Below are 52,896 nucleotides of genomic sequence, written 5' to 3'. Positions count from 1 at the left end.
TCGTCTGCCGCGCGGACGTGCAGAGCGTCCCGGTCCGGATCGGCGTAGACGGCTACGCTCGCGATCCCGGCATCCCGGCAGGCCCGAGCAACGCGGACAGCGATTTCGCCACGGTTGGCGATGAGCACCTTGCGCACGATGGCTCCCTCCTTGAAACAAGCTGAGTTTAGGGACAGGCAACACGGCCTTTCGACCCTTCCCCGGAGGTGAGCTTGCCCACACAGAGCGTGACACAGGTCCCTCCCGAGTCGGAAAGCCCTTGTGTCGCCCCAGGTCAGGGAGATCCCCGACTGCACAGTAACCCCGTTGCGTATCGAAGGTCTCTGTTCACCGGGTCAGCCGCCCCCGTTGATTCTTTGTCGAGTCCCTACGAACGGCCTATGCATTCTTTGAGTGAGAGCCGTCACGGAGGGCTCCCGTAACGAAGCCGACCGGCCCCCTTGTCCCCGGGATTACTCGTTAGTAGCCTCCAGGCGTCGAACACGCTTGTGGTGTGTGGGGGATGGGGGCGTCGTGCTGCGCAGAATCGTGGCCGGGCTCGGCGCGGCGGCGTGCGTCGCCGAGGCGGCCGTCCTCGTCCTCGTCCACGTGGTCCTGGGCCGGACCACCGCGAACCAGTCGATGTCCATCGCCGGTACGGACCCCGCGCTCGTGTCCACGGCGACCTACGGGCTCGGCGCCGGCACCGGCGCGTTCCTGCTGCTCTGCGCCTTCCTGCTGGCCGTCGTCGCCCTGCGCGACCGCGCGCCCGGGCGTTTCGCGCGCGTCGTGATCATCGCCGCCGCGGCCCTGCACGTCCTGCTCGGGGTGCTCTCCGTCGGGCTCGTCGGCTGGGTCGCCTTCGCGGCGACGATGCTGGTCTTCTGCCTGCTCGTGCTGGTCTTGACGCTCCACGGGCGCGCCGCCGGCCCGGGCGCGGACGCGGGTCCGGGCGCGGACGCGGGTCCGGGCCCGGAGGTGAAGGGGCTCAGGCCCACAAGTCCGTGATGGACACGTCCAGTTCTCCCAGCAGGGACCGCAGCAGCGGCAGCGAGAGGCCGATCACGTTGCCGTGATCGCCGTCGATGCCGTCGATGAACGGCGCGGACAGCCCGTCGAGGGTGAAGGCCCCGGCCACGTGCAGCGGCTCGCCGCTCGCCACGTACGCGGCCACCTCGGCGTCCGACGGCTCGCCGAAGCGGACCGTCGTGGAGGCCGTGGCCGACACCCGGCGCCCGTTCGCGGTGTCGATGACGCAGTGTCCGGTCCGCAGGACGCCCGCCCGCCCGCGCATCGACTTCCAGCGCGCGGTGGCCTCCGCCGAGTCGGCCGGCTTGCCCAGGGCCTCGCCGTCCAGCTCCAGCACCGAGTCACAGCCGATCACCAGCGCGCCCTCGGCCTCCGCGAGGCCCGCCACCACGTCCGCCTTGGCCTCGGCCAGGGCCAGGGCCAGGTCGGCCGGGTTGTCGTGCTCGATCGTGTCCTCGTCGAAGCCGCTGACGATCACGTGCGGGGCGAGTCCGGCCTGGCGCAGCAGGTTGAGCCGGGCGGGCGAGGCGGAGGCGAGGACAACGGTGCGTACGGTCATGCGGGCCATCGTAGGGCGGCCCGCGCGGCGCGGGACCCGTCGGGACCCGTGAGGCCGCTGCCGCGCCCGGGCGGGGGCGCTCGGGGCCAAGGCGGCGCCCGTGCGGGCTAGAAGGGGGCCACGCCCAGGACGTACACGCCCACCACCATCGCCAGGGCGAGCACCAGCAGCAGGCGGCGCAGCATCGCCTGGGCGTCGCGCATGTCCTTCGGCGGCTCGTTCTTCGGGTCTGACCAGAGCATGCCCCGATCCTGTCCCGGGGACGACGGTGGCGCCTGAGTACGGGTACTCAGGCGCCACCGTCGGTTCACGCCATCTTCGGCGCGGGGGTCTCGGCCCCGGCCTCAGCCCTGGCCGGGCCAGTACGTACGGCCCCAGGCGCGCGGTCCCGGCTGGGGCACGCGGCGGCGCGCCACCCGGGCGGGCGAGGCCCACTCGTCCCGGACCCGGGGCGCGGTGCCGGCGGCGCCGGAGGCCAGCGCCGCCGCGCGTGCCTGTACGACCGCCAGTGCGGCGGCCAGCTCCTCGGGGGTCGGGTTGCCCTTGACGACCTTGATGACCACAGAGTCCTCCTGGAGGGCCTAGAGGGGGATGTTGCCGTGCTTCTTCGGCGGCAGCGACTCCCGCTTGGTGCGCAGCTGCCGCAGCCCCTTCACCACGTGCGCCCGGGTCTCGGACGGCAGGACCACCGCGTCGACGTAACCGCGCTCGGCCGCCGTGTAGGGGTTGAGCAGGGTGTCCTCGTACTCGGTGATGAGCCGCGCCCGGGTCTCCTCCACCTCCTCGGGGGCCGCCTCGGCGAGGGTGCGGCGGTGCAGGATGTTGACCGCGCCCTGGGCTCCCATGACCGCGATCTGCGCGGTCGGCCAGGCGAGGTTCAGGTCCGCGCCGAGGTGCTTGGAGCCCATGACGTCGTAGGCGCCGCCGAAGGCCTTGCGGGTGATCACGGTGATGAGGGGGACGGTGGCCTCGGCGTACGCGTAGATCAGCTTCGCACCGCGCCTGATGATTCCGTTGTACTCCTGGTCGGTGCCCGGGAGGAAGCCGGGCACGTCGACGAAGGTCAGGACCGGGACGTTGAAGGCGTCGCAGGTGCGGACGAAGCGCGCGGCCTTCTCGGAGGCGTTGATGTCCAGGCAGCCGGCGAACTGCATCGGCTGGTTCGCGACGATGCCGACCGGGTGGCCCTCGACGCGGCCGAAGCCGGTGAGGATGTTCGGGGCGAAGAGGGACTGGGTCTCCAGGAACTCGCCGTCGTCCAGCACGTGCTCGATCACGGTGTGCATGTCGTACGGCTGGTTCGCGCTGTCGGGGATCAGCGCGTCGAGTTCGAGGTCGAGGTCGGAGACCTCGGTGTCCGCCTCCTCCGGGAAGGCGGGCGGCTCGGAGAGGTTGTTGGACGGCAGGTACGCGAGGAGGGACTTCACGTACTCGATGGCGTCCTTCTCGTCGCCGGCCATGTGATGGGCGACGCCGGACGTGCTGTTGTGCGTGCGGGCCCCGCCCAGCTCCTCGAAGCCGACGTCCTCGCCGGTGACCGTCTTGATGACGTCCGGGCCGGTGATGAACATGTGCGAGGTCTGGTCGACCATGACCGTGAAGTCGGTGATGGCCGGGGAGTACACGGCGCCGCCGGCACAGGGGCCGACGATCAGGCTGATCTGCGGGATCACGCCGGAGGCGTGGACGTTGCGGCGGAAGATCTCGCCGTACATGCCCAGCGCGCTGACGCCCTCCTGGATGCGGGCGCCGCCGGAGTCGTTGATGCCGACGAGGGGGCAGCCGGTCTTCAGGGCGAAGTCCATGACCTTCATGATCTTCTGGCCGTAGACCTCGCCGAGGGCTCCGCCGAAGACGGTGAAGTCCTGCGAGAAGACGGCCACGGGGCGCCCGTCGACCGTGCCGTAGCCGGTGACGACGCCGTCGCCGTAGGGGCGGGTCCGGTCGAGCCCGAAGGCGGTGGAGCGGTGCCGGGCGAACTCGTCCAGCTCTACGAAGGAGCCCTCGTCCAGCAGCAGCGCCACCCGCTCACGTGCCGTCAGCTTGCCTTTGGCGTGCTGCTTCTCGACGGCGCGAGCGGAACCTGCGTGGGTGGCCTCCTCGACGCGGCGCCGCAGGTCCGCGAGCTTGCCCGCGGTCGTGTGCATGTCGATCGGCTCTGAGGGTTGTGACATCGGGGTCGCGGCTCCCTGTGTGGTGTCAACTGCCTGGTCAATTGATTGACTGCTGCTGGCTACTGGTGCGTAGCGTATCGGCGGGCATGGCGCTCGGCAGTGCGGCGTTTGACACACCTAATGTGGCTTGCTTGGCCTGGCCGTCTTCCCTAGGGGAACGGTTTCCCGGCCTCGCGGCCGAGGCTTCCTGCTTCACCGCGGGCCGCCCCGTGCGGGGAGTGCCCGCCCGAGGTCCTACGCCCGCTCCACAGGCGGTGACCGCCGACCCGGCGGCCAGAAGGTTCACGGCGGCGTTGCCGTCCCGGTCGTGAGTCGTCCCGCAGCCCGCACACATCCACGTGCGGACGCCGAGGGGAAGCGGGTCGCCGACGATTCCGCAGGCCGAGCACATGCGGGTGCTGGGGAACCACCTGTCGACGGTGATCAGGTCGCGCCCGTACCAGGCCGCCTTGTATTCCAGCATGCTCCGCAGCGTGTACCAGGAGGCGTCCGAGACGGCCCGGGCCAGTCTGTGGTTGCGCAGCATGTTGCGGATGGCGAGGTCCTCGATCACGAGCGTTTGGTTTTCGCGCACGAGTCGAGTCGTCAGTTTGTGCAAATGGTCCCTGCGGCGATCGGCGATCCGGGCGTGGATCCGGGCCACCCGGGTGCGGGCCTTGGCGTGGTTCCTGCCGCCCACGCTCTTGCGGGACAAGGCGCGTCGGGCACGGGCCAGGAGCTCCCTGTCCCTGCGTTCGTAGCGAGGGTTCGCGACCGTCTCGCCGGTGGACAGGGTGATCAGGGCCGTCAGCCCGACATCGATCCCGACGGCTTTCGTGGTGATCGGTGCGGGGGCGGGGGTGTCTTCGCACAGGAGCGAGACGAACCAGCGGCCGGCCGGGTCCCGGGACACCGTGACGGTGCTCGGTTCCACCCCTTCGGGGAGCGGGCGCGACCAGATGACGGCCAGAGGTTCGGCCATCTTGGCCAGGGTGAGTCGACCGTCGCGGTAGCGGAACGCCGATCGGGTGTACTCGGCACCGGCCCTGGCATTCCGCTTCGATTTGAATCGTGGGTACGCCGACCGCTTGGCCCGGAACGCGACGAACGCGCTCTGGAGGTGGCGCAGCGCCTGCTGGAGGGGCACGCACGACACCTGGGCCAGGTAGGCCAGGTCCTCGCTCCGCTTCCACGCGGTGAGCATCGCCGAGGTCTGCGCGTAGTCCAGCCGCTCACCGCGCGCCCGGGCGTCGGACCGGGCGGACAGGGCCAGGTTGTAGACCTTGCGGACGCAACCGAAGGTCCGTGACAGTTCCGCTGCCTGCGCGTCGTCGGGGTAGAAACAGAACTTGAATGCCCGCTTTACCCGAGAATTCCCCACGCACCCGAAGCTAGGGTCGGTCACGATCCGAACGCAATCCTCGGTCAGAGGGTCACACCCGGCGACAAGAAGGAACCCGATCATGCCATCAGATGCAGCAGCCGGAGCCTCAGCGGGACGCTGGTCGAGCCTGGACCGGCCTCCTCTCAACGTCGCGGGTCTGCGGCGGGCCCTCGTGACCGGGGACGGGCTGTGGACCTCCCTGGAGGTGGTCCCCGCGACCGGCTCCACCAACACCGATCTCGCGGCGCGCACCGCCGGGCTGTCCGAGGGGGCCGTGCTGGTCGCCGAGGAGCAGACCGCCGGGCGCGGACGCCTGGACCGGACCTGGAGCGCGCCCGCCCGGTCCGGACTGTTCTTCTCCGTCCTGTTCAAGCCGGGTCCGGGCGTGCCCGAGGAGCGGTGGGGGTGGCTGACCCTGCTGGCGGGGGTCGCCGCCGCCTCCGGGCTGTCCCGGGCCGCGGGCGTGGACACCCTCCTCAAGTGGCCCAACGACCTGCTGGTCGTCGTGGACGGCGAGGAGCGCAAGACCGGCGGGATCCTCGCGGAGCGGGTCGCGGACGGGGTGGTCGTCGGGATCGGGCTGAACGTCACCCTCACCGAGGACGAGCTGCCCGTGCCGGGCGCCGGCTCGCTCCTGCTGGCCAAGGCGACCGTCACCGACCGGGAGCCGCTGCTCAAGGCCGTGCTGCGGTCCCTGGAGGAGTGGTACGGGAGGTGGCGCGAGGCCGGCGGCGACCCGGCGGCCTGCGGGCTCCAGGAGACGTACGCGGCCGGCTGCTCGACCCTGGGCAAGCACGTGCGGGCGGACCTGCCCGGCGGGCGGGCCCTCACCGGTACGGCCGAAGCGGTCGACGCGGACGGGCGGCTCGTCATCCGTACGGTCGAGGGCGAGCGGGAGGCCGTGGGCGCGGGCGACGTGGTGCACCTGAGGCCCGTGCGCTGACCCCGCCGGGAGCGGTGCGGGGCCCGGGATCGGGTCCGTACGGGCGGCGCGTTCCCCGGCCGCGGGGGATTTCGGGCGCGTACGGACCCCCGCCGGGCCCCCGGGGCCTGCCTCGGGCGATCGGCCCCGGGGAAGGGGAGTGAGCTACGGCACACCTGCCGTATGGTTTAGGCGATCCCGGTCCCGCGGTGATCACCCGGTTCGGCAGTGCGTACGGAATGGACAGGAGGCGGCCCTTGACCGTCGACGACTCGACGTCCAGCCCGTCCGGGTCCGGCTCCGGTGCCGGACCCGGTACCCCGATCGGGCGGGACCAGCACACACCGCTGCACGAGGTCGACCACACGGCGCAGCCGACGGCCGACCCGCTCGCGATCCGCCTGGAGCAGCTGATCCTGGGCGCCGAGCGGCGCTACACCCCCTTCCAGGCCGCCCGGAGCGCCGGCGTGTCGATGGAGCTGGCCTCCCGCTTCTGGCGGGCCATGGGCTTCGCGGACATCGGCCAGGCCAGGGCGCTGACGGAGGCCGACGTGCTGGCGCTGCGCCGGTTGGCCGGTCTGGTGGAGGCGGGGCTGCTGAGCGAGCCGATGGCGGTGCAGGTGGCCCGGTCGACGGGGCAGACCACCGCCCGGCTGGCCGAATGGCAGATCGATTCCTTCCTGGAGGGGCTGACGGAGCCCCCGGAGCCGGGGATGACCCGTACGGAGGTCACGTACCCGCTCGTCGAGCTGCTGCTGCCGGAGCTGGAGGAGTTCCTCGTCTACGTGTGGCGGCGCCAGCTGGCGGCGGCCACGGGGCGCGTCGTGCAGGTGGCGGACGACGAGGAGATGGTCGACCGGCGCCTCGCGGTGGGCTTCGCGGACCTGGTGGGCTTCACGCGGCTCACCCGGCGCCTGGAGGAGGAGGAGCTCGGCGAGCTGGTCGAGGCCTTCGAGACCACGGCGGCGGACCTGGTGGCGGCCCACGGCGGCCGGCTGATCAAGACACTCGGCGACGAGGTGCTCTACTGCGCCGACGACGCCGCCACGGCGGCCGAGATCGCGCTGCGCCTGATCGAGACGATGGAGTCGGACCCGCAGATGCCCGAGCTGCGGGTCGGCATCGCCTTCGGCACGGTGACGACCCGGATGGGCGACGTCTTCGGCACGACGGTGAACCTGGCGAGCCGGCTGACCTCGATAGCCCCCAAGGACGCCGTGTTGGTGGACGGGGCGATGGCCCAGGAGCTGGGGCGCACGGGAGCCGCGCCGGTCTCGGAGAAGGAGGCCGAGACCGAGGAGGGCGGGGGTGCGTACCGCTTCGCGCTCCAGCCGATGTGGCAGCGGCCGGTGCGCGGTCTGGGTGTGGTGGAGCCCTGGTCGCTGACGCGCCGGAAGCCTAAGATCCCCGGGTAACGTTCGTTAACCTGTTTCCGGGGAGAGTGCCGTGGCTGTGGACGAGGTCCGTTTCGGGGAGTTCGTGGCGGTGCGACGGCACGGCGACGAAGGGGTCGTCGCGGAGCTGGTGCTCGACCGCCCCAAGGCCATGAACGCGGTCTCCACGGAGATGGCCCGCTCGATCTCCGCGGCCTGCGCGGCGCTGGCCGCCGACGCGGGGGTGCGGGTCGTCGTCCTGTCGTCCACGCACGAGCGGGCGTTCTGCGTGGGGGCGGACCTCAAGGAGCGCAACTCCTTCTCGGACGCCGAACTGCGCCGGCAGCGGCCGACCACCCGCGGGGCGTACGGGGGCGTGCTGGAGCTGCCCATGCCGACGATCGCGGCGGTGCACGGCTTCGCGCTGGGCGGCGGCTTCGAGCTGGCGCTGTCGTGCGACGTGATCGTGGCCGACGAGAGCGCCGTGGTCGGGCTCCCGGAGGTCTCGGTCGGTGTGATCCCCGGCGGAGGCGGTACGCAGCTGCTGCCGCGCCGCGTCGGGGCGGCGCGGGCCGCCGAGCTGATCTTCACCGCCCGGCGGGTGGAGGCGGTCGAGGCGCTGGAGCTGGGGCTGGTGGACTCGGTGGCCCCGGCGGGCGAGGACCGGGCGCGGGCCCTGGAGCTGGCGGCGGCGATGGCGGCGAACTCGCCGGTGGGGCTGCGGGCGGCCAAGCGGGCGCTGCGGCTGGGGCACGGCAAGGACCTGGCGGCGGGGCTGGAGATCGAGGACGCGGCCTGGCGGACGGTGGCCTTCTCCGGGGACCGGGCGGAGGGCGTCGCGGCGTTCAACGAGAAGCGCAGGCCGAACTGGCCGGGGGAGTAGCCGCCGGGCGGGTGCGCTCCGGGGGTGGCGTGCGCGCGTCACCGTTCGTGATCTTGCGGTCACCGAAAGCCGCGCCAATTGTCACCAAATCGGATAAAACTCCCTAACCTGGGGTGATGGGAGTTGACGGGCGGCTTCGGGCCGTCGTGGGCCTCGCGCAGGCCATGGCGGCGGCGTGCGCGCCACGGGACAGTGTCCGGGCCGCCGCACGCGGCGCGCGGGTGGCGATGGACGGGTCCTTCGCCGCCATCTCCGCCTGGGAACGGGAGCGGGGCCGCCTGCGGGTCCTCGTGAACGAGGGGGAGCGGCGGCCGGGCGAGGAGGAGTTCCCCGAGGACGAGTCCTACCCCGTGCACGACTTCCCCGAGATCACCGAGTTCCTGCACGAGCGGTGGGCCGGCGGCGGCGGACCGCACGCGTGGGTGGAGAGCGCCGCGGACGGGCGGCCGGGTCGCCGGGGCGAGGTCCTCAGGCGGCGCGGCCGCGGCTCGTGCGTGGTCGCGCCGATCGTCCTCAGCGGGCGGGCCTGGGGCGAGCTCTACATCGCCCGGGACGAGGGGCTGCCCGACTTCGACGGGGAGGACGCCGAGTTCGCGGCGGTGCTGGCGGCCGTGGTCGCGGCCGGGCTCGCGCAGAACGAACGGCTGGAGGAGGCCCGCCGCCTCGCCTTCACCGACCCGCTGACCGGCCTCGCGAACCGGCGCGCCGTGGACATGCGGCTCGACGAGGCGCTGGAGGAGCACCGGCGCACCGGGGTGGTGGTGAGCCTGGTCGTGTGCGACCTGAACGGCCTCAAGAAGGTCAACGACACCCTGGGGCACGCCACCGGCGACCGGTTGTTGGAGCGGTTCGGGACGGTGCTCGGCCTGTGCGGGGCGATGCTCCCGGGGGCCCTGGTGGCGCGGTTGGGCGGCGACGAGTTCTGCCTGGTGAGCGTGGGGCCGGTGGCCGACCGGGTGGTCGAGGTCACCGAGGAGGTGTGCGTACGGGCCGCCGCGCTGGAGTGGGGCGAGGGCGTGGCCTGTGGGGTCGCCTCCACCGGGGACCCGATCGGCCCGGTCAAGTCCTCGCGCCGGCTCTTTCGGCTCGCGGACGCCGCGCAGTACAAGGCCAAGGCGGCGCGCGCGGCGAAGCCGGTGGTCGCGGGGCGCGACACGGCGGTGGTCCGACTGGCCGACGCCGCCGCCCGGGAGGGCGCCGGCGAACGCCGCCGCTTCCGCGGCCGCCAGTAGGGCCGCCGCTGTCGGGCCGGGCGCGCGGTCCGGACCGCGCCGGTCGCGCCGGGTCGGCGTACGCCTCGGGCCGCGCCGGGCGTTTCGGGCCGGGCGTGCCTGCGGCGTGGGCGTCCCGCCGCGACGGTGCGCGATGCGTCGGGCACCGGGCGCCACGCGGGGTCGGGGCCGGTCGGCGTAAGGGGTGGTGGGGCGGCTCGATCGTGACAAAGCCGGCTAGTGACATGAAGGGATTCAATCCGTAGGGTGCTGAATATGGATATGCACACTGTCGTGGTGGGAACGTCCGGGACCACCGCCGAGGACGTCATCGCCGTCGCCCGCGGCAACGCGCGGATCGAGCTGTCCGCCGAAGCGCTGGAAGCGCTCGGCCGCGCTCGTGAGATCGTCGACGCGCTCGCCGCCAAGCCCGAGCCCGTCTACGGGGTCTCCACCGGTTTCGGCGCCCTCGCCTCCCGGCACATCAGCCCCGAGCTGCGCGCCCAGCTCCAGCGCAACATCGTCCGCTCGCACGCCGCCGGCATGGGCCCGCGCGTCGAGCGGGAGGTCGTGCGCGCCCTGATGTTCCTGCGCCTGAAGACGGTCGCCTCCGGCCACACCGGCGTCCGCCCCTCCGTCGCGCAGACCATGGCCGACGTGCTGAACGCCGGGATCACCCCCGTCGTCCACGAGTACGGCTCCCTCGGCTGCTCCGGCGACCTCGCGCCGCTCTCCCACTGCGCCCTCGCGCTCATGGGCGAGGGTGACGCGGAAGGCCCCGACGGCGTCGTGCGCCCCGCCGGCGAGCTCCTCGCCGAGCACGGCATCGAGCCCGTCGAACTGCGCGAGAAGGAGGGCCTCGCCCTCCTCAACGGCACCGACGGCATGCTCGGCATGCTGGTCATGGCCCTCGCCGACCTCGACACCCTCTACAAGTCCGCCGACATCACCGCCGCCCTCACCCTGGAGGCGCTGCTCGGCACCGAGAAGGTCCTCCAGCCCGAGCTGCACGCCATCCGCCCGCACCCCGGCCAGGGCGCCTCCGCCGCCAACATGGCCGCCGTGCTGAAGGGTTCCGGGCTCACCGGGCACTTCCAGGAGGAGTCCGCGCCGCGCGTGCAGGACGCCTACTCCGTGCGCTGCGCCCCGCAGGTCGCCGGCGCGGGCCGCGACACCATGGCCCACGCCGCCCTGGTGGCCTCCCGCGAGCTGGCCGCCGCCGTCGACAACCCGGTGGTGCTGCCCGACGGACGCGTGGAGTCCAACGGCAACTTCCACGGCGCCCCGGTCGCCTACGTCCTGGACTTCCTGGCCATCGCCGCCGCCGACCTCGGCTCCATCGCCGAGCGCCGCACGGACCGCCTCCTGGACAAGAACCGCAGCCACGGCCTGCCGCCGTTCCTCGCGGACGACGCCGGCGTGGACTCCGGCCTGATGATCGCCCAGTACACGCAGGCCGCCCTGGTCAGCGAGATGAAGCGGCTCGCCGTCCCGGCCTCCGCCGACTCGATCCCCTCCTCCGCCATGCAGGAGGACCACGTCTCGATGGGCTGGTCGGCGGCGCGCAAGCTCCGTACGGCCGTCGACAACCTGACGCGGATCATCGCCATCGAGCTCTACGCGGCCACCCGCGCCATCGAGCTGCGCCACGGCCTCACCCCCGCGCCGGCCAGCCAGGCCGCCATCGCCGCGACCCGTGCGGCGGGCGTCCAGGGCCCCGGGCCGGACCGTTTCCTCGCCCCCGACCTGGCCGCCGCCGACGCGTTCGTCCGCGCGGGCGCCCTGGTGGCGGCGGTGGAGCCGGTGACGGGTCCGCTCGCCTGACTGGCGCCTCCCACGACGGCACAGGGCCGCACCCCGCGAGGGGTGCGGCCCTGTGCCGTTCCCGGCGGGGGTGCCCCGGCGCTACCCCTCGCGGGAGCGGCGGACGGAGAAGGCGACGAAGCCGGCCCCGAGGCCCAGGCAGAGCGTGCCGCCCAGCACGTACGGGGTGGTGTCGATGCCGCCGGTGTCGGCGAGCGAGAGCGCGACGGCGGCCGAGCCGTCGGCCGATCCGGCGTCCGGACCGACGGCCGAACCGTCGGCGGATCCGGCGCCCGAACCGGAATCCGAACCGGAAGCCGAGGCGAAGGTGGCGTCGGTATCGGCGCCGGAGCCGGTGGCGCCGCCGTCGCCGGCATCGAACTCCGCCGTCGCGCCGGACGCGCCGGAGGCGTCGCTGACGGTGCCGGTGTTGGCGGAGGCGGGCGCTCCGGACCTGCCGGACGCGCCCACCGGAGCCTGTGGCGCGGTCGCGTTGGCGGAGGGGACGAACCAGAGGGCGGCGAGGAGGGTCGTCGCCCCGAGCGAGGTGAGCAGTGGTCGACGTGCGGACACGGAGCGATCCCCCTTGTGGCAGCAGCGAATTGGCCGTGTGGGCAGATGCTAGTGAAAGGGGCGGGTCGCGGGAAAGTCGGGGCCGTCGCGGGCTTACGCTCCGTCGTATGAACCCTTCTGACACATCACGATACGTACGGCTTCGGGTGGATTTGGTGCTGGAGGTGACGGATGCCGAAGCGCTCATCGGCGCCGCACTCGCCCACATCAAGGCCGACGAGTTCATGCCGGACGAGGAGCGCGGGCACGCCGAATCGGCCGTACGGGAAGACGAATCGGAGGCGCTGGCCTACCTGGTGGACCCCACCGACCTGGTCGTGGAGCTGCCCGGCGTCGAGCTCGCGCAGGCCTCGTGGAGCAGCGAACCGGTCGAATACGACCCCGAGTCCCTGGAGTGGGACATCGACGAGGAAGATGGTGTCTACGAGGAAGAGGCCGACAACGCCTGACCGTGGGGTTGCACACATTCGAACGGAGTGTGGAACCGTTCCGCGCCGTTAACGCGTTGTCAGGACGAGCAGGGGGGTGATCCCCCCTGCCCGGCCCGATCCCGGGAATGCAGCCTCGGGGTTTCCGGCAACGATGGAGTGACGTGTGAGGACGTACAGCATGCGGCGGAGAAGGTCCCTTGTGGCCGTGTCCGCCGTGCTCGGTGGCGTACTGATGCTTTCGGCCTGCAATGACGGGGGCGCCGACAAGCCGCAGGGGAGCGCGGAGGCGGGCAAGTCGCAGGCGGACGTGGACGCCGCCGCGGCGAAGGACGCATCCAAGGCGAAGATCGTGATCGCGCCGAAGGACGGGTCGAGCAACGTGGCCCTGAACGACGGGGCGAACGTCACCGTCAGCGACGGAACGCTCACCAAGGTCGAGTTGAAGTCGGTGGAGGGCGCCGCGGTCGCGGGCAAGATATCCGCCGACGGCAAGAGCTGGAAGCCCGACGCGGCCCTGAAGCGCTCCACCAAGTACGCCCTGGCGGCGACCGCGAAGGACGAGTCCGGTCGCGAGGCCCACGAGAACGCCTCCTTCACCACCCTCTCGCCGGAGAACAGCTTCATCGGCTCCTTCGTCCCGGACGAGGGCCAGACCGTCGGCGTCGGCATGCCGGTCTCGATCACCTTCAACAAGCCGATCAAGGACCAGAAGGCGGTCCAGGCGGCCATCACCGTCAGCTCCAGCAGCGGCCAGGAGGTCGTCGGCCACTGGTTCGGCAACCAGCGCCTGGACTTCCGCCCGGAGCAGTACTGGCAGGCCAACTCCACGATCACCCTGAAGCTCGCGCTCCAGGGCGTGCAGGGCGCCCCCGGCATCCTCGGCGCGCAGAACAAGACCGTCACCTTCAAGGTCGGCCGGAGCCAGGTCTCCACCGTCGACGTGAAGGCCAAGACGATGACGGTCACCCGTGACGGTCAGGTCCTCAAGACCATCCCGATCTCGGCCGGTTCCCCCGAGAACCCCACGTACAACGGCCAGATGGTGATCTCCGAGAAGTTCAAGGAGACCCGGATGGACGGCGCCACCGTCGGCTTCAAGGGCAACGACGGCAAGGGCGAGTACGACATCAAGGACGTCCCGCACGCGATGCGCCTGTCGACGTCCGGCACCTTCATCCACGGCAACTACTGGGGCGCCGACTCGATCTTCGGCAAGGTCAACACCAGCCACGGCTGCGTCGGCCTGAACGACGCCAAGGGCGCGAACGACCCCGACCAGCCCGGTGCCTGGTTCTTCGACAACTCGCTCATCGGCGACGTCGTCACCGTGGTGAACTCCCCGGACAAGACCATCAAGCCGGACAACGGCCTCAACGGCTGGAACATGCCGTGGGCCGAGTGGAAGGCCGGCCCGTCGGCCTGACGCCTCCCCGGCGCGCTCCGCGCGCCCTGTGACACCCGCGGACGGCGGGGAGCCCACGGGCTCCCCGCCGTCCGTCGTCACAGCTCCCGGCGGCCCGTGGTCACAGGCCGAGGGCCTCGGAGGCCAGGGCCGTGCCCCGCACCCGGGCCTCGATCTTGGCGAAGGCCACCTCGCGCGAGGTCGAGGTGTCGTCCGCGAACGGCGAGAAGCCGCAGTCGTCACACGTGCCCAGCCGGTCCACCGGGATGTGCCGCGCGGCGGCCAGCACCCGGTCGCGCACCTCCTCGGCCGTCTCGACGCGCGGGTCGACCGGGTCGGTCACCCCGACGAACACGCGCGCGTCGGCCGGCAGGTGGTCGCCGATGACGCCCAGCACCCGCTCGGGGTCCGCCTCGCCGGCGAGCTGCACGTAGAAGTTCCCGACCCGCAGCTCGAACAGCTTCGGCAGCAACTGCGCGTAGTCGACGTCCGCGCTGTGCGTGGAGTCCTGGTCGCCTCCCGGGCAGGTGTGCACGCCCAGGCGGGCCCGCTCCCGCGCGTCGAACCGGTCTAGGACCTCGTTGTTGAGGGCGACGAAGTCGGCGAGCAGCCCGCCGCTGGGGTCGAGCTTGAGGGAGAGCCGGCCCTCGGTGAAGTCCAACTGCACCACGTGGGCGCCCGCCTCCAGGCAGCGCCGGATGTCGGCCTCGGCGCCGTCCTTGAGGTCGTTCAGGAACTCCTCGCGCGGGTAGCCCTCGATGCCGTCGGCCGGGTACAGCAGGCTCAGCGCGGACGGGGCGATGACCGCCTGCTTGATCGGGAGGTCGGTGTGCCGGCGGGCGTCGCGCAGGTACGCGTCCGCGTGGACCTGGTAGCGGAACGGACCCGCCGTCAGCCGGGGCAGCTGCCGGGTGTGGCCGTCGGCGAAGGGGATCACGGCGCCGTCGGGAGCCAGGGTGGTCAGGCCGGTGAGGGGATAGGTCGCGAAGCTGGGCTTGGCCTGCTCGCCGTCGACCAGGACGGGGGAGCCGAGCCGCTCCAGCCGCTCCAGGGTCTCGGCCGTCGCCTGCTCCTGAAGCTTCGTCAACTCGTCGGCTGACAGGCGCCCTTCGGCGTGGTCGGCGAGGGCCGACAGGAGGGCGGGCGGGCGCGGGATGCTGCCGATGGCCTCGGTGGGGATGCTCATGGCCGGACCCTAGGAAGCGCCGTCCGCGCGGGCAACCGGTCTCCGGCCCGCGCCGGCCGGGACCCGTCGCCCCCGCCGGCGAGAACCTTCCCCACCCCCTGATGATCGCCGCAGGTCACCGTCCCGCCCGCACAGCTCTGGCCAGGGCTTTTACGGATACCCGGGGCGTCCCGGGCCGGCAACGACTTTGGCGGGTTCACCGATCCGGGCGACGCCGCCCCCCGCGGTTGACCGATTCCCGCCGCCGGCCCCCGCCCGCGCGTCGCCTACTCCCCGGGAGCCCCGGCGATGCCGACGGGGCAGGAGACGCCCGTGCCGCCGATGCCGCAGTAGCCCGCCGGATTCTTGTCGAGGTACTGCTGGTGGTAGGCCTCCGCGGGCCAGAAGGGGCGGTCTTCGGCCGGGAGGACCGCGGTGGTGATCTCGCCGTACCCCGAGCCCGTCAGGACCTTCCCGTAGGCCTCGCGGGAGGCCTCCGCCGCCGCCTGGTGGGCGGGGGAGTGGGTGTAGACCGCCGAGCGGTACTGGGTGCCGACGTCGTTGCCCTGGCGGAAGCCCTGGGTGGGGTCGTGGGACTCCCAGAACAGCTTCAGGAGGGTCTCGTAGGAGACCAGCGACGGGTCGAAGACCACGCGGACGACCTCCGTGTGGCCGGTCTGGCCCGAGCACACCTCGTCGTACGTCGGGTTCTGCGTGTAGCCGCCCTGGTAGCCGGCGAGGGTGGTCCACACCCCCGGGGTCTGCCAGAACTTGCGCTCCGCGCCCCAGAAGCAGCCCAGACCGAAGTCGGCCACCTCCAGGTGCGCGGGATAGGGGCCGGCGAGCGGGTTGCCGAGGACCGTGTGGCGCTCCGGCAGCGAGAACTGCGCCTGCGGGCGGCCCTTCAGGGCCTCCTCGCGGGTGGGGAGCTCGGGCGTGCGACGGTACGAGAACATGGGGATTCCCTCCTTGTGGGAGTGTCAACGGGTGACGGCCGCGCAGGATTCCCGCGCGGCCGCCCGGCCTCCCCGGTGTCAGATGGCCGGCGTGGACACGTCCACGGCCCAGTCGCGGGCGTACGTGTACCGCTTGCGCGGGTCTTCCGCGTACGTCCACGGCATCGAGCCGATGTACCCGTCGATGTGCCGGAACTGCTCGACGGCCTGCGCGTCCCGGTCCTGCCAGAACAGGAAGAACGCCAGCATGTGCCGCACCCACACCACGCCCGGGCGCAGCGGGTCGGCGTCGGCCAGGTCCTGGAGGGCCGCGTCGGTGGCGGCGACGATCTCCGGCTGCTTGTACCAGGTCTCGATCTCGATGTCGGTCGTGTCGTACTCCTGCTCGAAGTACGCGATCAGCGGCAGCAGCGTCAGCAGCTCGCCGGGCGCCCCGAGGGCGGCCGACCCGCGGGCGAATTCGAGGGCCAGCTCGTGCGAGCCGCGCCACTTGCGGCACCAGTACTGGAGCGCGGCGGTGTGCGCGAACAGCAGGCGCGGGGCGCGGTCGGTGATCTCCGCCCACAGGGCGCGGTAGCGCTCGTGCGAGTAGCCCAGACCCATCGCGATGGCCTGCTCGACCATGTACGGCAGGGGGTCCGCCGGGTCGGCGAGCCGCTGGGCCTCCTGGGCGGCGCGCTGGGCGGTGCCCAGGAGCTGGTGGAAGAGGCGGAACTGTTCCTGGCTGGTGTGGGAGGCCCGCGCGCTGCCGCGCACGTTCCAGGCGACCTGGACGGCGGTCTCGGCGGCGACGACGGCGGCCGTCGGGTCGGTGGGGCGGGCGGCGCGCCAGGCCAGGAGCCAGGCGTCGTCCTCGTCGCAGGCGGACCGGGACAGCAGGAGGACGCGCTGCCAGCGCTCCTCCCAGTCGTCGCCGGTCAGCTCGACGAACTGCGCTGCGGTCTCCCAGTGACCGGCGCGCACGGCGTCGAGGACCTGGAGCTGTTCGGCGGACAGCGCCCGGGGGCGGTCCACGTTCAGGTCCTCGGGGGCGGCGAAGCCCAGGGCGCGGGCCGCCTCGCCCTTGGCGTCCCGCGCCGTCGCGGCGTCGGCCTCGGTCTGCTCGGTGAGCCGGGCGGTCTCGGCCTCGTGGGCCTCGGCGCGGGCGGTGAGCCGCTTCGCCTTGCCGATGAGGTAGAAGCCGCGGGCGACGTACAGGGCGCCCGTGAGCGCCAGGGTGGCGAGGACGAGAAGGAAGACCATCACGGGGCGAGTACCAGCTTCCGCAGGGGTTCGGTGTCGGGGGAGTCGGCGACGGCGGCGTCCAAGGCGGCCTCCAGGCGTTCCTCGAAGCCGTCGCCCGGGTAGCGCAGGCTCGTGTCCTCGGACCAGGACAGCTGCCAGCGGGCGGTGCCCTCGGCCGTCAGGTCGGCCTTGACCAGTACCTCCAGGACCCGGCGCTGGGCGGCGCGGGCATATTCGCGGGCCGCGCGGCCGGTGGCGGTACGGGCCCCCTCGGACCGCGGGAGGCGCTCGGTCAGGCGGGCGCGCAGCCCGGGGTCGCGGTCGAGGGCGTCGAGCAGGCCGGCCGGGGTGGGCTCGACGCCTTCGGCGGCGACCGCCTCGCGGGCGCGCCGGGCCTCGGAGCCGGTGAAGTAGATCATGCTCGCGTGGACGAGGTCCTCCCAGTCCACCCGTGCCAGTTCGAGGGCCTGGGGGGTGAGCGTGACCGGCTCCAGCGCGACCGCCACCGCGTCGGCGTCGGCGAGCAGCGCCAGGGCGGGGCGGGCGGCCCGGCCGCCGAGGCCGTCGTCGGGCAGGGCCTCGACGCGGGCCACGCGTTCGGCGAGCGCGGGGTGGGAGTCGTAGGGGGAGGTGGGTTCCGTCGACAGTTCGGTGCGCCGCTCGTCCAGTCCGGCGGAGCGGGCGTCGAGGAAGGGGCGGAACCCGCCGATGAACTGCCCGGCGGGGGGCAGGACGCCGGCGCCGACGCCGAGGGTGGCGTAGGCGTTCAGGTAGAACCGGTACGCCGGCCCCAGGGCGTTCAGCTCGCGCAGCGCGGAGGCGGTGGCGTCGCGGCCCGCGACGCGTACGGCGGCCAGGTCGGCGGCGAGCTCCTGGCGGCGGGATCCGGCGAGGCCGGCCCGCAGGTAGAGCTTGGCGTAGGCGGTGTAGACGGAGGCCATGATCCGGTACGAGAAGCCCTCGCCCTCGGTGTCGACCTCCTTGGCCTTCTTGCCCTTGGCGACGCGCTTCGCGGCCCGCTTCTCCTGCCGGGCGCGTTCCTTGGCCTCCTTGGCGTCCGCGCGGTCGTGGAAGTGCTCGATGGTGCGCGTCAGCTGGACGTGGCCGCGCCGCAGGAGCGGGGTGAGGCGGGTGTCGAAGTTGGCGTAGTGGCCCATCTCGTGGGCGAGGACGGAGCGCAGCTGGAACTCGTCGAGGCCCGTCATCAGGGGCAGGCCGAGGTGCAGGCGGCGGGTGCCGGGGAGCAGGCCGAGCAGTCGGGAGTCCTCGGCGACGGACGCGTTGACCTCGTCGGTCAGCACGATCTCGTCGGGGGCGCGGGTGCCGACCTGCGCGGCGGTCTCCCGTACGACCTGCCACAGGGCGGGTTCGTGTTCCTCGGTGGCGAGGACGCCGGGCTCGGGCCCCGCCTTGGGGGTGCGGAGCATGAAGACGCCGCGCACGATCGGGACGGCGAGGACGATCGAGCCGATGATGATCTTGCCGCCGATGTAGGCGGGCAGCCAGCTGTGGGCGGCCCAGTCCATCAGGCCCAGGAGGGCCAGGAGGACGAAGCTCAGCAGGTAGAACCCGCAGAGCAGGACGAGAGTGCGCAGCGTGCGCAGTGAGGCGCCCATCAGGACGGTTCCCCCCGGGGAAGAAGAAAAGGGTGCGGGTGGTGCGGGGCGTACGGGTGGTGCGGGGCGTGCGGGGCGGGGTCGCCGGGTGGCCCTACCGCTCCTTGCGGGCGCCGTGGGCCGCGAGGCCCCGGGCGCGGTCGAAGGCGGCGGTCGGGCCGGCCGGGTCGGAGGCCCAGGGTTCGGCCCCGCAGTGGGGGCCGATCAGCCGGAACTGTTCGAGGGCGGCCCCGTGCAGACCGGCCTCGCCGAGGCGGTGCGCGAGCAGGTGGCGCAGCCGGGGCAGTTTTTTTCCTCGTGCCCGGGCGCTACGGTACCCAGCCGCGCGGCGACGTCCGCCAGCACGGTCCGGTTGCGCGCGGAGCGGGCGCCGGCGGCCTTGTCGGACAGCTCGGCCAACGCGTGGAGGTACACGCCGGGCAGGAGGCTGCCGGGCGGGGCCGTGGCCACGGCCCGCTCCGCGAACTCGATCATCAGCTCCGCGGAGCCGTGCCACTTGGCGCACCAGAACTGCAGGGCCTGCCAGTGCGCGCCGGCGTGGTGCGGGGCCCGGCGCACGAGGTTGCGCCACAGGTCGGCGAACTCGCTGTGCGAGTACGACATGGCCCGGGCGGCGGTGATCATGACCACCCAGGGGCCGGGGTCGGCGGGGGCCAGGTCGGCGGCGCGCTGGGCCGCGGCCATCGCGGCGGGCAGGCGCGCGAGGAACTGGTCCATGTCCGCGTCGGGGACGTCGCGCGCGTAGGCGGAGCCGCGCACCGCCCACGCCTGGCGCACGAGCAGGGAGGCGTGGACCGTCGCGGCGTCCGCGTCGGCGGGTTCCGCGGTGCGCCAGTCGGCGAGCCAGCGGTCGTCGCCCTCGGCGATGCGCACCAGGAGCTCCACCCGGGTCCAGCGGGCGTCCCAGTCGTCGCCGGCGGCCCGTACGTGGGCCGCCGGTGCGCGCCAGTCGCCCTCGAAGGCCGCGTCGGCCACCCGGCGGCGCTCCGCGCGGTGGGCCGGGTCGGTCGCGGGACCGGCGGCGCGGGGGTCGAGCTCCGCGGTGGGGACGAGGCCGAAGGCGGCCGGGTCGAAGCGGGTGCGGACCCAGCGGGCGGCGAGCGCGCGGGAGGTGCGGTTGACGATCACGGGCGGATCATGCGCCCTCGACCTCACTTACGGCAACTTTATTGGCCAACGGTTTTCGGCCAGGAGGCTCCCGTCGCCCCGGCCCGTCGCCCCGGCGGTGTCCCCGGCCGGTGTCCGCGCCCCGTCAGCGCGGCAGCGTTGCCGGGGAGCCGCCGTTCGCCTCGTAGCCGGCCACGGCCAGCGCCCGGTACACCGCGTACGTCGCCGCCGGTTCGGCCCCCGCCGACCACGGCAGGGCGCCGACGTAGCCGTCGACGAAGCGCACCTGCTCCATCGCCTCCGCCCAGCGTTCCATGTTCACCAGGTACGCCAGCAGCAGGTGCCGTACGTGCGGCAGCATCGGGTCGTCCGGACGGGCCTGGTGCACCGCGTAGAGGGCGCCGCCGACCGCGCGCGTGACGACCTCGCTCTGCCAGAAGCTGTTGACCAGGTTCACCTCGGGCAGGTGCTCGTGCACCGCGAACAGCGGCAGCGCCGCCAGCAGCGAGCCCTGCGGCGCGCGGGCCGCCGCCGCGTGCGCGAACGCGTCGGCCTGCTCCCGCGAGCCGTGCCACTTCTCGCACCAGTACTGCAGGGCCGCCAGGTGCGCGCCCATGTGGTCGGGGGCCAGGTCCATCACCTTCGCCCAGAGCATGTCGAACTCCGCCTCCGGGTAGTGCAGCGCCCGGGCGATGGCCAGCTCGGTGATGAACGGCACCGGGTCGCCCGGCGCCAGCAGCGCCGCCTTGCGGCAGGCCTCCAGTGCCTCCTCGACGATGATCCGGTGGTCGGTCGCACCGACCCCGCCCGACGCCCGCCAGGCCTGCTGGACCAGCAGCTCCGCGTGCACCTGCGCGCCGCCCGCGTCCTTCTCCGCCTCCAGCCGCCAGGCCTTCAGCCACCCGGCCCCGGCCCCGGGCTCACGGGCGAGCTCCAGCGCGGCCGCGCCGCCGAAGCACTGCACGCGCTGCCAGCGCAGCTCGCCCTCCTTCGGGGTCCCGGCCAGCAGGGCGGAGGCCGCCTTCCAATGACCGCTGCGCTGGACGCTGCCGAGCGCGTCCACGAAGTCCTGGTCCGGGCCGGGGAGCCGGACGTCCAGCTCCTCCTCCCGTATGAACCCGTAGTTCGCCGGGTCCGCGGCGTCGGGGCTGTCGGGCATGACCCGACGGACGCCGCCCCCGCGTCTGGCGCGTACGTAGAGGGCGATCGCGACCGCGACCACGCCGAGCCCCGTCAGGACCGAAAGAATCTCCATACCGCCAAGCGAACCAGACGCGGCGGGGGAAAGGCCAATGGCCGAGCCGGCCGCCGCCGACCTGCCCGTATCGCCGCCGGCGTCCGGCCGCGGGAGGAACCCGGCGCTGACGGGGCATAGCATCTGCCCATGAGCGACGACAGCCACGAGCACCAGAGCTTCGAGACCCGCGCGATCCACGCGGGCAACACCGCGGACCCGCTGACCGGAGCGGTCGTCCCCCCGATCTACCAGGTGTCCACCTACAAGCAGGACGGCGTGGGAGGCCTGCGCGGCGGCTACGAGTACAGCCGCAGCGCCAACCCCACCCGCACCGCGCTGGAGGAGAACCTCGCGGCGCTGGAGGGCGGCCGCCGCGGCCTCGCCTTCGCGTCCGGGCTCGCCGCCGAGGACTGCCTGCTGCGCACGCTGCTCTCCCCGGGCGACCACGTGGTCATCCCGAACGACGCCTACGGCGGCACCTTCCGCCTCTTCGCGAAGGTCGTCTCCCGCTGGGGCGTCGAGTGGTCGGTGGCCGACACCTCCGACGCCGACTCCGTGCGGGCCGCCCTCACCCCCAAGACCAAGGTGATCTGGGTCGAGACCCCCTCGAACCCGCTCCTCGGCATCACCGACATCGCCGTGGTCGCCGACATCGCCCGCACCGCCGGCGCGAAGCTCGTCGTCGACAACACCTTCGCGTCCCCCTACCTCCAGCAGCCGCTGGCGCTCGGCGCGGACGTGGTCGTGCACTCGCTGACCAAGTACATGGGCGGCCACTCCGACGTCGTCGGCGGCGCCCTGGTCACCGCCGACGAGGCCCTCGGCGAGGAGCTCGCCTACCACCAGAACGCGATGGGCGCCGTCGCCGGCCCCTTCGACTCCTGGGTCGTGCTGCGCGGCATCAAGACCCTCGCCGTGCGCATGGACCGGCACGCCGAGAACGCCGCGAAGATCGTGGAGGTGCTCCAGCGCCACCCGAAGGTCACCAAGGTCCTCTACCCGGGCCTGCCCGAGCACCCGGGCCACGAGGTCGCCGCCAAGCAGATGCGCAACTTCGGCGGCATGGTCTCCTTCCAGGTCGCCGGCGGCGAGGAGGAGGCCGTCGCGGTCTGCGCCCGCACCAAGGTCTTCACCCTCGCCGAGTCCCTCGGCGGCGTCGAGTCCCTCATCGAGCACCCGGGCCGCATGACCCACGCCTCGGTGGCCGGTTCGGCCCTGGAGGTCCCCGCGGACCTGATCCGCGTCTCGGTGGGCATCGAGAACGTCGACGACCTGATCGCGGACCTCACCCAGGCCCTCGGCTAGTCACGGCCCTCGGCTAGTCACGGCCCTCGGCTGGTCACGGCCCTCGGCCGGTCACGGCGCCCGGCGTACCGCGCCCCTCTCCCCGTCCCCGCAAGGGCTACCAGCCCTCCAGGGGCGGGGAGACGTCGCTCGGCGGCACGACCCAGGGTCGGGTCATCGCCGCCCACACCGTGAAGGCCACCGCCGCCGCCCACAGCAGGCTCCAGCCGAACCGGCGCAGGGCCCGGCGGCGGCGCAGCAGACGCCGCCCGTGCGTGGCCGCCGCCGCCGCGAGATCGGCCGGCACCGCCGGGTACGGACCCTCCAGCAGCTCCCTGACCTGCGCTTCCTTACGGTCGTACGGGCTCATGCGGCACCCCGCCGGACAGTCGGCCCCGAGCCGCCCGACCCGCCCGAGGCCTCCGTGGCGCCCGCGGAAGCGGCGCGCAGCGCCCGTAGCGTCGCCACGGCCCGGTTGCACACCGCCTCGACCCGCTCCGGCGGCAACCCGAGCTGCGCGGCGGTGACCTCCTCCGCGACCCCCTCGTGGATCCGCATCACCAGCACCAGCCGTTCCAGCGGGCTCAGCGGTGCCAGCACCCCCGTCCCGGCGGGCAGCCGCCACGCACCCCGCGCGTACGCGGCGCACAGCTCCTGGCGGGTGCGGTCGTAGGGATCGTCCCCGCGCGAGCGCGTCCAGTGCGCGTAGGTCCGCGCCAGCGCGCCCGCGAGGATCCGGCGCGCGACGGGCGCCCGGTCCGCGGGCTCGGCCGTCAGCAGCACCGCGACGTACAGCAGCCGCCCCGCCGCACCCGCGACGAAGGCCTCGAACTCCGGGTCTCGCCCCGAACGCCGGTCCACGGCACCCATGGTGCGGCCGGGGCCACCACCCGGGTCAAGGGGTCGGACGGGCCGGGATCCGCCGGGCCGCGATCCGCCCGCTCAGGAAGCGGGGCCGCCCTCGGCGGCGGCCGCCATCAGCTCCGACAGCGAGAGGTTGAACCGGGTCAGCAGGGTGGTGAACGCCGTGCGCTCCTGTTCGTCCCACCCCTCCGTCACCCGCGCCATCAGCTCGCGCCGGGAGGAGCGGACCTCCTCCAGACGGGCCAGCCCGCGCGGGGACAGCGCGAGGACCACGGCGCGCCCGTCCTCGGGGTGCGAGGTGCGCTTGACGAGGCCGGAGTCCACGAGCGGGGCGACCTGACGGGTCACCGTGGAGGAGTCGATGCCCATGCCGCCCGCCAGCGCCTTCACGCCCATCGGGCCTTCCAGGTCGAGGCGGTTCAGCAGCAGGTACGCGGCGCGGTCCATCGAGTTGCGGGCCTGACCGACACCGCCCAGGCGGGTCTGCTCGGCGCGCCGGGCGAACACCGCCACCTGGTGCTGGAGCGCGTCGAGGAGGCCGGGGCCGGCGGGCGCTTCGGCCGCCGTGGGCAGGTCGGAACTGGCCGGGATGGAGGGCATGGCCGTGGGCTCTCTTCACATGGGGTCGACAAGGTTGGGGGACAGAGTACGCGGACGCACGGCGGCTCGTACGCCGCGTTTGAGAACTGATACGACCCGTCCGCCGGGCCGTGCCGGACCCGTCCGGCATGGCGGGATTTCGCCCATGCGCCGCGGTCCCCGGAGGCTGCGAGACTGGCCGCATGAACTACCGCGTGCCCCAGCCCGTCCCCTCGGTCATCCTCGACGACGTCCGCGGCGCCCAGAAGATGCTGTCGGGCGTCTCACGGGTGACCCCCATGGAGGGCAGCAGGCACCTCACGGCCCTCACCGGCTCCCCGGTGCACCTCAAGTGCGAGAACCTCCAGCGGACGGGCTCCTTCAAGCTGCGCGGCGCCTACGTGCGCATCGCGGGCCTGCGCCCCGAACAGCGCGCCGCCGGCGTCGTGGCGGCGAGCGCCGGCAACCACGCGCAGGGCGTGGCCCTGGCCTCCTCGCTGCTCGGGGTCCGCTCCACCGTGTTCATGCCGGTCGGGGCGCCGCTGCCGAAGGTGGCCGCCACCGAGGAGTACGGCGCCGAGGTGCGGATGTACGGGGACGTCGTCGACGAGACCCTGGCCGCCGCCCAGGAGTACGCCGACCGGACCGGCGCGGTGTTCATCCACCCCTTCGACCACCGCGACGTCATCGCCGGCCAGGGCACCGTGGGCCTGGAGATCCTGGAGCAGTGCCCCGAGGTGCGCACGATCCTCGTCGGCATCGGTGGCGGCGGTCTCGCGGCCGGGGTCGCCGTGGCCGTGAAGGCGCTGCGCCCGGACGTGAAGGTCATCGGGGTGCAGGCGGCGGGCGCGGCCGCCTACCCGCCCTCGCTGCGGGTCGGGCACCCGGTGTCCGTCGACAACCCGACCACGATGGCCGACGGCATCAAGGTCGGTCGCCCCGGGGACGTCCCGTTCGCGATCATCGGGGAGCTGCTGGACGACGTGCGGACGGTTTCCGAGGACGCCCTGTCCTCCGCGCTGCTGCTCTGCCTGGAGCGGGCCAAGCTGGTCGTCGAGCCCGCCGGGTGCAGCCCGGTGGCCGCCCTGCTGAGCGAGCCCGAGCTGTACGGGGGCGGCCCGGTGGTCGCCGTCCTGTCCGGCGGCAACGTCGACCCGCTGCTGCTCCAGCGGATCCTGCGGCACGGCATGGCGGCGGCGGGCCGCTACCTGTCCCTGCGGTTGCGCGTGGCCGACCGGCCGGGGGCGCTGGCCGGGCTGCTGGGGGTGCTGTCGGTGGTGGACGCGAACGTGCTGGACGTCAGCCACGTGCGCACCGATCCGCGGCTCGGGCTCACCGAGGTCGAGGTCGAGCTGCAGCTGGAGACCAAGGGCCCGGAGCACTGCGCCCAGGTGGCGCGCTCGCTGCACGGCGCGGGGTACCGGGTGACGAGCTCGTAGGGAGGGCCTCGCTCCCGCCGCGGAGGAACACGTTCGAGGCATGGCGTGACGCGATATGACGCGATACTGTCCTGGTCCGGTCCGATACCGCCGGGCGAGGCCCGCCCGGCGCCCCTAGGATTTGCGCAGGAACATCCCCCATTCAGTCGATTCGCTTCGCATCGCACACGGGAGAATCCAAATGCCAGGCGCCATCTACGCCGAAGGTCTGGTCAAGACCTTCGGCGACGTACGGGCACTGGACGGCGTGGACCTCGATGTCCCCGAAGGCACCGTGCTGGGCCTCCTCGGCCCCAACGGCGCGGGAAAGACCACGACCGTACGCGTCCTGACCACCCTCCTTCGACCCGACAGCGGCAAGGCCCTCGTCGCCGGCATCGACGTCCTCGCCCGCCCCAACGACGTCCGCCGCTCCATAGGCCTCTCCGGCCAGTTCGCCGCCGTCGACGAGTACCTCACCGGCCGCGAGAACCTCCGCATGGTCGGCCGGCTCTACCAGATGTCCGGCAAGGAGGCCAAGGCCCGCGCGGACGAGCTGCTGGAGCGCTTCCACCTCGCCGACGCCGCCGACCGCACCGCCAAGACCTACTCCGGCGGCATGCGCAGACGCCTCGACCTCGCCGCCGCCCTCGTCGTCCGCCCTCCCGTGATGTTCATGGACGAGCCCACCACCGGCCTCGACCCCCGCAACCGACAGGCCCTGTGGGACGTGATCGAGGAACTCGTCGCGGGCGGCACCACCCTGCTGCTCACCACCCAGTACCTGGAGGAGGCCGACCGCCTCGCCCACGACATCTGCGTGGTCGACCAGGGCCGGGTCATCGCCCGGGGCACCTCGGACCGGCTCAAGGCCCGCACGGGCGGCGAGCGCGTCGAGGTCGTCGTCCACGAACGCGAGCACATCGCCGAGGCCCGCACGGTGCTCGCCGGCTTCGGCAAGGGCGAGACCACCGTCGAGGAGCACACCCGCAAGCTCACCGTCCCGGTGGCCGGCGGGGCCAGGCTGCTCGCCGAGGTCATCCGGGAGCTGGACGGCCGGGGCATCGAGATCGACGACATCGGCCTGCGCCGCCCCACCCTCGACGACGTGTTCATCTCGCTCACCGGGCACGCCGCCGAACGCGCGACCGACGAGGACGCGGAAGGCGGCGCGGACCCCAAGGGCCGCGGGTCCGCGCGCGGGTCCGGATCCAGGACGAAGGAGGCGGCGAAGTGACCGTCACCGACCCGGCGGCGCCGGGACCGGCCGCCCCCCGACCGGCCGCCCCCCGACCGCGCGGCGGGCTCGTCCAGGGCGTCACGGACTCCCTCGTCATCGCCCAGCGCAACCTCATCAGGATGTCCCGCATCCCCGAGATGATCATCTTCGGCGTGATCCAGCCGGTGATGTTCGTCGTCCTGTTCAGCTACGTCTTCGGCGGCTCCATCAGCGTCGGCGGCAACACCTCGCCGGCGGCCTACCGCGAGTTCCTGATGGCCGGCATCTTCGCCCAGACCGTCACCTTCGCCACCGCCGGCGCGGGCGCCGGCATCGCCGACGACATGCACAAGGGCCTGATCGACCGCTTCCGCTCCCTGCCCATGGCGCGCGGCGCGGTCCTCACCGGGCGCACCCTGGCGGACCTCGTCCAGACCACCCTGACCCTGATCGTCCTCGCGATCGTCGCCCTCCTCGTCGGCTGGCGCACCCACACCAGCCTCGGCGAGGTGCTCGGCGGCTTCGCCCTGCTCCTCCTGCTCGGCTACGCCTTCTCCTGGATCGGCGCCCTGATCGGCCTGTCGGTGCGCACCCCGGAGGCGGCCACCTCGGGCGGGCTGATCTGGCTGTTCCCGCTCACTTTCATCTCGAACGCGTTCGTCCCGTCCGAGAACATGCCGACCTTCCTGCGGCACATCGCGGAGTGGAACCCCTTCAGCGCCACCGTCCAGGCGGCCCGCGAGCTCTTCGGCAACCTGCCGCCCGGCTACCCCGTCCCGGAGGCCTGGCCGATGCAGCACCCGGTGCTCGCGTCCGTCCTGTGGTCCCTGCTGATCATCGTGGTGTTCCGCAGCCTGGCGGTCCGCAAGTACCGCTCGGCCACCGCCTGACCCGCCGCCCGACCCGCGCCGCACACGCGAAGACCCCCGCCGGAACCCGGTTCCGGCGGGGGTCCTTACGTGTTCGGGAGTGATCAGCCGGTGAACGGCTTGACGGCCAGGATCCTGACCGTGGCCTTCTTGCCGTTCGGCAGCTCGTACTGGGCGTCCTCGCCGACCTTCTTGCCGCTCACGCCGCTGCCCAGCGGGGACTGCGGGGAGTAGGTCTCGAAGTCCGAGGAGGCGTACTCGCGGGAGGCCAGCAGGAACTCCAGCGTGTCGTCCTCGTCGCCGTCGAAGGCGATCGTCACGAGGGTGCCGGGGGCGACCACGCCATCGGACGCGGGCGCGGTGCCGACCTTCGCGTTCTCCAGGAGCTGGGTGAGCTGGCGCACCCGGAGCTCCTGCTTGCCCTGCTCCTCCTTGGCCGCGTGGTAACCGCCGTTCTCACGCAGGTCGCCCTCCTCGCGGGCGGCTGCGATCTTCATGGCGATCTCCGTGCGTGCGGGACCAGAGAGGTAGTCCAGCTCGGCCTTCAGCTGGTCGTACGCCGCCTGGGTAAGCCAGGTGACGCTCTCGCTCGTCTGGGTCACGGGTGCTCCTCGTCGGTACAGGGGACTTCAAAACCGCCAGCGGCGGGCGAAACCACGAGCCTAACAATTCGGGAAGAAAAGGGGGAGGACACCATGTGTATGAAGTGTGTCATCGTGCCTCCGCCGGGCTCGTGGGGCCCGAATGAACCGCGTGACGACGTCAGCGCTCGAAATTCGTGAGGACACAGCCCTCGACGAGCGACTTCTCCAGGCGGTAACCGGCCGGGGCGTTGAATCCCGGCTCGCAGTTCAGGTACAGGAACTGCAATTGGTACAGACCATGGCGGATGGACGGGCTGTTCGTCTCCACCGCCACGTTCGTTCCCACCATCAGCTTGCTCCCGGTCGCCATGAGCCGGCCGTCGTCCTTCAGATCGGCCAGCTGCGCCGCCTTCGCCCTGGTCTGGAGCGTGCGCATGTCGGAGACCACGTCCAGCCAGTTCAGGTTGTGCGCGCGCCGCTCCCCGGCGAGGTCGCCGCACACCGCGCGCTCCTTGACGCCCCAGGCGCGCGGGTCGCCCTCGATCACCGGCTTGTAGTCGATCGACCGGACGGCGGCGTCCTGTGTCGACATGTTCGTGCAGTCGACGGAGTGCGGGTGGACGAGCTTCTTCAGTTCGGCCAGGCTGCCGGCGGAGGGCAGTCCGAGGCTGCCGGTGGCGGGCTGACCGGGCTTCTCCGGCCCCTCCGTGGACGGGTCGCGCGGAACCTCCAGGTTCCGGCTGCCCTCACCGTCCGTGCTGTTGACGAAGTCGCCGAGCGAGCAGCCCTCGACCAACGCCTTCTCCCGGTGGTAGCCGTCCGGCGGGAAGTAGGACGGATGGCAGGTCAGGACGCGCAGGTCCGAGTCCACGAGGGCCACCGCCGTCTTCGTCCGCGTCGGCGTGACGACGAAGTCCTTGCCGACGATCACCCGGCTGAACAGGCCGTAGTCCGTCTCGCCCGCACCGCGCCGCGCCTCGCTGTGGTCCTTGTAGGCCTGCTGGAAGGCCTTCATGTCCGGGGTGGCGTAGACGACGATCTCTCCGTGCCCGGTCTTGTCCGAGCACACGCCGCGCTCGGTCACGCCCCACTTCCCGACGTTCGTGAACTCGGCCGAGGGTAGCCGGGGGTCCTTGGGGTCCGTGCTCATGTCCTCACAGGACGCGAACTTCTGTACGTGCTTCTGCGCCCGCGCCAGCGCGGACTCCGAGCCCGGGGCGGAGGCGGACGCCGAAGCGCCGGAGGGGGCCGTCGCGGCGGGGCCGGCGGCGGGCGTGTCGGGCTTGGCGGAGTCCTGACAGGCGGTGGCGAGGGTGCCGAGCGCGGCGAGTGCCGCTGCCGCGGCGAGGGTCCGACGGATGCGGAGGCGCATGGGTGGCTTTCGTGAGCGGGACGGATCGGGACGGTACGCCGTGGGGGATGGCATGCGCATGCTAGACGCACGTGATCATCGCCCCGGTTCCGTGCCGCGCCCCGGTTCCGTGCCCGGTTCCGCGCCGCGTCCCCGTTCGCCGTCCCCGTTCCGCCTCCCGTCCCGGTGCCGGCCGCGTCGTCCGTCGCGGGGCGGAGGACCCGGAGGTCAGCGCGCGGTGCCCGCCGCCTGACAGCCGACCAGCTCGATCATGGTCGCGCGGCCGGTGGTCTTCAGGGTGACCAGCTCGTCCACCCGCTTCGCCCGCTCGTCGATGACGAAGTCCGCCCGACCCACCTCGCCGTGCCCCTCGTCCTGGGAGCTGAGCGTGCACACGCCCTTCACCGAGGCCTCCTTGCGGACCTCCAGGTGCACCTGGACCTCGCGGTCGGAGACGATCTGGAACTTGATGACCTCGGCGCTGACGGTCTGACCGCCCACGTAGTCCCAGCCGATCCACCCGACCACGGCCAGCAGCCCGACGCCCAGCACCGAGCCGACGACCTTCAGCTTGCGGTCCGCACGCTCGTCCGCGGAGCGGCCGTAGCGGCCCTCGGGGAGCCCTTCGCGTACCGCGCTCATGATCGTTCCTCTCTGCGGGGCCGGGGGCTTTCCCCACCGGTCCGGTATCCAGGTAACCGGAGCATGTCACGGCGCCCCGGGCGGGGAGGAATCGGGCCGGCCTCCGGGCCTCCCGCGTCCCGCTCGGGAGGGGCACGAGGGGCGCACGAAGGGCGCTGGAGGGCGGGGACAGCGGGCGGGGAATCCCCTTCGTCGTTTGCCCCGGGGAGGCGTCACTATAGAAGCCGACCGTCGCGCCCGATTCGCAGAGGATCCTGTCTTGACCGAGCAGCTTCGACTGATGGCCGTCCACGCCCACCCCGACGATGAGTCGAGCAAGGGCGCGGCCACCATGGCCAAGTACGTGTCCGAGGGGGTGCCCGTGCTCGTCGTCACCTGCACCGGCGGTGAGCGCGGCTCCGTCCTGAACCCCAAGCTCCAGGGCGACAAGTACATCGAGGAGAACATCCACGAGGTCCGCGCCAAGGAGATGGACGAGGCCCGCGAGATCCTCGGCATCGAGCAGGAATGGCTCGGCTACGTCGACTCCGGCCTGCCCGAGGGTGACCCGCTGCCCCCGCTGCCCGAGGGCTGCTTCGCCCTCGCGGACGTGGACGAGGCCGCCGGCGAGCTGGTGAAGAAGATCCGCGCCTTCAAGCCGCAGGTCGTCACCACCTACGACGAGAACGGCGGCTACCCGCACCCCGACCACATCATGACCCACAAGATCACGATGGTGGCCTTCGACGGCGCGGCCGACACCGACAAGTTCCCGGAGGCCGAGTTCGGCCCGGCGTACCGGCCGCAGAAGCTCTACTACAACCAGGGCTTCAACAAGCCGCGCACCATCGCCCTGCACGAGGCGCTCCTCGCCCGCGGCCTGGAGTCCCCCTACGGCGAGTGGCTGGAGCGGTGGAAGGAGTTCGAGCGCAAGGAGCGGACCCTGACCACCCACGTGCCGTGCGCCGACTTCTTCGAGATCCGTGACAAGGCCCTCATCGCGCACGCCACGCAGATCGACCCCGACGGCGGCTGGTTCCGCGTCCCGATGGAGATCCAGAAGGAGGTCTGGCCGACGGAGGAGTACGAGCTCGCGAAGTCGCTCGTCGACACTTCCCTCCCCGAGTCCGACCTCTTCGCGGGCATCCGGGAGAATGCTTAGCCATGAGCGCTACGCAGGCAGCAATCACCCAGTTCCTTCCGCTGGCCGCCGACACCTTCGACAAGAACAAGGTGACCCCCGGAATCCTGGGGTTCCTCGTGTTCGCGGCCCTCGCCCTCGGCGTCTGGGGCCTGATGAAGTCGATGAACCGGCACATGGGCCGGGTGGACTTCCAGGAAGCCCCCGAACCGGCCGCCGGTGCGGCGGGCAAGAGCACCCCGAAGTCGTAGGCCGGCGGGCCCCGGCGCGCGGCCCCCGAGGCCGTACGCCGCCCCGGGCCCGCCCGTCACGGCCGCCGGCCGGCGCCCGCCCCGGGCGCCCGGCCGCGAGCAGCCGTACGCCCGCCGTGCCCGGCCCCGGCCGCCGCACGCGGGCCCGCTCGGCGTACCCCGGCGGCGCCCACCGGCCCCGGCCGACCGCAACGGCCCCGCCCGGGTCCGGTGTACCCGGCCGGTCCTGCGGACCCGTCCGGGCCCGGCAGGGCCGTTCGCGTCAGGCCCTGACCGGCGTCGCCCCGGCCGTCGACCCCGCCCGCCCGGGCCGGCACGCGCGTCGGGGCTGACCGGCTCCGTTCCGGCCGTGACCGCCGGCCCCGGCCGGCGGCGTCCCGGGCGCCCGGCACCGCCGGCCCGGCGTCCGGTCAGGGTGCGGGCGGTGGGACCGGGACCCCCATCAGCTCCTGCGAGCGCAGGTTCGGGACCAGCCCCAGCCGCCACGCCTGCCAGCCCTCCGCCGGATCCACACCCCGGGCCAGGACCACCCCGTACGTCTCCAGGCAGTCCTCCAGCCGGCCGTCGCGCAGCGGATGCCCGGCCGCCGCCAGCGCCGCCAGCTCCGCACGCGCCCCCTCCACGCCCACCGGCACGCTCACGGCCGGGGCGTCGACGTACGGCAGCAGCGTGCACCGCAGGAACCGCGCCCAGTCCTCCCCGCGCCGGTCCCGGTACGAACCGAACAGCCGGACCGCCTCCTCGCACAGGCCCGCCGCCTGCGCCGACCGCCCGTTGCCTGCCTCCACGACCGCCAGCTCCAGACAGGTCCAGGCCTCCCCGTGGGCCAACCCGATCCGCCGGAAGTCCGCCCGCGCGTCCGTCAGCAACTGCCGGGCGAAGCCGGAATTGCGCAGGTTCCCCGTCCGCGCCGCGTTGAGGTCGCGCGTGACCCGACCCGAATGGTGGCGGGCGTGCGCCAGCCCGTACACGTCCCGCATCCGCGAGAACATCGTCCGGGCCCGCTCCAGCTCCCGTACCGCCTTGTCCGGCTCGCCGTTCTCCTCCAGCGCATGCCCCAGGTGGTACAGCGTCCACGCCTCACCGCGCGCGTCCTCCGCCAACCGGTGCCGCCCGAGCGCCTCCCGCAGCCGCTCCAGGGCCCCCGCCGGATCACCGTCCACCACCCGCGCCCGGCCCGACTGGGTCAACGCCCACGCCTCGCCGCGGTCGTCACGGGTCCGCCCGTACAGCTCCAGCGCCCGCCCCAGCTCCGCCTCCGCCCGCGCCACCTCGCCCGTCCGCAGGTACACCTGCCCCAGCTGGAAGTGCGCCCACGCCTCACCGTGCACGCTCTCGCTCTCCCGGTGCAGCGCCAACGACTCCTCCAGCAGCGCCATCGCCTCCGCCAGGTGCGCCCGGTCCCGCTCCACCGCCGCCAACGCGTGCAATCCCCACGCCCGGTCGCCCGCCAGCTCCGGCGGCTCCTGCAACACCAGCGCCTCGCGGATCCGCGCCGCCGCCTCCGGCAGGTTCCCCTGGTGGTGCAGCGTGATCCCCAGCGAGATCAGCGCCATGCCCGCCCCCGCGTCCTGCTCGGCCTCCCGGTACTGGTCGACCACCGACGCCAGCGTGGTGCGGGCCTTGTCGAGATCGCCCAACTGACGGGCGGCGATACCCGTACGCCACTGCACCGACCGGTTCAGCCGCCCCTGGTCCACCGCCCGCGCCAGCTCGTTGATCTCACCCAGCCGGTACAGGTCCCCGCGCAGCAGGCAGAAGTCGCACAACGCCCCCAACAGGTCCAGCACCGCCTGCTGGTCCACCCCCTCCGAATGCCGCAGCGCCGCCGTGATGAAGCTCGACTCGTCGTCCAACCACCGCAGCGCCGCGTCGAGCGAGGCGAACCCGTGCCCCCCGAAGTGGTTCGCCCGCGTCGACATCTTCCCGTCGACCATCCGGATCACCGAGTCCGCGAGCTGCGCGTAGTCACGGATCAGCCGCTCGTGGGCCGCCGCCGACTCCGCCCGGTCCTCGTCCGCCGCCAGCCGCGCCGCCGCGTACGCCCGCACCGCGTCGTGCATCCGGTACCGCTCCCCGCGTACGAGGTCCAGCAGCCCCGCCTGCGCCAACTCGCGCAGCAGCCGCCCGGCCTCCACCCGGTCCGCGCCCGTCAGCGCGGCGGCCGCCGACGCGCCCAACGAGGCCCGCCCCGCCAGCGTCAGCCGGCGCAGCAACCGGCGCCGCTCCTCCGGCAACCGCGCGTACGCCAGGTCCAAGGCGTGCTCCAGCGAAGCCCGCCCGTCCCCGTCCGAGGCCCGCGCGGCCCCCAACGGCGCCAGCACCCGCAGCGCCAACGGCAACCCCGCCCCCAACGCCGACAACCCGGCCCGCGCCCCCGCACCGGCCCCGCCGCCCGCACCCGCGGCGTCCTCGCCCGCGGCCCGCGCCCCGGCCCCCAACACCTCGGCCGCGTCCCGCTCCGACAACCGCCCCACCGGCAGCCGGTACACCCAGGCCCCCAGGTCCTCCGGCAGCTCCAGCGGCTCCCGCGCCGTCACCAGCACCAGGCTCTCCGAACGCTCCGGCACCAGCGCCCGCACCTGCTCCACGTCCACCGCGTCGTCCAGCACCACCGTCACCGGCAACCCCGCCAGGTGCTGGTGGTACAGCTCTCCGAGCCGCCTCACCTGCTGCTCCGCCGAGGCCCCCTCCCGGAACAACAACTGCTCCCGCGGCGCCCCCAACCGGTTGAGCAGGTGCAACAACGCCTCCCGGGTGGACAGCGGGGACTCCCCGGGAGCCGTGCCGCCCCGCAGGTCCACCAGACACGCGCCCCGGAACTGGTCCCGCAGCGCGTGCGCCGCCCGCAGCGCCAGGGCCGTGCGCCCCACCCCGGGCTCGCCGTGCAGCACCACGACCACCGGCCGCGTCTGCGTACTGGCACGCGCGCCGTGCACCCACTGGGCGATCCGCGCCAGCTCCGCCTGCCGCCCCGCGAACAGCGGCCCCGCGTCCGGGAGCTGCCCGAACGACTGCTCCAGCATGCTGCGCCGGCGGGCCTCCGCGCTGCGGTCGTTGCCGCGCAGCGGGGCGAGCGGGCCCGGGGACTGCTTGCCGAGGACGGTTCCGCCGCCCCCGGCCGCACCGGAGCCGCCGCCCGATCCGCCCGCCCCGCCGGCGACCCCGCCGTTCACTCCCGCGCGGCCGCGCACGGGTCCCCGTACCGCCGTCGCCACCAGCCGCTGCTGCTCCAGGAACGGCCGGACCCCGCGCACCTCCAGCGCCGTCAGCCACTGCAGGCGCAACTGCTCCGCCCCGCCGGGACGGCCCGCCACCCCCGCCCGCCGGTTCGCCGCCGGGACGTGGGAGGCCGTCACCTTCACCACCGTCGCGACCGCCCCCGCGACGCCCACGACCACCCCCGCGCTGATCGCCGTGCCCGCGTCGACGCCGAAGGCCAGGTCCGCGCCGACCGCGGCCGCCGCCGCGACCGCCGTCGCCCACAGGGCCGCCCCGTTGTCGCCCCGCCGGAACGCCTCCCCGAGCGACTGCTCCCCGGCGGCGGCCTCGTCCAGGGCCGACACGTACGCCGCGTACTCCTCGGCCGCCGCGGCGGCCATCCCGTCCAGGGCCTCACGGCCGCGCGCCAGCAACGCCCCCCGGTCCACGGCCCCGCCGCCGGACGCCCTGCGGGCCTCCTCCTCGACGGCCCGGACCAGAAGTCGCTCGGCCTCGACACGATGACTGTCCCGCATCGGCGTCCTCCTCGGAGAGTTCCGTGCACCGCGCACCGTGCGCCAAGTGTCCTGCGGGACGGACCCCAGCGCGAGGGAATCTGAGCTGGTTCAGAGGTAGTTGACGCCCCGACGGTCACCCGTGCCGTCCCCGCGCACCACGTTCCGTGGCCGCGCGGACCCTGCGCACCCGTCCCACCACCGCCCGCCACGACCGCCGGCGTTCGAGTCCCCCCGGCCCCGGTGCGCGAGGATGGGGGCATGCCCAACCGACTCGCGCACGCCACGTCCCCGTACCTGCTCCAGCACGCGGACAACCCCGTCGACTGGTGGCAGTGGGAGCCCGCCGCCTTCGAGGAGGCGCGCCGGCGCGGCGTGCCCGTCTTCCTGAGCGTCGGGTACAGCAGCTGCCACTGGTGCCACGTCCTCGCGCACGAGTCCTTCGAGGACGAGCTGACCGCCGCCTACATGAACGAACACTTCGTCAACATCAAGGTCGACCGCGAGGAACGCCCCGACGTCGACGCCGTCTACATGGAGGCCGTGCAGGCGGCCACCGGGCAGGGCGGCTGGCCCATGTCCGTGTTCATGACGGCCGACGCCGAGCCCTTCTACTTCGGCACCTACTTCCCGCCGGAGCCCCGCCAGGGCATGCCCTCCTTCATGCAGGTCCTCGAAGGGGTGCGCACCGCCTGGGTCGGCCGGCCGGAGGAGGTCGCCGAGGTCGCGCAGCGGATCGTACGGGACCTCGCCGGGCGGCAGCTCGACTACGGCAAGGCCGGCACCCCCGGCCCCGAGGAGCTGGCCGGGGCCCTGCTCGGCCTCACCCGCGAGTACGACGCCGCGCGCGGCGGCTTCGGCGGCGCCCCCAAGTTCCCGCCGTCCATGGTGCTGGAGTTCCTCCTGCGCCACCACGCCCGCACCGGCTCGGAGGGCGCCCTCCAGATGGCCGGCGACACCTGCGAGGCGATGGCCCGGGGCGGGATCTACGACCAGCTCGGCGGTGGCTTCGCCCGGTACGCGGTCGACCGCGAGTGGGTGGTGCCGCACTTCGAGAAGATGTTGTACGACAACGCCCTCCTGTGCCGCGTCTACGCGCACCTGTGGCGTTCCACCGGCTCCGGACTCGCGCGGCGCGTGGCGTTGGAGACGGCCGACTTCATGGTGCGGGAACTGCGCACCGAGCAGGGTGGGTTCGCCTCCGCGCTCGACGCCGACAGCGAGGAGCCGGGCAGCGGCCGACACGTGGAGGGCGCCTACTACGCCTGGACGCCGGGCCAGTTGGTCGACGTGCTCGGCGAGGAGGACGCCGCCGTGGCCCGGGCCTGCTTCGCGGTCACCGACGAGGGCACCTTCGAGCACGGCAAGTCCGTCCTCCAACTCCCGCAGGACGGGCCCGTCGTGGACGCCGACCGGCTCGCCGACATCAAGGCGCGCCTCCTCGCCGCGCGTGCCGAACGCCCCGCGCCCGGCCGGGACGACAAGGTCGTCGCCGCCTGGAACGGGCTCGCCATCGCCGCGCTCGCCGAGTGCGGGGCCTACTTCGAGCGGCCGGACCTGGTCGAGCGGGCCATCGAGGCCGCCGACCTGCTGGTGCGGGTGCACATGGACGGGCGGGCCCGGCTGGCGCGGACCAGCAAGGACGGCCAGGTAGGGGCGAACGCCGGGGTGCTGGAGGACTACGGCGACGTGGCCGAGGGCTTCCTGACGCTGGCCGCCGTGACCGGCGAGGGGGTGTGGCTGGAGTTCGCCGGGTTCCTCGTCGACCTGATCATGGCCCGCTTCACCGCCGAGGACGGCTCCCTCTACGACACCGCGCACGACGCCGAGCGGCTCATCCGGCGCCCCCAGGACCCCACCGACACGGCCGCGCCCTCCGGCTGGACGGCCGCGGCGGGCGCGCTCCTGTCGTACGCCGCGCACACCGGCTCCGAGGCGCACCGCACCGCGGCGGAGCGGGCCCTGGGCGTGGTGCACTCCCTCGGGCCGCGCGTGCCGCGGTTCATCGGGCACGGGCTGGCGGTCGCGGAGGCGCTGGTGGACGGGCCGCGCGAGGTGGCCGTCGTGGGGCATCCGGACGATCCGGCGCGTGCCGCGCTGCACCGGACGGCGTTGCTGGGGACCGCTCCCGGGGCGGTGGTGGCGGTCGGGATGCCGCGTACGGCGGACGGCGCGGGCGGGGAGTTCCCCCTTCTTGACGAGCGCACACTCGTTCGCGACCTTCCGACGGCGTATGTGTGTCGACATTTCGTCTGCGCGCGGCCTACGACAGAACCGGTCGAGCTGGCGCAGCAGTTGGGGGCGGTTCGTCCCTGATTCGTGAGGAGTACCGTCAATTCCGGTTGTCGTACATCAACTCGGAAACGTGGTTTTTATCCAGGGAGCGCCTGAGCTTCACGTTCCCTGCCTAGTCTCAGGTCGTTCGGGTCCACCGAGACGGCGCACTGGGGGGTGCGCGCAAGGGGGGAGCGGAGGCGGCGGGCCGGGGGGCCCGCGTCACGCCTCCGGGGGGTTCGTCGATCGCCGCCTGGGGTTGCGGCACGTCTGTGGGGGACAGATTGTTCACCTCTGTACTGATATCCGCCATTTCGCTTGCGCTCTTCTGGATGGCCGCCTTCACCCTGTGGTGGCAGATGCACGCGTGGCGCACGCCCGAGACGCTCGCCTCGACGCGCTTCGACCGCCCCGATGGCGGCGGCAGGCTGGCGTTCTCGTTGTTGCTCCCCGCCCGCCACGAGCAGGCCGTCCTGCGCCACACCATCGACCGGTTGCTCGAATCGACGCACACCGACTACGAGATCATCGTCATCGTCGGCCACGACGACCCCGAGACGGCGGCCGTCGCCGAGGGCGCCGCCGCCGGGGCGCCCGACCGGGTCCGGGTGGTCGTCGACCACCACGAGACCAAGAACAAGCCCAAGGCCCTCAACACCGCCCTGCCGCACTGCCGGGGCGACATCGTGGGCGTCTTCGACGCCGAGGACCAGGTCCACCCGGAACTGCTGGCCCACGTCGACCACGCCTTCCGCGCGACCGAGGCGGACGTGGTCCAGGGCGGGGTCCAGCTCATCAACTTCCACTCCAGCTGGTACAGCCTGCGCAACTGCCTGGAGTACTTCTTCTGGTTCCGCTCCCGCCTGCACCTGCACGCAGAGAAGGGGTTCATCCCGCTCGGCGGCAACACCGTCTTCGTCCGCACGGACGTGCTGCGCGAGGCCGGCGGCTGGGACCAGAACTGCCTCGCGGAGGACTGCGACCTCGGCGTGCGGCTGTCCTCCGTCGGCAAGAAGGTCGTCGTCGCCTACGACTCGGACATGGTCACCCGCGAGGAGACGCCGGGCTCGCTGATGAGCCTGCTCAAGCAGCGCACCCGCTGGAACCAGGGCTTCCTCCAGGTCTACCGGAAGAAGGACTGGCAGCAGCTGCCGGGTCGCGGCCAGCGCTGGCTGGCCCGCTACACGCTGATGACCCCCTTCATGCAGGCCGCGTCCGGGGTGATCATCCCGCTGAACTTCGCCGTCGCCGTCTTCCTCGACGTCCCCGTCGGCATCGCGATCATCACCTTCCTCCCCCTGATCACGGCGATGGTGACGTTCGTCTTCGAGATCGTCGGCCTGCACGACTTCGGCCGTCAGTACGGACTGCGCGTGCGCTTCACGCACTACCTCAAGCTCGTCGTCGGCGGCCCGTTCTACCAGGTCATGCTGGCCGGCGCCGCGATCCGCGCGGTCTGGCGCGAGCAGCGCGGCCAGGGCGAGTGGGAGTTGACCAGCCACACCGGAGCCCACCTCACCGGGGCGACGGCCACCACCGCGATCCGAGAGGACAGCCACCAGTGACCGCCACCCTGCCCACGGCCACTGATCCCCAACCGGGCGCGACGAACGACTCGGGCGCCGGTACGCAGCTCCTTCCCGTCCGGCCCCTGCCCGGCACCGAGACCGGGCCCGCCCCCCGGGCCGCGACCGACACCGTCACGGACCCCGCCGCCGACGTCGCCACCGCCACCGCCGCCGGTTCCGGCGTCCGCGGCGGACTAGGCGTGCGCCCGCCCGCGCCGGCCCGCCCCTTCGTCCGCTTCCGCTCCTCGCGCCCCGACCTGCTGCTCTGTGGGGTCCTGCTGCTGGTGATCGTCCTCGTGCAGGGCTGGAACATCACCAACTTCCCCACCCTGAGCGACGACGAGGGCACCTACCTGGCCCAGGCCTGGGCCGTCCAGCAGGGCGAGGGCCTCGCGCACTACACGTACTGGTACGACCACCCGCCGCTCGGCTGGATCCAGGTCGCCGCCCTGACGTACCTGCCGTCGCTGTTCGTGCCCGAGTCGATGACCGTCGCCCCGATGCGGTTCGCGATGCTCGCCGTCTCCGCCGTCAGCGCCGTGCTCATCTACGTCCTCGCCCGCCGCCTGTGGCTGCCGCGGTGGGCCGCCGGCCTCGCGATGGGTCTGTTCGGGCTGTCCCCGCTGTCCGTGGTCCTCCAGCGGGAGATCTTCCTCGACAACCTCGCCGTGATGTGGATGCTGCTGGCGTTCTGCCTCGCCGCGTCCCCCAGCCGCCACCTGTGGCACCACTTCGGTTCGGGCCTGGCGGCCGCCACCGCCGTCCTGACCAAGGAGACGATGCTGGTGGTGCTGCCGGCGCTGCTGGTGACCATGTGGCGCCACAGCCACCGCGACACCCGCAAGTTCGCCGTCACCGGAGCCATCACCGCCTGCGCCCTGATCGGCCTCTCGTACCCCCTGTTCGCCCTCCTCAACGGAGAGCTGCTGCCCGGCGCCGGGCACGTGTCCCTCATCGACGGCATCACCTACCAGATGGGCCGCCCCGGCTCCGGTTTCATCCTCGATCCCGGCTCCGGCTCCCACGGCGTCTTCCGGTCCTGGCTGTACTACGACACCGTCCTGCCGCTCGGCGGCCTCGCCGGCGCCGTCCTGCTGCTGGTCACCTTCCGCTGGTCGGTGACGGCGAGGGCGCTCGCCGGCCCCGCCCTGGCCGCCGTGATCCTCGCCGTCGTCGCCATGCGGCCCTCCGGCTACCTCCCCGCCATGTACGTGATCCAGGCCCTGCCCTTCCTGGCCCTGGTCCTGGCGGCGGCCGCCGCCGGCGTCACCCACGCCGTCCTGCGCCGCCGGCGGGCGCCGGGGGAGCGCCGGGGGCTCGTGTACGGCCGCCGCGCGCTGGTCGGCGTACTCGCCGTCTGCGCCGCCGCGTACGTCCTGCCGCGCTGGTACGAGGGCAACCGCACCGCGCTGACCGTCGACGCCAACGGCCCCTACCGGCAGGCCGCGTCCTGGCTCGGCTCGGAGGTCGCCGACCCGGCGAACACCCGCGTCCTCGTCGACGACGCGCTCTGGTTGGACGCCGTTCACCGCGGCTTCGCACCCGGCCTGGGCGCCATCTGGTTCTACAAGGCGGACCTCGACCCGGCCGTCACGAAGACGTTGCCGCGCGGTTGGCGGGACATCGACTACGTCGTCTCCTCGCCCACCGTGCGTCGTGACGCGGCGAACCTGCCCAACGTGAAGGCTGCACTCGAACATTCGACGGTGGTGGCCGTCTTCGGCGCGGGCGAGGACCGCATCGAGATCCGCCGCACCGACCGCGAGAGTGGAGCTGAACCACGATGAGCGAGGACCTGTGGCCCCCGCGTTCCCTGGACGACCCGCGGGGCCCGGAGGTCGACGCCCCGCCGGTCTCCGCCCCCGCCGGCATCACCCTGATCATCCCGACCTTCAACGAGGCGGACAACGTGGGGGAGTTGCTGCGCCGGCTCGCCGCCGCCCTGCCCGCCGACCCGCCCTGTGAGGTGCTGTTCGTCGACGACTCCACCGACGACACCCCCGCGGCGATCGAGAAGGCCGGAGCCGACTGCCCCTTCCCGGTGGCCGTCCTGCACCGGGAGCGGGCCGTCGGCGGGCTCGGCGGGGCCGTCGTCGAGGGGATGGCGCGGGCCGGGTACGAGTGGATCGTCGTCATGGACGCCGACCTCCAACACCCGCCCCACCTGGTCCCCGAACTCGTCGGCGAGGGCATCCGCACCGGCGCCGACCTGGTCGTCGCCTCCCGCCACCTGCCAGGCGGCAGCCGGGCGGGGCTCGCCGGCGGATACCGCGTCGCGGTCTCCCGGGCCGCGACCCTGCTGGCCAAGGGGCTCTTCCCGCGCGCCCTGCGCGGGGTCGGCGACCCCATGAGCGGCTTCTTCGCCATCCGCCGCGGCGCCGTCACCGGGGCGGCCCTCGCCCCCCTCGGCTACAAGATCCTGCTGGAGCTGGCCGTCCGCTGCCGGCCGCGCACCATCGCCGAGGTCCCGTACGTCTTCGAGGACCGTCACGCCGGCGCCTCGAAGTCCACGCCCCGCGAGGGGCTGCGCTTCCTCGCCCACCTGGCCGCCCTGCGCTGTGCGAACCCGCTCGCCCGGATGATCGGCTTCGGCCTCGTCGGGCTCTCCGGGTTCGTCCCCAACCTGGCCGCGCTCTGGCTGCTGACCCACGTCGGCGTCCAGTACCTGGTGGCCGAGGTCATCGCGAACCAGGCCGGGGTCCTGTGGAACTTCTGGCTCATCGAGACGCTGGTCTTCCGCGACCGGCGCCACCACCGCCGGCGCCTCGACCGCCTCGGCCGTTTCGCGCTCCTGGCCAACGCCGACCTGCTCCTGCGGATCCCGCTCATCGCGCTGTTCGTGGGCCGCCTCGACATGGACGTCCTGCCGGCCACCGCCCTCGCGCTCGTCACCACCTTCGTCCTGCGCTTCGTCGCCACCGAAGCCCTCGTCTACCTGCCGCGCGGGCCACGTGCGGCAACCACCACCAGGAGTTGAGCCGCACCGAAAGGACAGCCCGTATGCGAAGGAAGATCCGACGGAGGGCCGGGCGCCGGGCCGCCCTGACCGCCGTCGGGGCGATGACCGCCGCCCTGCTGCTCAGCGCGCCGCAGCCGGCCTCGGCCGGACCGCCCAACCTGCTGACCAACCCCGGTTTCGAGACCGCCGGAGCCCCCGGCTCGGACATGCCCCACTGCTGGTCGAAATCCGGCTGGGGAGACAACGACTTCACCTTCGCCACCGTCTCCGACGCCCACAGCGGCTCCAAGGCCATGCGCGTCTCCCTGACCCGCCGCGTCGACGGCGACCGCAAGGCCCTGGTCACCGAGAACACCACCTGCGCCCCGACCGTCACGCCGGGCAAGCAGTACGACCTGTCCGCCTGGTACAAGTCGAACACCCCGGACGTGTCCGTCACCGTCTTCCGCCACGACACCACCGCCGGCTGGCAGTACTGGACCGACCTCCAGAACCCGCCGGTCAGCGCCGCGTGGGCGCGTACGGAGGTCCGTACGCCCGCCGTCCCGCCGAACACCGACAAGATCGCCTGGGGGCTGTCCGTCTACGGCGTCGGGACCCTCACCACCGACGACTACGCCCTGGAGGAGGTCGGCGCCCCGCCGCCGCAACCCGCCTGCACCGGCACCGCCGAACAGTGCGCCAAGGGCAAGTGGGAGGTGATCCCCGCGCAGAACCCGGTGCGCTCCATGCACGCCGTGGTCCTGAGGAACGGCAAGGTGCTGCTCATCGCGGGATCCGGCAACGACATCGCGCAGTTCAACGCGGGCACCTTCACCTCCGCCGTCTACGACCCGGCGAACGGCACCTTCAGGACGATCCCCACGCCCGTGGACATGTTCTGCTCCGGTCACGTGCAGCTGTCCGACGGCCGGGTGCTCGTGATGAGCGGCAACAAGGGCTACCCGTCGGCCGACGGCAAGATCGGCTACCAGGGCCTGAAGGACAGCTACGTCTTCGACCCGACCACCGAGACGTACACGAAGACCAACGACATGAACGGCGGCCACTGGTACCCGTCCGCCACCATCCTCGGCAACGGCGACGTGATCTCCTTCGGCGGGCTGAAGGAGGACTCCACGGGCAACGTCACCGCGGAGAGGTTCTCGGCGGCGCAGAACAAGTGGCTGCCGATGAACGAGGTCAACCAGACCTGGTCCTACTGGGGTCTGTACCCGTCGATGATCCTCATGCAGGACGGCCGCCTCTTCTACTCCGGCAGCCACACCTTCGGCAACGGCACGCCCGGCACCGGCGCCTCGGTCTACGACTACGACGCCAACACCATCACCGACGTGCCCGGGCTGCGCAACAAGGACCAGCGCGACGAGTCGGCGAGCGTCCTGCTGCCCCCGGCCCAGGACCAGCGGGTCCTGACGATCGGCGGCGGCAACAACGAGACCAACCCGGCGGCCAACCGGCTCACCGACATCATCGACCTGAAGCAGCCGAGCCCCGCCTACACGGCCGGCCCCGACCTGCCGCAGGGCCTCGTCGACACCGGCACGGGCAAGCGCCCGCAGACCGGAGCCGAGGGCAAGATGTACGTCTCCGCGGTGCTGCTGCCCGACGGCAAGGTGCTGGAGACCGGCGGCGGGCTGCACGACCGGGCCGACCCGGTCTTCGAGGCCTCCTTCTTCGACCCGACGAGCAACACCTACCAGCCGGGTCTGGCCACCGACCCGATCCCGCGCACGTACCACTCGGCTTCGTTCCTGCTGCCCGACGGCCGCGTCATGTCCGTCGGCGACAACCCGGGCAACGGCACGTACAACCACGCCGTGTCGATCTACACCCCGCCCTACCTCTTCAAGGGTCCGCGCCCGCAGCTCACCTCGGTGATCGACACCGACTGGATCTACGGGGACACCCAGCGGATCACCGTGAACCGGCCCATCGCCAAGGCCGAGCTGATCCGCCCGGCCGCCGTCACCCACTCCTCGGACCCCAACCAGCGGTTCGTGGACCTGCCGATGACGGTCGTCAACAACACCACCATCGACCTCAACGTCACCACCAACCCCAACCTGGCGCCGCCCGGCTGGTACATGCTCTTCGGCGTCGACGCGGCGGGCGTCCCCTCCCTCGCCACCTGGGTCCACCTGGGCGGAGCCCCCGCCCTCAAGGCGACCGAGGAGCGGCCCTCGGCCCACGAGCACACCTTCGCGAGCGACCTGGCCGCGCCCAAGCCGAACCCGGCCCGCCGGGACTCGGCGCCCGTCGCGCCCACCGTCGCCGGTTGCGACCGGCACTACGGGACGGCGACGGTGTGCGTCCCGACGAACTTCCCCGCGGAGGTGAAGAAGACCACCCAGGCCCGCTGCGAGTGGCTGGCCGCGCACAGGTTCCCGAAGCGGATGAAGGTCAACGGCAGCGATCCGCTGCGCCTGGACGCCGACAAGGACGGCTACACGTGCTGAGGTACTGACGTGCCGAGGTACTGACGTACCGACGCCGCGGGTGCCCGGCCGACCCCGGCCGGGCACCCGCGCGCCGTCGCCGGTCCGCCTCAGTGGCGGTAGGCGGCCAGGGAGATGCCGACGTAGTGGGCGACGAAGGCCGCCAGCGTCAGCGAGTGGAAGACCTCGTGGAAGCCGAAGAAGCGGGGGGAGGGGTTGGGGCGCTTGATGCCGTAGATCACCCCGCCGACGCTGTAGAGCAGTCCGCCGACGACCACCAGCACGAGAACGGCGATCCCGCCGGCGCGCAGGAAGTCGGGCAGGAAGAACACCGCGGCCCAGCCCATGGCGATGTAGCAGGGGGTGTACAGCCAGCGGGGCGCGCCGACCCAGAACACCCGGAAGGCGATGCCGGCCGCGGCGGCGATCCACACCGCCCACAGCAGGGTCCGCCCGGTGGAGGCGGGCAGCAGCAGGACGGTCAGCGGGGTGTAGGTGCCCGCGATGATCAGGAAGATGTTGGCGTGGTCGAGGCGCCGCAGGATGGCCTCGCCGCGCGGTCCCCACGTGCCGCGGTGGTAGACGGCGCTGATTCCGAACAGCAGGCAGGCCGTGAGGATGTAGACCCCGCAGGCCACACGGGCCTTCGTCGAGTCGGTGAAGGCCATCAGCGCCAGACCCGCGACGACCACCGCCGGGAACATCCCGGTGTGCAGCCATCCGCGCATGAGCGGTTTGACCTCGGACTCCGCCTGTGGGGCTGCCGGCGTGGCCGCGACGACGGCGGCGGCGTCTGAACTCATGGCGACATGCTACCTACGGGTCCGTAGGTTTCCGTTAGTGCTCTTTACGGAAGATTGACGGACGTGGCGATGCTCACGTGAGAGGCCCCCTGGACATATGCGCATACGCACCGGATGATCAGATGAGTGCGGTCGGCACCGGATGAGCGGAGCGCGAAGCGTCCGGGTCGCAGCCCCCACGGGGCATACACCAAACAAACCCCTCAACAAGGAGCAATCGTGGCGCGCGACAACGCGGCTCCCACTTCCATCCCGACGACCCACCAGGAGCTGATCTCCTGGGTGGACGAGATCGCGGCCCTGACCCAGCCGGACCGCGTCGTCTGGTGCGACGGTTCCGAGTCCGAGTACGAGCGCCTGTGCGCGGAGCTCGTCGCCAAGGGCACGTTCAAGAAGCTGGACGAGGCCAAGCGCCCGAACTCCTACTACGCCGCCTCCGACCCGTCCGACGTCGCGCGCGTCGAGGACCGGACCTTCATCTGCTCCGAGAAGGAAGAGGACGCGGGCCCGACGAACCACTGGAAGGCCCCCTCCGAGATGAGGGAGATCTTCGCCGGGCAGGAAGGTATCTTCCGCGGCTCCATGAAGGGCCGCACGATGTACGTCGTGCCCTTCTGCATGGGCCCCCTCGGCTCCGAGCTCTCCGCGATCGGCGTCGAGATCACCGACTCCGCCTACGTCGCGGTCGCCATGCGCACCATGACCCGCATGGGCAAGGCCGTCCTCGACGAGCTCGGCACCGACGGCTTCTTCGTCAAGGCCGTCCACACCCTCGGCGCCCCGCTCGCCGAAGGCCAGGCCGACGTCCCGTGGCCCTGCAACACCACCAAGTACATCTCCCACTTCCCCGAGAGCCGCGAGATCTGGTCCTACGGATCCGGCTACGGCGGCAACGCCCTCCTGGGCAAGAAGTGCTACGCGCTGCGCATCGCCTCCGTCATGGCGCGTGACGAGGGCTGGCTCGCCGAGCACATGCTCATCCTGAAGCTCACCCCGCCGGCCGGCGAGGGCGAGACGAAGTACGTCGCGGCCGCGTTCCCGTCCGCCTGCGGCAAGACCAACCTGGCCATGCTGGAGCCCACGATCCCCGGCTGGACCGTCGAGACCATCGGCGACGACATCGCCTGGATGCGCTTCGGCGAGGACGGTCGCCTCTACGCGATCAACCCCGAGGCCGGCTTCTTCGGCGTCGCCCCCGGCACCGGCGAGCACACCAACGCCAACGCCATGAAGACCATGTACGCCAACACCGTCTTCACCAACGTCGCGCTCACCCCGGACGGCTCCGACGTCTGGTGGGAGGGCATGACGGAGGAGGCCCCGGCCGAGCTCATCGACTGGAAGGGCAACCCCTGGACCCCGGAGTCCGAGACCCCGGCGGCCCACCCCAACGCCCGCTTCGCCGTCCCCGCCTCCCAGTGCCCCACGATCGCCCCCGAGTGGGAGGACCCCAAGGGCGTCCCGATCTCCGCGATCCTCTTCGGCGGCCGGCGCGCCTCCGCCGTCCCGCTGGTCACCGAGTCCTTCGACTGGAACCACGGCGTCTTCATCGGCTCGAACATCGCCTCCGAGAAGACCGCCGCCGCCGAGGGCAAGGTCGGCGAGCTGCGCCGCGACCCCTTCGCCATGCTGCCGTTCTGCGGCTACAACATGGGCGACTACATGGCCCACTGGGTCAAGGTCGGCGCCGGCGCCGACGCCGCGAAGCTCCCGAAGATCTACTACGTGAACTGGTTCCGCAAGAACGACGCGGGCAAGTTCGTGTGGCCCGGCTTCGGCGAGAACAGCCGCGTCCTGAAGTGGATCGTCGGCCGCCTCGACGGCACCGCCGAAGGCGTCGAGACCCCCATCGGCTTCCTGCCGACCCGCGACTCCCTCGACCTGGACGGCCTGGAGCTGCCCGCCGAGGACCTCGACTTCCTCCTCACCGTCGACAAGGAGGTCTGGCGCGAGGAGGCCGCCCTGGTCCCCGAGCACCTGAACACCTACGGCGACCACACTCCCAAGGAGCTGTGGGACCAGTACCACGCACTGGTCGAGCGCCTGGGCTGAGCCCGGCGCACCCCCGAAGACCGCGGCCGGCTGTCCCCGACCGCAGGGCTGACGCGGGAGTCCCCGACCTAGGACTCTCTGCGACCTTCCAAATAGGTCGTGTGCGTCTGCTGACGGCGGGCCTCCGTTTCACGGAGGTCCGCCGTCACGCGTTCCGCCTCCTCGGACAGCACCGACAGCTGCCGCTCCAGGTGCCGTTCGGGGGACTCGCCCCCCGGGTTCAGCCGCGTCCACCACCGCGCCCGGTTGTACGCGTCCACCGCCTCCGGCACGTCCAGCCGGATCGCCCGCGACAGCGCGTGCACCGCCTCCGGCTCCCCGGCCAGCACCTCCGCCGGCCACCCCGGCTCCAGCAGCGCCGCGTACACGTCCAGCAGCTCGCCCAGCTTGCCCTCGGCGGCCGGCGGCAGCTCCACCTCCCCGACGTACTCCCGCAACCGGTCCAGGTCCTCGCGCACGCCCCCCAACCGCCGCGCCGGGTCCGGGAAGCACGGCGTGACGATCCGCGCCGGCGGGGCGATCAGCGCCCCCGCCCCGTACAGCCCCGCGACCACCACCGGCCAGTAGGCGCCCGCCACGCCCGCCCACGTCAGGCCCAGCCCGACGAGCCCGCACGCGCCGCCCGCCAGGTTCTTGGTCGACTCCAGGTACGCGAGCACCCGCCCGACCGGCGTCCTCCTACTGGTAACCACGGATCTCCTCGAAGGCCCCGTCGAGGGAACCGTTGCCCTCGGTCGCGTCGAACAGCCGCCCACCCGTCAGCTCGGTGATGTGCGTCAGCTCCTCGCGGTCCGAGTCCCCGAACAGCACCGCGAACACCGGCGTGTGCCGGCGCGCCTCGGGCAGCGCCGCGTAGAAGGCGTCGAAGTCCTTCGCCTTGTCGCCGCTCTGCCCGTCGGTCATCAGCACGATCGAGGTGAACGCGTCGCTCTCGCCCCGCCCCAGGTGCTCGTACGCCGCCTTCAGGCTCCCGTACACGGCCGTGCCGCCCTCCGGACGCAGCCCCTTCACGTCCCCGCGGATCGCGTCCAGCGCCGGCCCCGGGTTCCCCGGCTCGACGACGTGCGTGAGCACCTTCTTCACCCGGTCCCCGAACGGCAGCAACGTCACCTCCTCCCGGTCCCGGAACCGCTCGCCCGGACCCGAACTCCCCGTCCCCGTCAGGTCCGTCAGCGCCGCGCGCAACCGCCCGATCCGGTCCTCGTCCGCCATGGAACCCGAGGTGTCCAGCACGTACACCGTCCGCGAGGGGCGCCGCAGCTCGTTCTCGTACGAGGCCAGCAGCCCGTCCGCCACCGACCGCGAGCCCGGGAACGGCAGCTCGCGCCGCTTCTCCCCGTCGAGACCGGCCGCCGGGGCCACCCCGGCCGCCACCGGCCGCCGCTTCGTCCCGTCCGTGATCGACTTCTGGGCCGCGTCGCCGCGCAGCCAGTCCGTCAGCAGCCGGCCCGAATCGCGCGCCCCGGCCGGCGCCGACGCCAACAGCGTCAGCGGATAGTGCGCGGTGACCACCCCGTCCTTGGGGCGGATCACCGTCAGCGGGGACTTGGCCCGGTCGTTCATCGACAGCAGCACCGACTCGTAGTTCACGAGCGCGTCGACGTCGTCCCTCTTCCGGTAAGCCGTCGCCAGCCAGCCCGAGGAACCCGACGTCAGCCTCTGCCCGTCGAAGAACCCCTTCAGTCGGGGCCGCGCCTTGTCCACGTCCGCGTCCGTCAGCGCCGCCTGCGCCCCCGACAGCCCCGAGGCCACCGAGACCAGCGCGGAGAAGCCGGAGTTGGACCGCACCGGGTCCGTCATCCCGTACGTCAGCCTCCCGGCCGCCACGGCCTCCTCGACCGCCGCCCAGGTCACCTCCGCGGGCTTCCAGCCCAACCGCGCCAAGGCCTCCGGCTTCACCCCGACCGCCACCGGCGAGGACATCACCGGCGTCTCCGTGCCGAGCTTCGCCGCGGCCTCGGGACGCAGCCTCAGGTAGTCGTTGGAGGACAGCCAGATCGCGTCGTAGCGCCCGTCCGCCTTCCCGGAGGCCACCTGGTCCGCCGCGTCCAGCGTCCCCGACCAGGTGAAGTCGACGGAGACCCCCGTCGCCGCCTTCGCCGCCTTCAGCACCGGCTCCATGTCCGCCAGCTCGCTGGACGCCAGCACCCGCAGCCGGCCCTCCTTGTACTCCTGCGGCTTCGAGGAACCGCCGCCGGAAGAGCCCGAGGAGCCCGAGCCGCCCGAGGCGCCCGCCGTGGTCGCGGGAGCCTCCGAAGTGCAGGCCGCCGTCCCCAGCAGGGCGACCGCCAGGGCGACCGCCAGGGCCACCGACGCCGCCCCCCGTGCCGTCCGTACCGCTCGCACCACGCGTCCCGTACGCCCGTTCATCGCTCCCCGCCTTCCGACGCGTCCGCGGTCCGCGTCCGGGCCAGCCGCTCCGAGGCGGCCCGCAGCTCGTCCGTCAGGGACTCCACCGTCACCGCCATGTTCTCCGTGGCCCGCGCCTTGAACGTGTCGATCGCGTCCAGCGTCCGGAAGATCTCCCCGAACGCCTCCCGCAGCGTCTGCGCCCCCACCGCCGGGTCCGCCGCGATCCGCTGGACCTCCCCGCTCTGCGAGGCCAGCAGTCGGGCGTTGCCCCGGATCAGCTCCTCCGTCGTACCCCGCAGGGCGTTCACCTGCTCGACCACCTTGCGCTGGTCGTCCAGGGCCGACGCCAACATGACCGCGATCCGCAACGCCGACACCGTCGTCGTCGCCGCCCGGTCCACCCCCTTGATCAGCTCCTCGTTGTTGCGGCGCACCACGTCCATCGCCAGATAGCCCTGCGCGCACACCGCCAACTGCGTCAAAAGGTCCTGGTGCTTCTGGCGCACCGGGAACAGCAGGTCCGCCCGCAGCGCGTCCGCCCGCCCCGGATCGGTGCGCTCCGCCTCGGCGATCCGCGAGGCGACCGCAGCGTCCAGGGCCTGCGTCAACACCGCGCACTCCTGGAGCCGGCCCATCGTTTCCCACAGGGCCGCGCGCTCCGTGTGCAGCGCCGCGTTGTCGCGCCGCAGCTCGTCCTGCCCGCCGCGCAGCGCGCCCACGATCCGGTCCAGCGTCGTCTGCGAGGAGGCGTACTTCGCCACGTGGTCCCGCATCCGGTTCCCGCCCGGCAGCCGCGCCAGCAGCCGGCGCGCCCCCTTCGCCGGCGCGTCCCGCGGTTCGAGGTCCTCCACGGTGCGCCGCAGCTCGACCAGCGAACCGGCCACCCGGGCCTGCGCGTCCGCGCCCCCGTCCGCGCCCAGGGAGCGCACCGCCCGCTCCAGCATCCGGTTCGACTGCCGGTCGGCGCCGCGCATCTCGGCGGCGCCGAGGGCGGCGATCTCCCCGATCCGGGTGGCGAACTCCGGCGACCGGGCGTCGATCCCGGCGAGCCCGCCCACGAACTCGTCGGCCCGGCGGGCCATCTCGTCGTGGACCCCGTCCCCGAGCGGGACCAGGCCGCCGGCCCGGTCCGGCCCGATCGGGGCCACGGGCCCCGGCGCGGTGAGCACGAACGGGCCCTCCTCGGCAGGTGTCGTCGTCACGGCGTGTCCCCCTGTCCCTTGGCCCGGGCGGCCAGCGCCATCAGGACCTTGACGGTCGGCGCGCCCACCTGCCGGATTCCGGTCAGCCCCGGGTTGAGGTGGCCGGCGAACGGCGCGGTGGCGGCGGTGAACTCGGCGAGACCGTCCTGCGGGCGGAATCCGTGCCGCAGGGCCAGCTCGCGCAGCTTCGGGTCCTCGGCGAGCAGCCGGCCCAGCTCCCTGGCCTCCTCGGTGAGGGGCACGAAGGTGTGCGGGGAGTTGACCGTGGTGTCCGGGTAGAGCACCACCATGTCCCCGAGCTGCGCCGGAGTCTGCTTCTTCATCAGGAGCGAGGCCACCTGGGACTCGTAGGCCAGGATCAGCGGCTCTCCGCTGCCGCTGATGAACGCGCGGAACGGGTCGTCCGTGCTCGGCGCGAGCGCGCCCTGCACCGAGGTCAGCTTGCGCATCAGGGGCGCCGTCCGGGCGATCCCGGCGTCGTCGGAGACCACGGTGTCGCCGTTGGCGACGTTGGAGGTGGCGGCGACGAACAGCGCGCCCGAGTTGGAGGTCGCCGGGTCGGTGGTCTTGATGAACACCGTGCCGGTCAGCTCGCCGTGGGGGGCGGAGCCGGGCAGCTGCTGCCAGGTCCGGTCCTCGCCGGCCGCCTTCAGGTACGGGCCCATCAGGAGGGTGCCGGAGTTCGTGCCGGTCATCCTCACCAGCCCGTTGTCGGCCAGCACCTTCGTGGCGTTGGCGCGGGCGACGACGACGAGCGGGGAGAAGAACGGCCTGGTGGTCTGCGCGCCCTTCACCCCCGCCGCGGCCTCGATCTCCTGCGCGGGCTCGCTGCTGCTGGGGAAGGCGAAGTCGTACTCCTTGAGGGGGAGTTGGTCCATCGCCCAGGAGCCGGAGGTCTCCGGCTTCACGGTGTAGCCCTTGTCCTTGAGGGCCTCGACGACATCGGGGTCGCGGAAGAAGTCGGACTTCTCCGATCCGATGACGCCGCGCACGGTCTTCGTTGCCGTGCCTTCCGGCTTCTCGCTCCCGATGACGATGGCGCCGATCACGCCGCCGATCAGGAGGATCGCCAGAGCGATTCCGAGGATGCGTCTCACGGGTGCAGCGTGCTCGCGGAAACCCACATTCCGCGCGGAGTCGAATGAACGCGAGGTGTCCAGGCGGTCCCACTTCGAAATGCTGTCCGGTCCCGCGGGTGCTGGTGGGCGGGGCGGGCTCCCGGGAGGATCGGGGCATGGCCGTGAGCGCGTTGAAGTGGCAGGGCCGGACGGTCGCCCTGACGGGACTGGCCGGCCTGCTGGTGTTCGCCCCGCTGGGGCTCTACGTGTGGGCCGGCGACGCCGGCGGGGAATCCGCGGCCCCGCCGGCGCCGGCGCCCGAGGTGCGGGTCACGGCCTGCCGGATCGACCCGGCGAGCCGGCGCGTCCTGGCCGCCGTCGAGGCGCGGGGGAGCGGGTCCTACGTGGTCACCGTGGAGTTCCGTGACGCGGAACGCCCCGGCCCCGGAGCCCGCGCGGCCCAGGCCCTGGTCCGCGTCCCGGGCCTCACCCCGGGCACTCCGGAGCGGGCGGAGGCAGTCGGCCCGGTCTGGCCGCCGGACACCGCCCCGTGGTGCGGCGTCGCGGGGGTCGCCCCGCAGCCCACGCCGGGCGCGACCGGCTGAGCGGGGAGGGGGCATGGCACCCGGTCCGGAGCCTCCGCGGCCCCGGACCGGGGCCGTCAGTGGGCGCCGGCCAGGTCGACGGAGTCGAGGGCGGCGGCGTGGGCGTCCATCCGCTCGGCGGCGAGGATCGCCGCGGCGGTGTCGGCGCGGGAGGCGGCGACGAGCAGGGCGCGGGCGGCGAGGTCGTGGGCGCGACGGTGCAGGGCGACGCCGTCACCGGCGGCCCGGGGGTGCGCGACCCGCGCGGGGCGGGCCCCGCGCAGCCGCGCGACCTGCTCGGCGATGCGCGCGGCGCCCTCGTCGAGTCCGAGCTCGTCGGTGACCGCGAGGAGCGCGGCCAGGTGCCCGGCGAGCTGGGTGTCGAGGGCCTCGGCGCGGCTGCTGTGGGGGTAGTCGGCCTTGCCGTCCACGCGGTGGACGACCGACTTGGAGCGGATCGGCTCGTACATGAGGAGGCCTCCTGCGTGGTCAGGAGACCATCCTACATTGGATCCGTTCTAAAGTTGAGTTGAATCCGGAAGGAGGGCCGCCGGAGGGCGGCCCGGCCCGGTGGACCCGTCCGGTCCTAGGGCCTGTCGTCAAACTCCCGTCGTCGCCCGTAGGGCGGCCCCGCGGCGGCTGGTGCGTGCTCTCGGCGTGCCGGGCGGAAGCCCTTGTACTGGACGTACTCGGTCTTCCGCC

General features: G+C 72.9%; 47 protein-coding genes. 21 read left to right on the top strand and 26 right to left on the bottom strand.

The genetic code is table 11. The features are described from left to right. Window positions 1-137, bottom strand: a 137-nt coding sequence (locus AB0D01_RS34825) for a biotin carboxylase N-terminal domain-containing protein (RefSeq protein ID WP_150947481.1), incomplete at its 3' end; no start/stop codon positions are given. A 376-nt stretch (window positions 138-513) separates the two neighbouring features. Here AB0D01_RS34825 and AB0D01_RS34820 point away from each other — a divergent pair. After that, window positions 514-987 (top strand): hypothetical protein, encoded by a 474-nt coding sequence (locus tag AB0D01_RS34820; RefSeq protein ID WP_363062489.1) that lies wholly within the window; start codon window positions 514-516, stop codon window positions 985-987. On the opposite strand, the gene AB0D01_RS34815 is transcribed toward AB0D01_RS34820, so the two are convergent. From AB0D01_RS34815 to AB0D01_RS34795, 5 genes are all read right to left on the bottom strand, one after another. Continuing rightward, window positions 968-1,576, bottom strand: coding sequence for a nucleoside triphosphate pyrophosphatase (locus tag AB0D01_RS34815; RefSeq protein ID WP_363062487.1), 609 nt, complete (start codon window positions 1,574-1,576; stop codon window positions 968-970). The two genes, AB0D01_RS34820 and AB0D01_RS34815, sit on opposite strands and share 20 nt — an antisense overlap. Before the next feature lie 98 nt (window positions 1,577-1,674). Next, a complete protein-coding gene (locus AB0D01_RS34810) occupies window positions 1,675-1,809 on the bottom strand; it encodes a hypothetical protein (RefSeq protein WP_363062485.1) in 135 nt (44 codons plus the stop codon). Between the two features lie 102 nt (window positions 1,810-1,911). After that, window positions 1,912-2,130 (bottom strand): acyl-CoA carboxylase epsilon subunit, encoded by a 219-nt coding sequence (locus tag AB0D01_RS34805; protein WP_363062483.1) that lies wholly within the window; start codon window positions 2,128-2,130, stop codon window positions 1,912-1,914. A gap of 18 nt (window positions 2,131-2,148) precedes the next feature. Then, a complete protein-coding gene (locus AB0D01_RS34800) occupies window positions 2,149-3,741 on the bottom strand; it encodes an acyl-CoA carboxylase subunit beta (RefSeq protein WP_363062481.1) in 1,593 nt (530 codons plus the stop codon). Between the two features lie 37 nt (window positions 3,742-3,778). After that, window positions 3,779-5,125, bottom strand: coding sequence for an RNA-guided endonuclease TnpB family protein (locus AB0D01_RS34795; protein ID WP_363062479.1), 1,347 nt, complete (start codon window positions 5,123-5,125; stop codon window positions 3,779-3,781). A gap of 58 nt (window positions 5,126-5,183) precedes the next feature. On the opposite strand from AB0D01_RS34795, the gene AB0D01_RS34790 reads away from it, so the two are divergent. The 5 genes from AB0D01_RS34790 to hutH all read left to right on the top strand — a co-directional run bounded on the left by AB0D01_RS34790 (window position 5,184) and on the right by hutH (window position 11,317). Continuing rightward, on the top strand, window positions 5,184-6,047 hold the full coding sequence (locus AB0D01_RS34790) for a biotin--[acetyl-CoA-carboxylase] ligase (protein ID WP_363062477.1): 864 nt from the start codon (window positions 5,184-5,186) through the stop codon (window positions 6,045-6,047). A 302-nt stretch (window positions 6,048-6,349) separates the two neighbouring features. Continuing rightward, window positions 6,350-7,441, top strand: coding sequence for an adenylate/guanylate cyclase domain-containing protein (locus tag AB0D01_RS34785; protein ID WP_363062497.1), 1,092 nt, complete (start codon window positions 6,350-6,352; stop codon window positions 7,439-7,441). A 37-nt stretch (window positions 7,442-7,478) separates the two neighbouring features. Continuing rightward, window positions 7,479-8,282 (top strand): enoyl-CoA hydratase-related protein, encoded by an 804-nt coding sequence (locus AB0D01_RS34780; RefSeq protein WP_363062495.1) that lies wholly within the window; start codon window positions 7,479-7,481, stop codon window positions 8,280-8,282. A gap of 116 nt (window positions 8,283-8,398) precedes the next feature. Beyond that, window positions 8,399-9,514: a GGDEF domain-containing protein gene (locus AB0D01_RS34775; protein WP_363062475.1), complete on the top strand. Its 1,116-nt coding sequence runs from the start codon at window positions 8,399-8,401 to the stop codon at window positions 9,512-9,514. A 261-nt stretch (window positions 9,515-9,775) separates the two neighbouring features. Next, window positions 9,776-11,317 carry a histidine ammonia-lyase gene (hutH, locus tag AB0D01_RS34770; protein WP_363062493.1) on the top strand — a complete coding sequence of 514 codons (1,542 nt, stop codon included), beginning with the start codon at window positions 9,776-9,778 and terminating at the stop codon, window positions 11,315-11,317. An 81-nt stretch (window positions 11,318-11,398) separates the two neighbouring features. On the opposite strand, the gene AB0D01_RS34765 is transcribed toward hutH, so the two are convergent. Then, complete coding sequence (locus AB0D01_RS34765; RefSeq protein ID WP_363062474.1) at window positions 11,399-11,869, bottom strand: LPXTG cell wall anchor domain-containing protein; 471 nt, start codon at window positions 11,867-11,869, stop codon at window positions 11,399-11,401. A gap of 164 nt (window positions 11,870-12,033) precedes the next feature. On the opposite strand from AB0D01_RS34765, the gene AB0D01_RS34760 reads away from it, so the two are divergent. After that, window positions 12,034-12,318, top strand: coding sequence for a hypothetical protein (locus tag AB0D01_RS34760; RefSeq protein ID WP_363062473.1), 285 nt, complete (start codon window positions 12,034-12,036; stop codon window positions 12,316-12,318). Between the two features lie 160 nt (window positions 12,319-12,478). After that, window positions 12,479-13,723, top strand: a complete 1,245-nt coding sequence (locus tag AB0D01_RS34755) for an Ig-like domain-containing protein (RefSeq protein WP_363062471.1) — start codon at window positions 12,479-12,481, stop codon at window positions 13,721-13,723. 100 nt (window positions 13,724-13,823) lie between these two features. On the opposite strand, the gene AB0D01_RS34750 is transcribed toward AB0D01_RS34755, so the two are convergent. From AB0D01_RS34750 to AB0D01_RS34725, 6 genes are all read right to left on the bottom strand, one after another. Further along, window positions 13,824-14,888: a cobalamin-independent methionine synthase II family protein gene (locus AB0D01_RS34750; protein ID WP_363062469.1), complete on the bottom strand. Its 1,065-nt coding sequence runs from the start codon at window positions 14,886-14,888 to the stop codon at window positions 13,824-13,826. A 266-nt stretch (window positions 14,889-15,154) separates the two neighbouring features. After that, window positions 15,155-15,823, bottom strand: coding sequence for a peptide-methionine (S)-S-oxide reductase MsrA (gene msrA / locus AB0D01_RS34745; protein ID WP_363062467.1), 669 nt, complete (start codon window positions 15,821-15,823; stop codon window positions 15,155-15,157). A gap of 78 nt (window positions 15,824-15,901) precedes the next feature. Further along, on the bottom strand, window positions 15,902-17,065 hold the full coding sequence (locus tag AB0D01_RS34740; protein ID WP_363062465.1) for a hypothetical protein: 1,164 nt from the start codon (window positions 17,063-17,065) through the stop codon (window positions 15,902-15,904). Further along, window positions 17,065-18,663, bottom strand: coding sequence for a M48 family metallopeptidase (locus AB0D01_RS34735; protein WP_363062463.1), 1,599 nt, complete (start codon window positions 18,661-18,663; stop codon window positions 17,065-17,067). The genes AB0D01_RS34740 and AB0D01_RS34735 overlap by 1 nt, the downstream gene beginning before the upstream one ends. Window positions 18,664-18,867: 204 nt before the next feature. Continuing rightward, complete coding sequence (locus tag AB0D01_RS34730; protein ID WP_363062461.1) at window positions 18,868-19,791, bottom strand: DUF4034 domain-containing protein; 924 nt, start codon at window positions 19,789-19,791, stop codon at window positions 18,868-18,870. A 124-nt stretch (window positions 19,792-19,915) separates the two neighbouring features. Next, complete coding sequence (locus AB0D01_RS34725) at window positions 19,916-21,025, bottom strand: hypothetical protein (RefSeq protein ID WP_363062459.1); 1,110 nt, start codon at window positions 21,023-21,025, stop codon at window positions 19,916-19,918. Between the two features lie 129 nt (window positions 21,026-21,154). Here AB0D01_RS34725 and AB0D01_RS34720 point away from each other — a divergent pair, with 129 nt between their 5' ends. Further along, the gene (locus tag AB0D01_RS34720; protein ID WP_363062457.1) at window positions 21,155-22,312 is read left to right on the top strand and encodes a cystathionine gamma-synthase; all 1,158 of its coding nucleotides are present in this window, start codon (window positions 21,155-21,157) and stop codon (window positions 22,310-22,312) included. A gap of 97 nt (window positions 22,313-22,409) precedes the next feature. On the opposite strand, the gene AB0D01_RS34715 is transcribed toward AB0D01_RS34720, so the two are convergent. The 3 genes from AB0D01_RS34715 to AB0D01_RS34705 form a co-directional block, all read right to left on the bottom strand. Further along, window positions 22,410-22,661, bottom strand: coding sequence for a hypothetical protein (locus AB0D01_RS34715; RefSeq protein WP_363062455.1), 252 nt, complete (start codon window positions 22,659-22,661; stop codon window positions 22,410-22,412). Next, window positions 22,658-23,161 (bottom strand): RNA polymerase, encoded by a 504-nt coding sequence (locus tag AB0D01_RS34710; protein WP_363062453.1) that lies wholly within the window; start codon window positions 23,159-23,161, stop codon window positions 22,658-22,660. Before AB0D01_RS34710 ends, AB0D01_RS34715 begins: the two co-directional genes overlap by 4 nt. 72 nt (window positions 23,162-23,233) lie before the next feature. Beyond that, window positions 23,234-23,755, bottom strand: a complete 522-nt coding sequence (locus tag AB0D01_RS34705; protein WP_363062451.1) for a MarR family transcriptional regulator — start codon at window positions 23,753-23,755, stop codon at window positions 23,234-23,236. 182 nt (window positions 23,756-23,937) lie between these two features. Here AB0D01_RS34705 and ilvA point away from each other — a divergent pair, with 182 nt between their 5' ends. From ilvA to AB0D01_RS34690, 3 genes are all read left to right on the top strand, one after another. Continuing rightward, complete coding sequence (ilvA, locus tag AB0D01_RS34700) at window positions 23,938-25,173, top strand: threonine ammonia-lyase (RefSeq protein ID WP_363062449.1); 1,236 nt, start codon at window positions 23,938-23,940, stop codon at window positions 25,171-25,173. A gap of 181 nt (window positions 25,174-25,354) precedes the next feature. Beyond that, window positions 25,355-26,389, top strand: coding sequence for an ATP-binding cassette domain-containing protein (locus AB0D01_RS34695; RefSeq protein WP_363062447.1), 1,035 nt, complete (start codon window positions 25,355-25,357; stop codon window positions 26,387-26,389). After that, window positions 26,386-27,261 carry an ABC transporter permease gene (locus AB0D01_RS34690; RefSeq protein WP_363062445.1) on the top strand — a complete coding sequence of 292 codons (876 nt, stop codon included), beginning with the start codon at window positions 26,386-26,388 and terminating at the stop codon, window positions 27,259-27,261. The genes AB0D01_RS34695 and AB0D01_RS34690 overlap by 4 nt, the downstream gene beginning before the upstream one ends. 83 nt (window positions 27,262-27,344) lie before the next feature. On the opposite strand, the gene greA is transcribed toward AB0D01_RS34690, so the two are convergent. The 3 genes from greA to AB0D01_RS34675 form a co-directional block, all read right to left on the bottom strand. Beyond that, a complete protein-coding gene (gene greA / locus AB0D01_RS34685) occupies window positions 27,345-27,842 on the bottom strand; it encodes a transcription elongation factor GreA (RefSeq protein ID WP_363062443.1) in 498 nt (165 codons plus the stop codon). A gap of 160 nt (window positions 27,843-28,002) precedes the next feature. Then, window positions 28,003-29,196 (bottom strand): hypothetical protein, encoded by a 1,194-nt coding sequence (locus AB0D01_RS34680; RefSeq protein ID WP_363062441.1) that lies wholly within the window; start codon window positions 29,194-29,196, stop codon window positions 28,003-28,005. A gap of 207 nt (window positions 29,197-29,403) precedes the next feature. Then, window positions 29,404-29,817 carry a DUF4307 domain-containing protein gene (locus AB0D01_RS34675; protein ID WP_363062439.1) on the bottom strand — a complete coding sequence of 138 codons (414 nt, stop codon included), beginning with the start codon at window positions 29,815-29,817 and terminating at the stop codon, window positions 29,404-29,406. Between the two features lie 259 nt (window positions 29,818-30,076). Here AB0D01_RS34675 and mca point away from each other — a divergent pair, with 259 nt between their 5' ends. Beyond that, a complete protein-coding gene (gene mca, locus AB0D01_RS34670; protein ID WP_363062437.1) occupies window positions 30,077-30,958 on the top strand; it encodes a mycothiol conjugate amidase Mca in 882 nt (293 codons plus the stop codon). A 2-nt stretch (window positions 30,959-30,960) separates the two neighbouring features. Next, the gene (locus tag AB0D01_RS34665; protein WP_363062435.1) at window positions 30,961-31,188 is read left to right on the top strand and encodes a hypothetical protein; all 228 of its coding nucleotides are present in this window, start codon (window positions 30,961-30,963) and stop codon (window positions 31,186-31,188) included. Window positions 31,189-31,598: 410 nt separating this feature from the next. Here the strand turns inward: AB0D01_RS34665 and AB0D01_RS34660 are convergent, their stop codons facing one another. Beyond that, window positions 31,599-34,925 carry a tetratricopeptide repeat protein gene (locus tag AB0D01_RS34660; RefSeq protein WP_363062433.1) on the bottom strand — a complete coding sequence of 1,109 codons (3,327 nt, stop codon included), beginning with the start codon at window positions 34,923-34,925 and terminating at the stop codon, window positions 31,599-31,601. 240 nt (window positions 34,926-35,165) lie between these two features. On the opposite strand from AB0D01_RS34660, the gene AB0D01_RS34655 reads away from it, so the two are divergent. From AB0D01_RS34655 to AB0D01_RS34635, 5 genes are all read left to right on the top strand, one after another. Beyond that, on the top strand, window positions 35,166-37,220 hold the full coding sequence (locus AB0D01_RS34655) for a thioredoxin domain-containing protein (RefSeq protein WP_363062431.1): 2,055 nt from the start codon (window positions 35,166-35,168) through the stop codon (window positions 37,218-37,220). 242 nt (window positions 37,221-37,462) lie between these two features. Continuing rightward, window positions 37,463-38,743: a glycosyltransferase gene (locus AB0D01_RS34650; RefSeq protein WP_363062429.1), complete on the top strand. Its 1,281-nt coding sequence runs from the start codon at window positions 37,463-37,465 to the stop codon at window positions 38,741-38,743. Between the two features lie 203 nt (window positions 38,744-38,946). Beyond that, window positions 38,947-40,533, top strand: coding sequence for a phospholipid carrier-dependent glycosyltransferase (locus tag AB0D01_RS34645; protein WP_363062491.1), 1,587 nt, complete (start codon window positions 38,947-38,949; stop codon window positions 40,531-40,533). Next, entirely contained in the window at window positions 40,530-41,723 is a 1,194-nt protein-coding gene (locus tag AB0D01_RS34640) for a glycosyltransferase family 2 protein (RefSeq protein ID WP_363062427.1), read from the top strand. Before AB0D01_RS34645 ends, AB0D01_RS34640 begins: the two co-directional genes overlap by 4 nt. A gap of 23 nt (window positions 41,724-41,746) precedes the next feature. Further along, window positions 41,747-44,164 (top strand): galactose oxidase-like domain-containing protein, encoded by a 2,418-nt coding sequence (locus tag AB0D01_RS34635; RefSeq protein ID WP_363062425.1) that lies wholly within the window; start codon window positions 41,747-41,749, stop codon window positions 44,162-44,164. An 89-nt stretch (window positions 44,165-44,253) separates the two neighbouring features. Here the strand turns inward: AB0D01_RS34635 and AB0D01_RS34630 are convergent, their stop codons facing one another. Next, window positions 44,254-44,946: a hemolysin III family protein gene (locus tag AB0D01_RS34630; protein WP_363062423.1), complete on the bottom strand. Its 693-nt coding sequence runs from the start codon at window positions 44,944-44,946 to the stop codon at window positions 44,254-44,256. A 219-nt stretch (window positions 44,947-45,165) separates the two neighbouring features. Here AB0D01_RS34630 and AB0D01_RS34625 point away from each other — a divergent pair, with 219 nt between their 5' ends. Then, window positions 45,166-46,998 (top strand): phosphoenolpyruvate carboxykinase (GTP), encoded by a 1,833-nt coding sequence (locus tag AB0D01_RS34625; RefSeq protein ID WP_363062421.1) that lies wholly within the window; start codon window positions 45,166-45,168, stop codon window positions 46,996-46,998. Between the two features lie 68 nt (window positions 46,999-47,066). Here AB0D01_RS34625 and AB0D01_RS34620 read toward each other — a convergent pair whose 3' ends face one another. The 4 genes from AB0D01_RS34620 to AB0D01_RS34605 are packed head-to-tail and all read right to left on the bottom strand — an operon-like array spanning window position 47,067 to window position 51,649. Further along, window positions 47,067-47,690: a hypothetical protein gene (locus AB0D01_RS34620; RefSeq protein WP_363062419.1), complete on the bottom strand. Its 624-nt coding sequence runs from the start codon at window positions 47,688-47,690 to the stop codon at window positions 47,067-47,069. Next, window positions 47,677-49,368 carry a VWA domain-containing protein gene (locus AB0D01_RS34615; RefSeq protein WP_363062417.1) on the bottom strand — a complete coding sequence of 564 codons (1,692 nt, stop codon included), beginning with the start codon at window positions 49,366-49,368 and terminating at the stop codon, window positions 47,677-47,679. Before AB0D01_RS34615 ends, AB0D01_RS34620 begins: the two co-directional genes overlap by 14 nt. Further along, window positions 49,365-50,552, bottom strand: coding sequence for a toxic anion resistance protein (locus AB0D01_RS34610; RefSeq protein ID WP_363062415.1), 1,188 nt, complete (start codon window positions 50,550-50,552; stop codon window positions 49,365-49,367). Before AB0D01_RS34610 ends, AB0D01_RS34615 begins: the two co-directional genes overlap by 4 nt. Continuing rightward, window positions 50,549-51,649, bottom strand: a complete 1,101-nt coding sequence (locus tag AB0D01_RS34605; RefSeq protein ID WP_363062413.1) for a hypothetical protein — start codon at window positions 51,647-51,649, stop codon at window positions 50,549-50,551. The genes AB0D01_RS34610 and AB0D01_RS34605 overlap by 4 nt, the downstream gene beginning before the upstream one ends. Before the next feature lie 143 nt (window positions 51,650-51,792). On the opposite strand from AB0D01_RS34605, the gene AB0D01_RS34600 reads away from it, so the two are divergent. Beyond that, entirely contained in the window at window positions 51,793-52,215 is a 423-nt protein-coding gene (locus AB0D01_RS34600; RefSeq protein WP_363062411.1) for a hypothetical protein, read from the top strand. 56 nt (window positions 52,216-52,271) lie between these two features. Here AB0D01_RS34600 and AB0D01_RS34595 read toward each other — a convergent pair whose 3' ends face one another. After that, window positions 52,272-52,664, bottom strand: coding sequence for a hypothetical protein (locus AB0D01_RS34595; RefSeq protein ID WP_363062409.1), 393 nt, complete (start codon window positions 52,662-52,664; stop codon window positions 52,272-52,274). Between the last annotated feature and the right edge of the window lie 232 nt (window positions 52,665-52,896).

Origin of the sequence: Streptomyces sp. NPDC048606 (assembly GCF_040650855.1) — a bacterium.
GTDB lineage: Bacteria > Actinomycetota > Actinomycetes > Streptomycetales > Streptomycetaceae > Streptomyces.
The sequence above is the reverse complement of the archived record's forward strand: the minus strand, read 5'-3'. Positions and strand labels throughout refer to the sequence as shown.

Coding starts and splice junctions, on each gene's coding strand:
- hutH (WP_363062493.1), top strand. CDS start 9,776: ATGCACACTGTCGTGGTGGGAACGTCCGGGACCACCGCCGAGGACGTC.
- AB0D01_RS34710 (WP_363062453.1), bottom strand. CDS start 23,161: ATGGGTGCCGTGGACCGGCGTTCGGGGCGAGACCCGGAGTTCGAGGCC.
- AB0D01_RS34630 (WP_363062423.1), bottom strand. CDS start 44,946: ATGAGTTCAGACGCCGCCGCCGTCGTCGCGGCCACGCCGGCAGCCCCA.
- AB0D01_RS34655 (WP_363062431.1), top strand. CDS start 35,166: ATGCCCAACCGACTCGCGCACGCCACGTCCCCGTACCTGCTCCAGCAC.
- AB0D01_RS34615 (WP_363062417.1), bottom strand. CDS start 49,368: ATGAACGGGCGTACGGGACGCGTGGTGCGAGCGGTACGGACGGCACGG.
- AB0D01_RS34720 (WP_363062457.1), top strand. CDS start 21,155: ATGAGCGACGACAGCCACGAGCACCAGAGCTTCGAGACCCGCGCGATC.
- AB0D01_RS34725 (WP_363062459.1), bottom strand. CDS start 21,025: ATGGAGATTCTTTCGGTCCTGACGGGGCTCGGCGTGGTCGCGGTCGCG.
- AB0D01_RS34595 (WP_363062409.1), bottom strand. CDS start 52,664: ATGTACGAGCCGATCCGCTCCAAGTCGGTCGTCCACCGCGTGGACGGC.
- AB0D01_RS34705 (WP_363062451.1), bottom strand. CDS start 23,755: ATGCCCTCCATCCCGGCCAGTTCCGACCTGCCCACGGCGGCCGAAGCG.
- ilvA (WP_363062449.1), top strand. CDS start 23,938: ATGAACTACCGCGTGCCCCAGCCCGTCCCCTCGGTCATCCTCGACGAC.
- AB0D01_RS34810 (WP_363062485.1), bottom strand. CDS start 1,809: ATGCTCTGGTCAGACCCGAAGAACGAGCCGCCGAAGGACATGCGCGAC.
- AB0D01_RS34635 (WP_363062425.1), top strand. CDS start 41,747: ATGCGAAGGAAGATCCGACGGAGGGCCGGGCGCCGGGCCGCCCTGACC.
- AB0D01_RS34790 (WP_363062477.1), top strand. CDS start 5,184: ATGCCATCAGATGCAGCAGCCGGAGCCTCAGCGGGACGCTGGTCGAGC.
- AB0D01_RS34800 (WP_363062481.1), bottom strand. CDS start 3,741: ATGTCACAACCCTCAGAGCCGATCGACATGCACACGACCGCGGGCAAG.
- AB0D01_RS34660 (WP_363062433.1), bottom strand. CDS start 34,925: ATGCGGGACAGTCATCGTGTCGAGGCCGAGCGACTTCTGGTCCGGGCC.
- AB0D01_RS34665 (WP_363062435.1), top strand. CDS start 30,961: ATGAGCGCTACGCAGGCAGCAATCACCCAGTTCCTTCCGCTGGCCGCC.
- AB0D01_RS34750 (WP_363062469.1), bottom strand. CDS start 14,888: ATGAGCATCCCCACCGAGGCCATCGGCAGCATCCCGCGCCCGCCCGCC.
- AB0D01_RS34735 (WP_363062463.1), bottom strand. CDS start 18,663: ATGGGCGCCTCACTGCGCACGCTGCGCACTCTCGTCCTGCTCTGCGGG.
- AB0D01_RS34755 (WP_363062471.1), top strand. CDS start 12,479: ATGCGGCGGAGAAGGTCCCTTGTGGCCGTGTCCGCCGTGCTCGGTGGC.
- msrA (WP_363062467.1), bottom strand. CDS start 15,823: ATGTTCTCGTACCGTCGCACGCCCGAGCTCCCCACCCGCGAGGAGGCC.
- AB0D01_RS34740 (WP_363062465.1), bottom strand. CDS start 17,065: ATGGTCTTCCTTCTCGTCCTCGCCACCCTGGCGCTCACGGGCGCCCTG.
- AB0D01_RS34640 (WP_363062427.1), top strand. CDS start 40,530: ATGAGCGAGGACCTGTGGCCCCCGCGTTCCCTGGACGACCCGCGGGGC.
- AB0D01_RS34680 (WP_363062441.1), bottom strand. CDS start 29,196: ATGCGCCTCCGCATCCGTCGGACCCTCGCCGCGGCAGCGGCACTCGCC.
- AB0D01_RS34695 (WP_363062447.1), top strand. CDS start 25,355: ATGCCAGGCGCCATCTACGCCGAAGGTCTGGTCAAGACCTTCGGCGAC.
- AB0D01_RS34775 (WP_363062475.1), top strand. CDS start 8,399: ATGGGAGTTGACGGGCGGCTTCGGGCCGTCGTGGGCCTCGCGCAGGCC.
- AB0D01_RS34715 (WP_363062455.1), bottom strand. CDS start 22,661: ATGAGCCCGTACGACCGTAAGGAAGCGCAGGTCAGGGAGCTGCTGGAG.
- AB0D01_RS34675 (WP_363062439.1), bottom strand. CDS start 29,817: ATGAGCGCGGTACGCGAAGGGCTCCCCGAGGGCCGCTACGGCCGCTCC.
- AB0D01_RS34815 (WP_363062487.1), bottom strand. CDS start 1,576: ATGGCCCGCATGACCGTACGCACCGTTGTCCTCGCCTCCGCCTCGCCC.